The following is a 57,671-nucleotide window of genomic DNA, read 5'->3' as shown; positions in this document are numbered from 1 at the left end:
GCGGCGTGGCGCGGTCGGCGGGCGGGGCCGTGCTCGACGCGGCGGCCAGGGCGTCGGCCAGCTCGCCCATTTCGACATGCACCACCGCCACCGGCTTCGCCGGCGCCGTGGCCGCCGCGTCGCGGAGAGCCGTCGCGAGGACCTCGCCGCCGGATTCCGTGAGGCCGTTCTCCCCGACCCAGGGGATCGCCGTCACGACCACCGCGTCGCACGCGTCGTCGACCAGTGCCTCCGCGAGCGCCGCGCGAAAGTCGGCGGGGGTGGCCGCCGTCGTGAGGTCTCGCGGCGGGAGAGGGCGCAGGCCTTCCGTCAGGCAGGCGTCGTAGGTGAGGAGTCCGAGGGACTCGGAGTTGCCGAGGATCGCCACCCGCGGCCCGCCCGGCAGCGGCTGCCCGGCCAGCATCAGGCCCGCGTCGACCAGTTCGGTGACGGTGTCGACGCGGATCACGCCGGCCTGGCGCAGCAGCGCCCCGACGGTCGCGTCGGGGATCCGGGTGAACGGCACCGCGTGGCCCGGTGGCGCGCTGCCGCTGTGCCGGGCACCCTTCACGACAACGACCGGCTTGAGCGCGGCGGTGCGCCGGGCGAGGCGGGTGAACTTGCGGGGGTTGCCGATCGACTCCAGGTACATGAGGACGACGTCGGTGTCCGGGTCCTCGTGCCAGTACTGGAGGAAGTCGTTCCCGGACACGTCCGCGCGGTTGCCGGACGAGATGAAGGAGGACAGGCCCGCGCCACGCCGGTGCAGCCCGGACAGCAGGGCGATGCCGATCGCCCCCGACTGGGTGAACAGGCCGATGCGCCCGGGCGCCGGGGCCTCCGGCGCCAGCGAGGCGTTGAGCCGGACGGCGTCGGACGTGCTGATGATGCCGAACGAGTTCGGGCCGATGATCCGCATCCCGTACGACCGGGCCTGCCGCACCAGTTCGCGCTGGCGTTCCCTCCCGGCCGCGCCGCTCTCCGCGTAGCCGGCGCTCAGCACCACCAGCCCCTGGACGCCGTGCTCGCCGCAGTCCGCCACGGCTTCGGGTACCCGCGCTGCGGGGACCGCGACGATCGCCAGGTCGACGGGCTCATCGATGTCGCCGACCGAGCGGACGGCGGGGACACCGTCGATCTCGCCGCGCGCCTCGGGGAACGCCCGGTTCACCGCGTACACCCGGCCCGTGAACCCGCCGTCGAGGAGGTTGCGCAGCGCGGTCCGGCCGACGCCGCCGGGGAGCCGACCCGTGCCGACCACAGCTACCGAACCGGGCGCGAGCAGGCGCTGCACCGAGCGCGCCTCGGCGCGCTGTTCGCGGCCGCGCTGCACGGCGAGGGACTCCTCCGTCGGCTCGAGGTCGAGGGTCAGATGGACGGAGCCGTCCTCGAAGCTGCGCTTCTGTGTGTACCCGGCGTCCCGGAACACCTTGATCATCTTGGAGTTGGCGGGGAGCACCTCCGCGGCGAACCGCCGGATGCCCCTCTCCCTGGCGACGGCCGCGATGTGTTCGAGCAGGGCGGAGGCGACACCGCGGCCTTGATGGGCGTCCTGGACGAGGAAGGCGACCTCGGCCTCGTCGGCGGGCGCGGAGGCCGCCCTGCCCTGTACGTCGATCCGGTCGTAACGGACGGTGGCGATGAACTCGCCGCCGATGGTGACCGCGAGGCCCACCCGGTCCACGTAGTCGTGGTGCGTGAACCGGTGGACGTCCTTGTCGGACAGCCGGGGGTACGGCGCGAAGAACCGGTAGTACTTCGACTCGTCGGAGACCTGCTCGTAGAAGCTGACCAGCCGGTCGGCGTCCTCGGTGGTGATCGGCCGGATCCGCGCCGTGCCGCCGTCGCGCAGCACCACGTCCGCTTCCCAGTGAGCCGGGTAGGCGTGCTCCTGCGAGGTCTGCATGGGGAAAGCCTACGGCCCGCCCACGGGTCGCGAAGGCGGTTGGCTGCGGGCAGGCTGAGGAGGCCGGTCGGGCGGTCCGTCACCCGGGTCCGAGTCGGCAAGGAGCACGCCGGAGCACATGAGAGACTGGTCTAGACAACCCGCCAAGACTTGAAGGGCAACACCATGGCTGAGCGCCGCGTCAACGTCGGCTGGGCCGAGGGCCTTCACGCCCGCCCCGCGTCCATCTTCGTCCGGGCCGCGACGGCTTCCGGCGTTCCTGTGACGATCGCCAAGATCGACGGCACGCCGGTCAACGCCGCCTCCATGCTTGCCGTGCTCGGTCTCGGCGCCCAGGGCGGCGAGGAAATCGTCCTCGCCTCCGACGCGGACGGCGCGGAGGCCGCCCTGGACCGCCTGGCCAAGCTGGTGGCGGAGGGCCTCGACGAGCTCCCCGAGGCCGTCTGAGCGCTCGGCTCGCGAGGCGCGCGGCATGAGGCGCGTGGCACGGGCGGAGCACGCACCACCCCACGGTGGCGCGACGCCGTGCGGAGCACACCGCCCCCGCGGCAGAGCAGGAATCACGCACGACAAAGCCGCGGCGCTTCGAATTCAGAAGTGCCGCGGCTTTTCGCTTACTGCTCCCCCGAGCAATTCCGGGCAGCATAAAACGACCCGGCTCCACCGCTTCCCTTTTGTATACGCCGCCTGTTAATTCCGGCCGCTCGCCGTGTTTACGGCAGGTTGCGAAGTCCTCACCCGCACCGTGCGCCGCAGCCGGTGCGCCGCCGCGACCCGCTCGGCGTGCAGGGCGGTCAGCGCCCGCGCGCGCTCGGCGTCGCGGCGCGCCACGGCGTCCACGATCGCCCCGTGCTCGGCCCAGGACTCGACCGGCTCGGCCGGCTGCTCCACGGCGTACATCCAGGCGGTCTTGTGCCGCAGCTGAATCAGCAGAGCCGTCAGACCGGGGCTGCCGCAGGCCTGGGCGAGGGTCTCGTGGAACCAGGCGTCGAGGGAGCGCAGGTCCTCGCCCTGTCCCCGCCGCGCCCTGTCCCGGCCCAGTCTGACCAGGCCGCGCAGCACCTTCAAATGCGCTTCCGTGCGCCGCTGGGCGGCGCGCGCCGCGCCCAGCGGCTCCAGCAGCATGCGGATCTCGAGGAGGTCGGCGGCCTCCTGCTCGGTGGGCTCGGCGACGCAGGCGCCCGCGTGCCGCCGGGTGACGACGAACCCCTCCGACTCCAGGGTGCGCAACGCCTCGCGCACGGGAACGCGGGAGACTCCGTAGCGGCGTGCCAGCTGCTCCTCGGTGAGCCGACTGCCGCGTTCGAACACGCCGGAGACGATGTCTTCGCGGATCGCCGTGCATACCGAGTGCGCGGGAATGCGCATGACCGAACCTCCGCCTTGATCCGAGCGAAACGCAACTGATTGACGCGTGTTCCCGTGACTCTATTGCAATGCGCTCGATTTTCCGACGGCAGGCGGGAATCCATGGAACCTTTTGAATGAGCGGGCAATCGCGGAATGGCGGAAACGCCACGCAAAACGCCGAAGGCCCCCGGCGGGGATGCCGGGGGCCCTCGGACACTGCTGGGGCGGGTCAGACGCTGACGCCGTGCGAGCGCAGGTAGGCGACGGGGTCGATGTCGGAGCCGTAGTCCGCGGTGGTCCGGGCCTCGAAGTGCAGGTGCGGGCCGGTCGAGTTGCCGGTCGAGCCGGAGAGACCGATCTGCTGGCCGGGGGTGACCTGCTGGCCGACGGAGACTCCGATGGACGACAGGTGGCCGTACTGCGTGTAGGTGCCGTCGTTCATGCGGATGACGATGTTGTTGCCGTACGCGCCGCCCCAGCCGGCCTCGACCACGGTGCCGGAGCCGACGGCGACGACCGAACTGCCGGACGCAGCGCGGAAGTCGACTCCCGAGTGGCTGCCGGAGGACCACAGGGTGCCACCGGTCTTGTAGCCGGTGGTCACGAAGGAGCCGGCGATGGGGAGCCGGAAGGAGTTCAGGCGCTTGCGCTCGGCCTCGCGGGCGGCGCGCTCCTCGGCCTCGCGGGCCGCCTTGGCGCGGGCCTCGGCCTTGCGCTTCGCCTCGGCCTCGGCCTTTGCCTTCGCCCGCGCCTCGGCGGCGGCCTCCTCGGCCTCCCGCTCCTGGGCGGCGGCCTGGTCGGCTATCTCGTCGGCGATCGATCCCATGGAGACGATATGAGTGAGACCGGTGTCCTCGACGGGAGCGGCCTCGGCGTCGGCGGCGAGCGCCGGGGAGGCGAAGCTGCCGATGACGCCGGTGGTGGCGAGGGCAGCGACGCCCGCGAGGTTCGCCCTGCGGCGCGTCAGGCGGCTCGGGGCACGGTGCTTCCCGGTGGCACGGGTGAACGCCATGAAGAGGCTGGTCCTTTCCTTCCTTCTCGCCTACCGGGTTAGCTGACGGGTTCGGAGCAGGAAGGTCTCCTACGGGCCCCTCCGCGCGGGCGAAGGCGTCCGATTCACCCCAGGGACTTCGTGGGTCCCCGGCTCCCCAGGCTCGCGCCTGACGGGGACTCGGCGATGACTGTCCGATGCCACGGGTGCGGCGATCTTCTGGCGAACAGCCGGATCGACGCTAGGCAGCTCATCTGTCAATCACCAAACGGACAGCCCATTTTGTAGCGCATGCCACAGAGCAGAACGGCCATCTCCCTCACAAAAGCGACAAAGGGCGGAACCCCGGCAAACGATCCGAAGCCGGGGTTCCACTTGGGCACCACATGCCCGTTTCGAACTGTATGACCGATAAGCGACTTTCAATCAGCCCGTGACGACGGTCACTTCACCGATCCCGAGGGCCTTGACCGGTTCCTCGATCTGCGCCGCGTCACCGACGAGCACGGTGACCAGCCGGTCCACCGGGAAGGCGTTGACCACCGCCGCCGTGGCCTCCACCGTGCCCGTCTCCGCCAGCCGCAGATACAGCTGTGCCTGGTAGTCGTCCGGAAGGTGCTGCTCGACCTGATCGGCCAGCGTGCCCGCCACGGACGCCGCCGTCTCGTACTTCAGCGGCGCGACGCCCACCAGGTTCTGCACGGCGACATCGCGCTCTGCCTCGGTGAGCCCCTCGGCCGCAAGCGTGCGGAGCACCTTCCACAGGTCCTCGAGCGCCGGGCCGGTGTTGGGGGTGTCCACGGAGCCGCTGATGGCGAGCATCGAGGCGCCCGAACCGTCCGGCGCGGAGCGCAGCACCTGGGCGAAGGCCCGCACCCCGTAGGTGTACCCCTTCTCCTCGCGGAGCACGCGGTCGAGGCGGGAGGTGAGGGTGCCGCCGAGGCAGTACGTGCCCAGCACCTGGGCGGGCCAGACGCGGTCGTGGCGGTCCGCACCGATACGGCCGATGAGCAGCTGCGTCTGCACGGCGCCGGGGCGGTTGACGATGACCACCCGGCCGGTGTCGTCGGCGCTGATCGCCGGCACGGGGCGGGGCTCCGCGCTGTCGCCCGTCCAGGTGCCCAGCGTCTCGGCGAGGACGGCGTTCAGGTCGACGCCGGTGAGGTCGCCGACGACCACCGCTGTCGCGGTGGCGGGGCGCACGTGCGCATCGAAGAAGGCACGCACGGCCGCCGAGTCGATCCGGGCCACGGTCTCCTCGGTGCCCTGGCGCGGGCGCGAGACACGCAGATCGGCCGGGAAGAGCTCCTTGGACAGCTGCTTTGCGGCCCGGCGGCCCGGGTTGGCCGTCTCGTGCGGGATCTCGTCGAGGCGGTTGCGGACCAGCCGCTCGACCTCGCCGTCCGCGAAGGCAGGGGCGCGCAGCGCCTCGGCGAGCAGGCCGAGAGCCTTGTGCAGCCGGGAGACCGGAACTTCCAGCGAGACCCGGACGCCTGGGTGGTCGGCGTGCGCGTCGAGTGTGGCGCCGCAGCGCTCCAGCTCGGCGGCGAACTCCTCGGCGGAGTGCTTGTCAGTGCCCTCGGAGAGCGCGCGCGCCATGATCGTGGCGACACCGTCGATGCCCTCGGGCTCGGCGTCCAGCGGGGCGTCGAGCGAGATCTCGACGGCCACCACCTGCTGGCCGGGGCGGTGGCAGCGCAGCACCGTCAGGCCGTTGTCGAGAGTGCCGCGCTCGGGCGCCGGAAAGGCCCAGGGGCGGGGGGCGCCCGCCTTCGGCTGCGGGTGGAAGTCCATGGTCACGGCAGCGTCGCTCACTGGTCCGTCCCCTCGTGCTCGTTCTCGTCGGCCGCTTCGGTCTCTTCGGCGATCGGTTCGTAGACCAGCACCGCCCTGTTCTCGGGGTGCAGCCTGGCCTTGGCGACCGCCTGCACCTCCTCTGCGGTGACCTCGAGCACCCGCTTCACAGCGGTGAGCGCCAGCTGCGGGTCGCCGAACAGCACCGCGTAGCGGCACAGTTCGTCGGCACGGCCGGCAACGGTGCCGAGCCGGTCCAGCCATTCACGCTCCAGCTGGGCCTGTGCGCGCTCCATCTCCTCCGCCGTGGGGCCCTCGGCCGCGAAACGCGCCAGCTCCTCGTCGACGGCCGCCTCGATCTGCGGGACGTCGACGCCGCCGGACGTCTTGACGTCGAGCCAGCCCATCGACGGGGCGCCGGCCAGCCGCAGCAGACCGAATCCGGCCGCGACGGCCGTCCGGTCCCGTCGGACCAGACGGTTGTGCAGCCGGGAGGACTCGCCGCCACCGAGGACGGTCAGCGCCAGGTCGGCCGCGTCGCACTCGCGCGTGCCGTCGTGCGGGAGGCGGTAGGCGGCCATCAGGGCGCGGGCCGGAACCTCCTCGACGATCTCCTCACGAAGCTGCGCGCCGATGTTCTCCGGCAGGCTGCCGTCCCGGGGCGGCTGCTTGCCGTCGTGGGACGGGATGGACCCGAAGTACTTCTCGATCCAGGCGAGCGTCTGCTCGGGATCGATGTCGCCGACCACCGACAGCACGGCGTTGTTGGGCGCGTAGTACGTACGGAAGAAGGCGCGGGCGTCCTCGAGGGTGGCCGCGTCCAGGTCGGCCATCGAGCCGATCGGGGTGTGGTGGTACGGGTGGCCCTCCGGGTAGGCGAGGGCGGTCAGCTTCTCGAAGGCCGTGCCGTACGGCACGTTGTCGTAGCGCTGGCGGCGCTCGTTCTTGACCACGTCGCGCTGGTTCTCCATCGACTCCTCGTCGAGGGCGGCCAGCAGCGATCCCATACGGTCGGCCTCCAGCCAGAGCGCCAGCTCCAGCTGATGCGTGGGCATCGTCTCGAAGTAGTTGGTCCGCTCGAAGCTGGTGGTGCCGTTCAGCGAGCCGCCGGCTCCCTGGACGAGCTCGAAGTGACCGTTCCCCTGCACCTGGCCCGAGCCCTGGAACATCAAGTGCTCGAAGAGGTGGGCGAGTCCTGTACGGCCCTTGACCTCGTGGCGTGAACCGACGTCGTACCAGAGGCAGACCGCGGCGACCGGGGTCAGGTGGTCCTCGGAGAGCACCACGCGCAGGCCGTTGGCCAGGCGGTGCTCGGTCGCTGTCAGGCCGCCGGAACCGGCCTGCGCTGTGGCCGTGTGACCCATGGGCATGTACGTCCCTTCGATCGCGAAAACTGGATTTGCTCCCAGACCTGCCACTGTATGCAAGCGTGCTGACACCTGGCGAAGTTCCCGGGCCGCGATCTGCACTGTTCCCCCCTGGGGGCGGGTGGTATCCCGGGTCGCGGTCGGGGTTGTCAGCGGCACGGTCCACAATGGTCCGCGTCAGATGCCCAACCTGGTACGTGAAGGAGCAGCAGCCGCGATGGCCCGCCGCAGCACGAAGACCCCGCCGCCGGACGATTTCGAGGAGAGGATCCTCGACATCGACGTCGTGGACGAAATGCAGGGCTCCTTCCTCGAGTACGCGTACTCGGTGATCTACTCCAGGGCCCTGCCGGACGCGCGCGACGGCATGAAGCCGGTGCACCGCCGCATCGTCTACCAGATGAACGAGATGGGGCTGCGCCCGGACCGCGGCTATGTGAAGTGCGCGCGCGTCGTCGGCGAGGTCATGGGCAAGCTGCACCCGCACGGCGACGCGTCGATCTACGACGCGCTCGTGCGCATGGCGCAGCCGTTCTCGATGCGTCTGCCGCTGGTCGACGGCCACGGCAACTTCGGCTCGCTGGGCAACGACGACCCGCCGGCCGCCATGCGGTACACCGAATGCCGGATGGCGGACGCCACCAGCCTGATGACAGAGTCGATCGACGAGGACACGGTCGACTTCCAGTCGAACTACGACGGCCAGGAGCGCGAGCCCGTCGCCCTCCCCGCCGCCTATCCGAACCTCCTGGTCAACGGCGCCTCCGGCATCGCGGTCGGCATGGCGACGAACATGCCGCCGCACAACCTCGGCGAGGTCGTCGCGGCGGCCCGTCACCTCATCAGACACCCGGGCGCCGACCTCGAGACGCTGATGCGCCACGTGCCCGGTCCCGACCTGCCGACGGGCGGCCGCATCGTCGGTCTCAGCGGCATCAGGGACGCGTACGAGTCCGGCCGGGGCACGTTCAAGATCCGCGCCACCGTGTCCGTGGAGAACGTCACCGCCCGCCGCAAGGGCCTGGTCGTCACGGAACTGCCCTTCACGGTCGGTCCGGAGAAGGTCGTCGCGAAGATCAAGGACCTCGTCGGCTCGAAGAAGCTCCAGGGCATCGCGGACGTCAAGGACCTCACCGACCGCCAGCACGGACTGCGTCTGGTGATCGAGGTCAAGAACGGCTTCATCCCGGAGGCCGTCCTGGAGCAGCTCTACAAGCTGACGCCGATGGAGGAGTCCTTCGGCATCAACAACGTCGCGCTGGTGGACGGGCAGCCGCTCACCCTCGGCCTGAAGGAACTGCTCGAGGTCTATCTCGACCACCGCTTCGACGTCGTCCGGCGGCGCAGCGAGTTCCGCCGCACCAAGCGGCGTGACCGGCTGCACCTGGTCGAGGGCCTGCTGGTGGCGCTCCTCGACATCGACGAGGTCATCCGCCTCATCCGCTCCAGTGACAACTCGGCGCAGGCGAAGGAGCGGCTGATCCAGCACTTCTCGCTCAGCGAGATCCAGACGCAGTACATCCTGGACACGCCGCTGCGCCGGCTCACCAAGTTCGACCGGATCGAGCTGGAGAGCGAGCGCGACCGGCTCACCGGAGAGATCGACGAACTGACGGGCATCCTCGACTCGGACGCCGAGCTGCGCAAGCTGGTCTCCTCCGAACTGGCAGCGGTGGCCAAGAAGTTCGGCACCCCACGACGCACCGTCCTGCTGGAGTCCGCGGGCACCCCGGCCCCCGCGGCGTCGCTGCAGGTCGCCGACGACCCGTGCCGCGTACTGATGTCGTCCACCGGCCTCCTCGCGCGTACGGCGACGGGCGAACCCCCGGCGGACGAGGGCGGCAGGCGCACCAAGCACGACTTGATCGTCTCCGCGGTGCTGACGACGCAGCGTGGCGAGGTGGGCGCGGTGACCTCGACCGGGCGGCTGCTGCGTCTCTCCGTGATTGATCTGCCCCAGCTCCCGGACACGGCGGCCGCCCCCAACCTCTCCGGCGGCGCCCCGGTCGCCGAGTTCCTGTCGCTGGAGGCCGACGAGACCGTCGTCTGCCTCACCAGTCTCGACGAGTCGTCGCCGGGCCTCGCGCTCGGCACGCGGCAGGGAGTGGTCAAGCGGGTGGTGCCGGACTACCCCTCCAACAAGGAGGAGCTGGAGGTCATCACCCTCAAGGAGGGCGACCGGATCGTCGGCGGCGTCGAGTTGCACACCGGCGAGGAGGACCTGGTCTTCATCACCTCCGACGCCCAGTTGCTGCGCTACCCCGCCTCGCAGGTACGTCCCCAGGGCCGTGCGGCGGGCGGTATGGCGGGCATCAAGCCGGCCGAGGGTGCGGAGGTCATCTCCTTCACCGCGGTGGATCCAGCGGGTGACGCGGTGGTGTTCACGATGGCCGGTTCGCACGGCACGCTGGACGATTCGGTGACCACGGTGAAGCTGACGCCGTTCGACCAGTATCCGCGCAAGGGCCGGGCCACCGGCGGTGTGCGCTGCCAGCGCTTCCTCAAGGGCGAGGACGTGCTGGTCCTGGCTTGGGCAGGTGCGGCTCCCGTCCGGGCCGCGCAGAAGAACGGCGCCCCGGCCGAGCTCCCGGAGCTCGACCCGCGGCGCGACGGCTCAGGCACCCCGCTCACGTCGCCGGTGGCGGCGCTCGCGGGACCGGCGAGCTAGTGCCGTGACCGGCAATGTTTGCCCGTAAGGGAGCGTCGTCCGGTGCTGGGGGCACCTCCCGTGCCCGGAGGGCTACGGGCGTGCGTGCTGGGCGGCGCGACAGGGCAAAGCTTGCCGGGAGGGGCAGTGGCTAGTAGCTGTCGCCGCTGATGTCGCTGTTGAAGGAGTCTTCGGACCGGTCGTCCGAAGGCTCCTTCGGTACGTACCGCAGGACACCCCACAGGCTGTGCTCATCCGGGACGTCGTCCGGGCCCGTGAGGCGCGCGGCGTCGAGTTCGCCCAGCAGCGTGTCGACGTTGATGCCCGACCCGATGAGTACCAGCTGGGTCTGCCGCTGCGTGTCGCCCGGGGGCCACGGCTGCGGATAGAACCGCAGGAAGCGCCCGACGGAGTGCACCGCGTACCGGTTGCGCGGATCGAGCGCTCCGAAGTCGACAAATCCCTTGATGCGGTAGAGCCCCTCGGGGCGTGAGTCGAGGAAGTCCAGCAGCCGGCGCGGATGGAGGGGCTCACCGGCGGTGAACGAGGCGGACTCGTAGGCGGCGTGCAGATGCCCGTCGTGGCTGCCGTCCCCGGCGGGATCGTGGCCTTCGTGATCGTCGTAGAGGTCCTCGAAGGACAGTTGCCCCACACGCTCCGTCCGCGGGCGCGGTTCGAAGAACAACTCCGCGTCCACCCGCCCATAGGACGCCCACATCACGGCGGCCCGCTCGGTCAGCGCGGTGATCTGCTCGCGCAGCCTGCGCTGCGCCGCCTCGTCGATGCGGTCCGCCTTGTTCAGCACGACGAGGTCGGCGACGGCGAGGTGCCGGTCGATCTCCGGGTGCCGTTCACGGGTCCGCTCGAACTCCGCCGCGTCGACGACCTCCACCAGGCCGCCGTACACGATGCGTTCGTTGTCGCTGGCGAGGAGCATTCGGACGAGTTCCTGGGGCTCCGCGAGACCGCTCGCCTCGATGACGATCACATCGAGCCCGGCGGCGGGCCGTGTGAGCTTGTCCAGGAAGACATCGAGTTCGCTCGCGTCGACGGCGCAGCACAGACAGCCGTTGCCCAAGGACACCGTGGAGTCGCCGAGCTGTCCGGCCACGGTCATGGCGTCGATCTCGATCGATCCGAAGTCGTTGACGATCGCGCCGATCCTGGTCCCCCGGCTGGTGCGCAGCAGATGGTTGAGCAAGGTCGTCTTGCCGGATCCCAGAAAGCCCGCGAGGACGACGACGGGGATCTGCGGCTTGCTCAAGACGGTACCTCCGGGGGCTGACGCGGGCGTGTGCCCCAGGATATGGGCCGGTCAGAACAGAGCCGGCAGCGGCTGGGGCGGTGGGGTCCCCACGTAACGGGCCGCCGGTCGGATGATCTTGGAGTCCTCCGCCTGCTCAAGGACGTTGGCGCTCCAGCCCACCACCCGCGCGGCGCAGAACGTCGGCGTGAACATCTCGCGCGGCAGCCCGCAGAGCTCCATGACGACTCCCGCGTAGAACTCGACGTTCGTGTGCAGCTCACGTCCCGGCTTCAATTCCGCGAGGATCGCCTCCACGCGTGACTCCACCTCGACGGCGAAGTCGACGAGCGGTCCCCCGAAGCTCTGTGCGATCCCGCGCAGCATCCGCGAGCGGGGGTCCTCCGTGCGGTAGACGGGGTGGCCGAATCCCATGATCCGCTCCCCCGCGAGGACGCGTTCCCTGATCCACGGGTCGATGCGGTCGGGGGTGCCGATGGCGTCGAGCGTGTCCAGGGCCCGGCTCGGCGCACCGCCGTGCAGCGGACCGGACAGCGCGCCGACGGCGCCCGTGAGGCACGCGACGACATCGGCTCCTGTGGAGGTGATCACCCGGGCGGTGAAGGTGGAGGCGTTGAATCCGTGGTCGACGGTCGAGATCAGATACTGCTCCACGGCGCGGGCACGGGCCGGCTCCGGCTCTTGACCGGTCAGCATGTAGAGGTAGTTGGCGGCGTACGGCAAGTCCTCGCGCGGCTCGACCGGCTCGAGCCCCTGCCCGAGGCGGTGCAGCGCGGTGAGCAGGGTCGGTACGGCGGCACAGGCGGCGAGCGCGTCCGCGCGGCGGCGCTCGGGGTCGAGGTCGTACACGGGGCGCATGCCCGCCGAGGCGCCCAGCAGGGACAGCGCCGTGCGAAGTCCGGCGAGCGGGCCGGAGGCGGAGCCGGCGCGCGCGATGGCGGGCAGTGCCTCCTTCACCTCCTCGGGGAGCTCGCGCAGCGAGGCGGTGTGCACGACGAAGGCCGCACGCTCGGCGGCGTCAGGCAGCCTGCCGTGGAACATCAGGTGCCAGACGTCCTCGAAGGTGCCACGCTCTGCCAGTTCGACGGCCGAGTACTGGCGGTAGTGGTAAAAGCCCTCACGTCCGCGGACGTCCCCGAGCGCGGTGTCGGTGACGACTACGCCGGCGAGTCCGCGCGGCACGGCCGGGTGTGCGGTGGGTGCGCTGATCGGCATGGTCCTGCCCTCCCTCTTCCTCCCTGCACTGTCCATGCTTGACTAGATCACTGTCAATGTTGATTGGATCAATATGGATAGGGTTTCTGTCATGACGGATCGCCCACCCACCGAGAGCCGGCCCACGGAACCGCGGCTCACGACCCGCGAGGCGGCCGAGCGTCTCGGGGTAAAGCCCGAGACGGTGTACGCGTACGTGAGCCGTGGCCAGCTGAGCAGCCGGCGCAGCGACAACGGCCGCGGCAGCACCTTCGACGCCGCCGAGGTCGACGCCCTCGCGCGCAAGGGCAGGCGGGACGCCCAACCCGCCGGCGACCTGGTGTTCCGCACCGGGATCACGCTCATCGAGCAGGACCGCTATTACTTCCGAGGGGTCGACGCCGTCGAACTCGCCGACCGGTACACGTACGAAGAGGTCGTGGGGTGGCTGCTGACCGGCCGCCTCGAGCCCGGCCGTCGTTTTGTCACCCCTCGCGAGCCCCTCGAAGCGGCCCGTGACGCGGTCCGCGCGCTGCCCGGACACGCCTCGACGATGGACCGGCTGCGCATCGCGGTCGTCGCCGCCTCCGCGACCGACCCGCTGCGTTTCGACCTCGACCCGGAGATGGTGGTGGGCACCGGCACCTGCCTCATCTCGACACTCGTCGACGCACTGCCCGTCGTGGGTCGCAGGAACCGGGGCGAGGGCCCGCTCGCCTGGCGGCTCTGGCCCCGTCTCACCGACCGGCCGGCCGACGAGGCGGTGCTCCGTGTCCTCGACAAGGCGCTGTGCCTGCTCATCGACCACGACCTCGCGGCGTCCACGCTGGCCGCCCGGGTCGCCGCGTCCGCCCGTGCCCATCCCTACGCCGTCGTCTCCGCCGGGCTCGGAGCACTGGAAGGGCCGCTGCACGGCGCAGCGAGCGGGCTCGCCCACCGGATGCTGACCGAGGTGCTCGAGCGGGGCGGCGCCGCACCCGTCGTGGCGGACCATCTGCGGGCGGGCCGCCGAGTGCCGGGGCTCGGCCACCGCCTCTACCCGGGCCAGGACCCGCGCGCCGAGGTGCTGTTCTCGGCCCTCGGGGACGTGCCGCAGGCGCAGTCGGCCCTCGCGGCCGCCCGGGACGTGGTCGACACGACCGCCCGCCACACCACGCTGCACGCCAATGTGGACCTGGCGCTCGCGGTGCTGTCGGTGGCGTCGGGGATGCCTGCCGATGCCGGGGAGACGGTCTTCGCGGTGGCGCGCACGGCGGGCTGGATCGCGCACGCGCTGGAGGAATACGCGGAGCGGCCGCTGCGCATGCGCCCCAGCGGCCAGTACAACGGGCCCCGCCCGCCACGGCCGTTGCCCTGAGCCGCGGCTCAACGGTTCGGCCGCGGCCGTCACGTCCGCAGCCACACCGCCGTGTCACGCGGCAGCCGGCCGCCGGCGTCCAACGGGCCGCTGGCGAGCAGCACACGAGCGGGCGCCGGAAGTTCGGCAGGCTGCTCGGCGAGGTTGACGACGCAGACCAGGCCGTCGGTACGGGCGAAGGCGAGCACCCCTTCCGCGGACGGCAGCCATTTCAGCGGTCCGTCGCCGAAGCCCGGCAGAGTACGGCGCAGCCGCACGGACTCCCGGTACAGCGCCAGCATCGAGCCGGGGTCGCCGGCCTGCCGGTCCGCCGCGTACATCGACCAGCCCTCGGGCTGCGGCAGCCACGGTTCGGTCCGTGAACCGAAGCCGCAGTGCGGCGCGTCGGCGTTCCACGGCAACGGGACCCGGCAGCCGTCCCGGCCCGGGTCCGCGCCGCCGGACCGGAAGTACATCGGATCCTGTGTCCGCTCCGGTGGGATCTCGGCCTCGGGAAGCCCGAGTTCCTCGCCCTGGTAGAGGTAGACCGCCCCGGGCAGCGCCAGCGTGAGCAGGGCCGCGGCCCTGGCCCGGCGGGTGCCGAGTGCCAGGTCGGTCGGAGTGCCGAACGCGATCTGCTTCTGCAGATCGCCCCACTTGAGCAATTGGGTCCTGCCCATGCTGTCGTCCTCCCAGCGCATGGCGTGGAGGTTCTCGGCGATCTGCTTGCCCAGGCCGTTGTTGAAGGCGGCTTTCTTGCCGCTCGCGTCGACGATGTCGCCGCCGAGGCTGTACATGTGGGCCGTGAAGTGCCAGCCGCCGGTGTTGGCCGCGCTGTACTCGCCGAACCCGGCGACGCCGTCACCGAGACCGGCGATCTTCTTGGCGGCGGTGCGTACCTCCTCCCATGTGCGGGGCGGGGAGTCGGGGTCGAGGCCGGCCTGTTCGAAGAGCTTTCGGTTGATCAGCAGCCCCATGGTGTAGTTGCTGATCGGCAGGCCGTAGAGCTTGCCCTCGTGCTTGAGGGAGCCCAGTACGTCCGGGGCGATGTCACCGAGGGCCGGGACGGTCTTCTCGGTGACGTACGGGGTGATGTCGGCGGCGCCGTCGTTGTCGAGCACCTGCTGCAGATCGGTGAAGTACGTGTAGAAGACGTCCGGTTGGGACTAGGCCTTCAGCATCGCCGTGAAGCGCGGGGGTTCCAGGCACTGGCCGGGGGTGGAGCGGCCGTCGATCTTGATGTTCGGATACGTCCTGTTGAACTCCGCGACGTCCTCGTTCCACTCCTTGAGTTCGGCCGCCTTGGCTGCCGGCGGCATGCAGTCGATCGTGAGCGTCAGCTTCGTCTTCGGGTCCAGTGGCGTGGACGGATCGGACGAACCGCCGTCGGCGTCCGGCTCGTTGTCGGTGCTGCTGCTCGTGCCGCAGGCAGTGAGGACGGTCAGGGCGAGCGCGGAGACGAGGGCGGTCGCTGCGGTACGGCGGGCGCTGCGGGTACGGCGGAGCCAGGCACTTCTCATCGACGGTCCCCTTCGGGCATGAGCGTGGAAGACCCGCGGCGACACGCTGCGGGGGCGCGGCACACTCAACCACCACGGATAGAGTCACGCAAGATGTCGCGCACGTTCCGCAAAAGTTTGGCAGTGGCTTGTCGCATGCCGGCTCCGGTGCGTCGGGGGACACCTTCCCCGGCCGCCAGGCCGGCCGTAGCGGAGAGTCTGAGGCCACCGCCCGAAGCCCGGTGGTCCGGGGCTTTGCCCCGGACCGGGAAGGGGGAGGGCGGGGAACGGCCCCGCAGGGCCACGCCCCGACATACCGCGGCGCGTGCGCTGCCAACCACTCAGCCCGTCCGGCGTTTGAGGACACCGTGCGAAGCGCGGTACGGGGTCGGGACGGCCCGGCGGGGTCGGGGCTGACCCGGTTCCGGGAAGTGGGGCTCCACGGCCGCCAGGCCGTAGGGGGGAAGTAGAGCAACGGCCCCCGGGGCCACGCTCCCGCCCCGACCTACCGCGGCGCCTGCGCCGTCGACCCGCGCACCACGAGCTCCGGCTCGAACAGCAGCTCCCCCGGCGGCACTTCCCCGCCCTGGATCTGCGCGGTCAGCAGCTCGACCGCCGCCCGCCCCATCGCCTCGATCGGCTGCCGCACGGTCGTCAACGGCGGCTCGGTGCAGTTCATGAAGGCCGAGTCGTCGAAGCCCACGACGGAGACGTCGCCGGGCACGCCGAGCCCCCGCCGGCGGGCGGCCCGTACCGCGCCCAGGGCCAGCGGGTCACTTGCGCAGATGATCCCGGTGACGCCGCGGTCCAGCAGCCGCGCGGTCGCCGCCTGGCCACCCTCCAGCGAGAACATCGAGCGCTCGACGAACTCGTCGGGCAGCCGGCCCCCCGCCGCCTCCGCGACCACGCGCGCGGCCGCCAGCTTTCGCCGCGAGGGCACGTGGTCGCCGGGGCCGAGGACGAGGCCGATGCGCTCGTGGCCGAGCGAGGCAAGGTGTCGCCAGGCCTGCTCGACGGCGACGGCGTCGTCGCAGGAGATGCAGGGGAAGTCGAGGCCGTCGATGGAGGCGTTGACGAGCACGACGGGGATTCTGCGTTCGGCCAGCAGCCGGTAGTGGTCGTGCGGGGCATCCGCCTGCGCGAACAAGCCTCCCGCGAAGACGACACCGGAGACCTGCTGCTGGAGCAGCAGTTCGACGTAGTCGGCCTCGGAGACGCCGCCCTTGGTCTGGGTGCACAGCACCGGGGTGAGGCCCTGCTGGGCCAGCGCGCCGCCGATCACTTCGGCGAAGGCCGGGAAGATCGGGTTCTGCAGCTCGGGCAGGACGAGTCCGACGAGCCGCGCGCGCTCGCCGCGCAGTTGCGTGGGGCGCTCGTAGCCGAGGACGTCGAGTGCTGTCAGTACGGACTGGCGGGTGGCCTCCGAGACACCGGGCTTGCCGTTGAGGACCCGGCTGACCGTGGCCTCGCTGACTCCCACCTTCTTCGCCACCTGAGCAAGTCGTCGCGTCATGCGCGCAAGACTAGCGCAAGCCATGCAAGCGGCTTGCGCCAGTCTCCGCAGCGCTCCGGTGCCCGGTCAGGGGTTGATATTGATCTTGAAGGTGGATGTGGTGTTCCTGATGTCCTGCGCGTTGTCGCCGAGCCTCAGCCCGTTGAAGGTGACCTCGCCGACCGCCGGTCCCTGGCCGGCCTCGGGCATCTCGTTCGCCCATATCCCGAAGCCGAACTTGGCCTCGTAGGCGTCACCGCTCTTGCGGGCGCCGGTGATCGAGATGTCGCTCAAGACGGTGTCCTTGATCGGGAACTCGGGCTGTCCTCCCTCGTACTTGGTCTGGAACATGATGCCGCTGTACGCGGGGTCGACGATGTCGACGTTGTTGACCCTGATCCCCTGGAACACCTTGTCCGCGGAGAACAGCCAGATGCCGGGGAAGGTCTGCGCGCCCCAGAAGTGGCCGCCCGCCCGGACGATCGACACGTTCTCGACCGTCGTCGGCTCCGTACCGAACCCGTTCATGGGATATCCGAAGTCCAGCGAACTGATCGTGACGCCCGAGTAGACGAGCGTGTCCGCGATGTGGATGTTGCGGAACGTGTTGTCGTAGCCGCCGTAGACGGCGATGCCCGCGGCGCGCCAGGTGAGGATCGAGGTCAGGTTCTCGTAGACGTTGTTCTTCATGTCCGCGCCACCGGCGTCGATTGCCGAGAACAGCGCGAAGCTGTCATCGCCCGAGGCCCGGGACTCGTTGTTGGTCACATGGTTGTCGGTTCGAGCCGTTGGTCATGTTGATGGCGTCGGCGAACATGTTTCGGATACGGGAGTTCTTGATCGTGACCCGGTCGGTGTTGGCCCCCGTAGACCTGGAACTTGCTGCTGGTCTGGTAGTCACCGGGGGGGCAGGTACACCCCGGCGAGCTTGCCCGTGGTGTCCATCCGCACCCTGTCCAGAGCGTCCTGCACGTCCTGGTGGGCGAATCCGGAGGGCACGGTGTAGGTCGCCGGGTCCGGGTTGGCGAGCGCGGCGACCTGTTCCAGGCTCACGAAGTCGATCGCGTACTGGGACGTGTTGGCCGCGTCCTTCTGCAGCCTGATCCTGCTGCCCGCCGGTACGGTCGAACCCAGCATGATGTGCGCCTCGTCGTAGATGTGACGCGGGGCTCCCTGTCCTGGGGAGTTGCCCGGGGAGGCCTCGGCGCCGTACAGCCAGGCGTACTTCGAGGTGAGGTCGATCGCCTTGCGGAAGGTCCCGTCGACGTAGACGTTCAGGGTGGCGTCGATGCCTCCGTCGCCCGGCGCGTCAGGGATGGAGAACCGGGTGACCAGGGTGTTGGTGCTCTGCCGGGTCGTGAACTCCACATAGTTCCCGGTGCTGTTGAGCGTGACGGCCTTGCGGCCGGACGCCTCGCCCGCGATGTCACCGACGGTCCGGTTGGGGCCGACGACCCGCGCGCCGCCGCCTGCTGCGCCGTCCTCGGCCTCGTACATGTCGTACGGCATGTCGGCTCCCCGGCCGACGAACAGCGGCTGCGTGCTGGTGTTGTTCTGCCGCTTGACCGGGAGCTCGTTGGCGTCGTCGGCCACGGTCACCTTGACGGTGTACGAGCCGTTGACCGCCGTCCAGGCGCCCAGGTTCACGGGCGCGGTCGTCGCACCGGCGGCGATGGTTCCGTTGTACGCGCCGGTCAGGGTTTTGACCGTGGCGCCCTGGGAGTCGATCAGGGCGAGCGCCAGACCATGGCTGCCGCCCGCGGAGGGCTGCGTGCCCTGGTTCCTGACGGCGACCGAAAACGTGACGTCGTCGCCGGCGGCCGGCGCGGACGGCGCCGTGGTCACCGCGGCCGCCATCAGTCCGAACTCGCGACGGGCTTCACCACCAGCGCGGACGGGCTGGTGGAGGTGTTGCTGGTCTCGTTCTGCTCGACGACCGCGCCCGCCTCGTCGGCGACCGCGCTGAGCTCGTACGTACCCGCGTCCCGCGCTCCGATGGGCGCGGTGACCGTGGTCTGCGCGCCGGCGGCCAGCGCGCCGACCTGGGCGGTGGCCACCTTGGTGCCGCCGAGGCGCAGTGCGACGGCGCTCGCGGGCGCGGCGGCGGGGCCGGTGTTGCGCAGGGTGGCCGACAGGGTGATCTCGTCCGACTCGACGGGCGAGGCGGGCGACGCCGTAACTCCGGTGACCACGAGGTCCGGGTTGGGCGCGGGGACACCGAACACCTGGAACTCCGCCACCTGACCGGCCGTCGCCCCGCTGTTGGAGGTGAACCTCAGCTGGACGTCCGCGACACGGGCCTCGACGGCCACGGTGACCGTGTTCCCGCTCGCCGGGCTGAAGGTGTAGTCCTTCCCCGCCACCAGGCCGGTGAAGGAGGACGCGTTCTGCTCGCGCCCGAGCACGTGGATGTTCTGGGTGCGGGTTCCCCAGCCGCTGTCCGGATTGAGCTTGAGGACGAGGCTGCTGAGGTCGGCGTTGGCGCCCAGCTTCACGGTGAGGGTGTTCGGGTAACTGCCTGCCGCGCCCTCCCAGTAGGTGGTGAGGCTGTTGTCGTTGGCGTTCTCGGCGACAAAGGTGTGGATCACGGAAGAAACACTGATCGGCTTGCCGACGGCGAGGTTGGAGACGGATCCCGTCGAGCCGTTGCGGGTGACGGAATTGCTGCCGCCTGACTCGTTGCCGGCGGCGTCCTTGGCACGCACGTGGTAGGTCACCGTGCTGGAGGCCGGCCGGCTGTCCGTGTAGGAGGTGACGTCGCCCGCCACGCTCTTGTGCAGGGCGTTGTTGGCGTAGATGTCGTAGCCGGTGACCGCGGTGTTGTCCGAGGAGGCGCCCCAGGTCAGCTTGATCTCTCCGGCGGCGGGCTCGGTGAACGACAGGTGCGCGGACACGGTGGGCGCCTGGGTGTCGCCGGTGGTCGCCTGGCGGGTCACCGTGTTGCTGTTCGGGGACTCGTTGCCGACGGCGTCCCTGGCCCGGACGTGGTAGGAGACGGTGACGTCCGCGGGACGGGTGTCCGTGTACGTGGTGACATCGCCCGCCACGCTGGTGAGCAGCCGGTTGTCGGCGTAGACGTCGTAGCCGGTGACCGCGGTGTTGTCCGTGGACGCCTTCCACGTCAGCGTTATCCGGCCCGTCGTGGGCTCGGTGTATGCCAGCTGGGCGGGGGCGCCGGGAGCCTGGGTGTCACCGGTTCCCGGCCCGTAGATCTCCAGCTCGGACAGCTGGGCCGCGGCCCGGCCGGTGTTGGCGGTGACGAGGACTCGCACATGACGCGTGGTGGTCGCGTCGAACGAGACCGTCGCCGAGTGGCCGCCGGCCGCCTCGAACACGTATCCCTTGGCCGCGGTGAGATCGGTGAAGCCGGAGCCGTTGGCGCTGCCCTGGATCTTCAGGGTCTGCGTCCTGGCCTCCCAGCCGTCCGGCAGCCGCAGCACGACGCGGTCGACACGCACGGACGAGCCGAGGTCGGCCTGGATCCACTGCGGCAGGGCGTTGTTGCGGCTCTCCCAGTAGGTCGCTGGTGATCACGGCGGAGAGGACCCGCCATCTCCAGCGTTGAGTCTCATCTGTCCCCGATCTTCGGTCCCGGGCTCTGGCAGCACCGGGGCGCGGATCTGTCGGTGTCTCGTGTCGGTATCGTGTTGGTGTCTCGATGCACCATGCTTTTATGCATCGATGGACCACATCTTTTGCGCTCTTCGATTCGACAATTGCAAAGCTGAATCGACCCGTCTACTGGCATGACGGCGTCAATCCTGACGCCCGCCCACCACTGGACCCCATGTGTCCGGTCGCATCAGCGGCTTTCTCCGCTCCTGTCGGAAAACTGAAAGTCGGCCGCAAGGACCGAAAGCGGTTTGCGTCATCGTGGAAATTTCGTAAAGCGGACCGCTCCGCTTACCGTTCCTAGGCATGAGTCCCGTACCGACCGCCCCCGCCCGGCGACGGCGGTTCGGCTGGCCGCAGCGGGTGTTCTCCCAGGTCCTGCTGATGCAGCTGGCGATCGTCACCGGTGTCACCGCACTGGTCACCGGCCTGTTCCTCGCCCCGCTCAGCGCCCAGCTCGACGACCAGGCGATGCGCCGCGCCCTCGCGATCGCGGAGACCACCGCCTCCCCGGAGCTCGCGGAGGACCTGACCGGCTCCCGCCCCACCGTCGACGGCCCCGTACAGGCCGAAGCCGAACGGATCAGGCAGGCCACCGGCGCCGAGTACATCGTCGTCATGGACGGCCGCGGCGTGCGCTGGTCCCACACCTCCCCGGCCCAGATCGGCCGTATCGTCTCCACCGACCCCAGCGAGGCGCTGGCCGGGCGGGATGTGATGGAGATCGACAGCGGCACCCTCGGCCGCTCGGCGCGCGGCAAGGTACCGCTGCGTGACACGGACGGCCGGATCGTCGGCGCGGTCTCCGTGGGCATCGAGTACGACAGCGTGCGGGCACGGCTGCTGGCGGCGATCCCGGAGCTGCTCGCCTACGCGGGCGGCGCACTGGCCGTCGGGGCACTCGCCGCCTACCTCATCTCCCGCAGACTCCAGCGGCAGACCCACGACCTCGCCTTCTCCGACATCTCCGCCCTGCTCGCCGAACGCGAGGCGATGCTCCACGGCATCAGGGAAGGCGTCGTGGCCCTCGACGCGGCCGGACGCATCAGACTGATGAACGACGAGGCCCAGCGGCTGCTCGGCCTCGGTCCGGAGGCCACCGGACAGGCGCTGGACGGGGTGCTCGGCCAGGGGCGCACCACGGATGTGCTCGCGGGCCGGGTGAGCGGCGACGACCTGCTGACGGTGCGGGGCAGCCGGGTGCTGATCGCCAACCGGATGCCGACCGACGACGGCGGTGCCGTCGCCACGCTGCGCGACCGCACCCAGCTGGAACAGCTCGGCCGGGAACTGGACTCCACCCGCGGGCTGATCGACGCCCTGCGCGCACAGGACCACGAGCACGCCAACCGCCTGCATACGCTGCTCGGGCTGCTGGAGCTGGAGATGCACCAGGAGGCGGTCGAATTCGTCACCGAAGTGGTCGGGGTGCACCGAGCGACTGCGGAGCAGGTCACCGAGAAGATCCACGACCCGCTGCTCGCGGCACTGCTCGTCGGCAAGGCGACGGTCGCCGCGGAGCGCGGCGTGTCGCTGCGTCTGGCTCCCGGGACGCTGCTGCCCGACCGCCTGGTGGATCCGCGCGGGCTGGTGACGGTGGTCGGCAACCTGGTGGACAACGCCCTGGACGCCGCCGCCGGGACGCAGGACCCGACGATCGAGATCGAGCTGAAGGCGCAGGGACGCACGGTGACCTTGCGGGTGGCGGACAGCGGCCCCGGCGTCCCGGCCGAACAGCGCGAGTTGATCTTCACGGACGGATGGACCACCAAGGAGCTGCCGCCTCACGGCAAGCGCGGCCTGGGCCTGCCCCTCGTGCGCAGGTTCGCCGAACGGCAGGGAGGCAGCGCAGCGGTGCACGAGTCAGCGGCCGGGGGCGCCGAGTTCTCCGTCGTACTGCCCGACGCCCTGACGGAGACCGGGGCGGCGGCGCACCGTCACGGCGACGGCCCCGAGCAGGATGTACGAGAGACCGGAGTGGTGGAGGCGGACGACATACGAGAGGCGCGGCAGACGCGATGATCGACGTACTCGTCGTGGACGACGACATCAGGGTCGCGGAGATCAACGCGGCGTATGTCGCCAAGGTGCCCGGTTTCCGGGTCGTGGCGCAGGCCCACTCGGCCGCGGAGGCGCTCGCCCGCATCTCGGAGGTGCCGGTCGATCTGATCCTGCTCGACCACTACCTGCCGGACGAGAACGGTCTCTCGGTCGTGCGCGAGCTGCGCAGGCTCGGCCACCAGACAGACGTGATCATGGTGACGGCGGCGAGGGACGTGGCGACCGTCCAGGCCGCGATGCGCCACGGCGCGCTCCAGTACCTGGTCAAGCCGTTCAACTTCGCCGGTCTGCGCGCCAAGCTGGAGGCGTACGCAACGCTTCGCCGCACCCTCGAAAGCGGTGGCGAGGCCGAACAGGCCGAGGTGGACCGGATCTTCGGCGCACTGTCGGCCGGCTCCGTGGCCCCCGAGCTGCCCAAGGGGCACTCCCCGACCACAGCCGAGGTCGTACGGCAGGTGCTGCTGGCCGCCGCGGGGCCGCTTTCGGCGCAGGAGATCGCGGAACGCGCGGGGGTGAGCCGGCAGACCGCCCAGCGCTATCTGAAGCTCCTGGAGCGGACGAACAGGGTGCGGCTGACTCTGAGATACGGCGAGACGGGCCGCCCGGAACACCGCTACGTGTGGGCGGCGAGCGCCTGACGGCCCCTTCGCCTCGGGCGCCGACACCGGCGGCGGGGCATCGGCTCACGGCTCGGGCCGGACAGCGCCGATTGGGTCAGACGGCGCCGGCTCCGGTCAGCGACCGCACCTCCGTCTCGGCGTGCTTCGCCGCATCCGGTGGCTCCGCCGAGGTGACCGTGCCGATCCAGCCGGCCAGGAAGCCCAGCGGGATGGAGACCAGCCCCGGGTTATCCAGCGGGAAGACATGGAAGTCCACACCGGGGAACAAGGCGCGTTCGCCGCCTGAGACGACGGGCGACAGGATCACCAGCAGGACGGCCGGGACGAGTCCTCCGTAGACCGACCAGACGGCGCCTCGGGTGGTGAAGTTCCGCCAGAACAACGAGTAGAGCAGGACGGGCAGATTGGCGGAGGCGGCGACCGCGAAGGCCAGCCCCACAAGGAACGCCACGTTCAGATCTCGGGCCAGCAGACCGAGCGCGATCGCGACCGCCCCGATTCCGGCCGCTGCGACCCGCGCGACCGCGACCTCGCTGTACTGCTTGTCGCCGGAGCACGCGTCGCCGCCTTCCCTGCCCGGTTCCACGGCGCCGACGGGCGCCGGGGCGGAACGCCGTCGCCGCAGCGAGGCGTACAGATCGTGGGCGACGGAGGCCGAGGAGGCCAGCGTGATCCCCGCGACGACGGCCAGGATCGTCGCGAACGCCACGGCGGCGACGACCGCGAACAGCACCGTGCCCCCGGTCGAGCCCGCTCCCCCGCCGAGGTCAAGGGCGAGCAGGGGCACCGCGGTGTTCCCCGCGGCGTTGGACGAACGAACTTCGTCTGTGCCGAGCACGGCGGCCGCTCCGAAGCCGAGCACGATCGTCATCAGGTAGAAGCTGCCGATGAGACCGATGGCCCAGACGACCGAGCGGCGGGCGGCCCGCGCGGTCGGCACCGTGTAGAAGCGCGACAGAATGTGCGGCAGTCCTGCCGTGCCGAGCACCAGTGCCAGGCCGAGGCTGATGAAGTCCAGGCGTGCGGTCCAGTCCCCGCCGTAGCGCAGACCCGGTGAGAGGAAGTCCTTGCCGTGGCCGCTGTGTGCGGCAGCGGAGTTGAGCAACTGGTTGAAGTCGCCGTGGAATCGCGCCAGCACCAGCAGGGTCAGGGTGATGGCGCCCGCCATCAGCAGCACGGCTTTCACGATCTGGATCCAGGTGGTGGCTCGCATCCCTCCGAACGAAACGTAGATCACCATCAGGGCGCCCACTCCGATGACGGTCCACGAGCGCGCGGCTTCGCTCGTCCCGCCCAGCAGCAGCGCGACCAGGCTCCCGGCTCCGACCATCTGCGCCACCAGATAGAGAACGGACACGGTGACCGAGGAAGTTCCCGCGGCGATCCGCACGGGCCGCTCGCTCATCCGCGCCGCGACGACGTCGGCGAGCGTGAACCTGCCGCAGTTGCGGACCAGTTCGGCGACGAGGAACAGCACGACCAGCCAGGCGACCAGGAAGCCGACGGAGTACAACATGCCGTCGTAGCCGTAGAGCGCGATGAGTCCCGAAATGCCGAGGAACGAGGCAGCCGACATGTAGTCACCGGCGATGGCGAACCCGTTCTCCATCGGCGAGAACAGCCGCCCACCCGCGTAGAACTCCTCTGCGGAGCCATGCCTGTTGCGGCTCACCCACGTGGTGATGCCGAGAGTGACCGCGATGAACGCGCAGAACAGCAGCAGTGCGAGCGCCTGATGGTCCCCGTTCAACGCCCGGCCCCCCTGGTCATCTCCTGGGTGTCCCAGCGCAGGTCGAGCGCCGCCCGGTCCCGGCGCAGCCTGGCATGGCGCACATACGCCCAGGTCAGCAGGAAGGTGGTGAGGAACTGGGCGAGGCCCGCGACCATCGCCACGTTCACCGCTCCGGCCACCGGCCTGGCCATCAGAGCCGGTGCGGTCGTCGCCGCGACGACATACGCCAGATACCAGACGAGAAAGGTGACCGACATGGGGACGACGAACCGCCGATAGCGGGCGCGCACCTCCTGGAAGGCGTCGCTGCGCTGCACCTGAAGGTAGATGTCCCCAGTGCTCGGCCCGGCGCCGGGCAGGTCTCCGGGGGCGGCCCGACCGCCGGGAGCAGGGGCTCCGGTGCTGTCCCGGTCGCTCCAGCCGGAGGCCAACGCGTCGTACCACGGGTCCTCGAGCCGCATTGGGACCGCGTCCCGGCCTGCCTGCTTGTCCACGCTCAACTCTCCTTGCCGACGAACCGTTTCGGCCGCCTGCCCAAGGATGGACAGAGTGGGAAGATCCCGGACTCTTCTCTCGGTGGTCTTCACCCCATCAGGTGATGCTTGCTCCCGGCGGCTGCGCGAGACCCTCCCGATAGGCATAACGGACGGCCTGGGCCCGGTCGTGGAGGCCTGCCTTCGCGAACAGGTTGTTGATGTGGGTCTTCACGGTGGCCGGGGAGATGCCCAGCCGCCGTGCGATGTCCGCATTGCCGAGGCCCTCCGCGATCAGGGTGAGCACCTCGGCCTCGCGGGCGGTCAGCCCGTCGGGCAGCCGGGGACCGGCAGGCAGCGGCTCCGCGGCGACCTGCTCGAGCAACCGCTGCTGGACCACCGGGGACAGTCCCGCGCGCCCGGCGACGACGTCCTGGATCGCCCGCACGATCTCGTTCCCGTCGGCGTCCTTGGTGAGGTACCCGCGTGCGCCCGCCCGCAGCGCCGGAAAGAGCGAGTCGTCGTCCGCGTAGGTGGTGAGCACGACGACCTGGGTTGCGGGGTGCTCACCTCGGATCCGCCGCGTCGCCTCCACACCGTCGACCCGGGGCATCCGCAGGTCCATCAGGACGACGTCAGGGGCCAGTTCGGCGACGAGTGCGATCGCCTCCGCGCCGTCCTTGGCCGAGCCGACGACCTCTATGCCCGGCAGCAGCCCCAGCAGCATCACGATGCCCTCGCGCACCACCGCCTGGTCGTCGGCGACGATCACCCGGGCAACCTGTCCGGTCATGCCGGCACCCTCAGTCGCACCACGAACCCCTCCCCCTCCGGCCCCGCATCCAGGGTGCCGCCGGCCAACTCCGCCCGCTCGCGCATCCCCAGCAGACCGTACCCGGCTCCGGACACCTTGAGCTCACCAGTCTTTCCGCGTGCCCCGAAATCCCTTACCTCCAGGCAGACTTCGCCCTCGAGGTAGACGAGCACCATGCGCACCTCGGCTCCCGGCGCATGCTTGCGCACATTGGTCAGAGATTCCTGGGCCACTCTCCGTACGGCTTGCGAAGCCTCGGCGGGAAGCAGCCGCCGCGCGCCCGTGACCTCGATCCGCGCGCCGTCGGCGGCGGTCAGCTCGCGCAGATAGTCCTCGACCGGCGCCATCTCTCCGCGCAGGGCCGACAGAGCCTGCCTCGTCTCGGCGAGCCCTTCTCTGGCCATGCCGCGCGCCGCCACCACCCGCTCCAGGATCTGGTCGCGGAAGGGCCCTTCGGGGCCGCGCTCGATCTGCAGCCTCGCCGCTTCCAGGTGCACCATCTGAGCGGACAGGCTGTGGGCGAGCACATCGTGGATCTCACGGGCGATGCGGGCCCGCTCGGCGAGCGCGGCGGAAACCGCCTCGGCCTCGCGGGCGGCCCGCTCCTGGGCGAGGAGCCGGAAGCCGGCGCCCCGCGCCTCCGCGTCCAGGCGCAGCGCATAGCCCCCGAGCAGGACCGAGGCGAGCGTGGCAGCAGCTCCCCAGTCGCTCTCGTCGACCGTCGCGAACCCGGGGACCATGACCACCACGATCGCGAAGGCCGCAGCGAGCGGCAGGCGCTCCATGGACATGACGCACGCGCCGATCCACAGCACCATCGCCGCTACCGGTACCTCCGCGAGGCAGGCCCCCCAGCCGACGGCCGCGAAGACGGCGACCAGCACCATCGAGGGCAGCAGGCGGTGGGCGAGCGTCGTCACGCGGTAGTGGGCACCTGCAGCCGCGCAGACCGCGAAGGCCACCGGGGGCAGCACGGCGCCCCAGCCGTGGAAGACGTCGGAGGAGTACGCACTGACGACGGCCCACAGGGACAGGGCGGCGAGAAGGGCCATGTCGAGCGCCATCCGGGCTCGCGGGATCCCGACGCGCGACAGCGCCTCCTGGCTGGGCCACTGGGTCCACTTGCCACCACGCACGCCCGTCCCCCTCCGTCACGGCCGATGCTACGGAGGAGGCCGGCGCCGCGGATCGGACCGGGGGTGGAGTCGTCGCCTCCACCCCCGGGTGGGCACCGCCTGAACGGCCGGGCCGGTCAGGCGTCGATGCGCGAGCGGTCCAGGGTGGCCGCGGAGCTGGTGATGAACTCCTTGCGGGGCGCCACCTCGTTGCCCATGAGCAGGTCGAAGACCTGCTCCGAGGACTCCAGGTCACCGATGTTGATCCGGCGCAGGGTGCGGTGGCGCGGGTCCATCGTGGTCTCCGCCAGCTGGTCCGCGTCCATCTCGCCGAGGCCCTTGTAACGCTGGATGGAGTCCTTGAAGCGGATTCCCTTGCGCTGGTACTCCAGAAGCGTCTGCCGCAGCTCGTTGTCCGAGTAGGTGTAGACGTACTTCTCCTGGCCCTTCTTCGGCTGGATCAGCTCGATCCGGTGCAGCGGCGGCACGGCCGCGAACACCCGGCCGGCCTCCACCATCGGGCGCATGTAGCGCTGGAAGAGCGTGAGCAGCAGGCAGCGGATGTGCGCGCCGTCGACGTCGGCATCGACGAGCAGCACGATCTTGCCGTAGCGGGCGGCGTCGATGTCGAACGTCCGGCCCGAGCCCGCCCCTATGACCTGGATGATCGCTCCGCACTCGGCATTCTTGAGCATGTCGGAGACGGACGACTTCTGGACGTTGAGGATCTTGCCGCGGATCGGGAGAAGCGCCTGGAACTCGCTGTTGCGCGCGAGCTTGGCGGTACCGAGCGCCGAGTCGCCCTCGACGATGAAGAGCTCGCTGCGCTCCACGTCGTCACTGCGGCAGTCGGCGAGCTTGGCGGGCAGCGACGAGGACTCCAGGGCCGTCTTCCTGCGCTGCGCATCCTTGTGCTGCCGGGCCGCGATGCGCGTACGGGCGGCCGCCACGGCCTTCTCGAGCACCGCTCGGGCCTGGGCCTTGGCGTCCCGCTTGGTGGACGTCAGGAAGGCCTTGAGCTCCTTGGCCACCACGCCGGCGACGATCCTGTTGGCCGCCGAGGTGCCCAGAACCTCCTTGGTCTGGCCCTCGAACTGCGGCTCGGCGAGCCGGACGGTCACGACCGCGGTCAGGCCCTCCAGGGCGTCGTCCTTGACGATGTCGTCCTCGGCGACACGCAGCAGTTTGGCCGAGCGCAGCACCTCGTTCATCGTCTTGGTCACGGAACGCTCGAAACCGGTGACGTGGGTGCCGCCCTTGGGCGTGGCGATGATGTTGACGAAGGACTTGACCGTGGTGTCGTATCCGGTGCCCCAGCGCAGGGCGATGTCGACGCCGAGCTCGCGGGTGACCTCGGTCGGGGTCATGTGGCCGCGGTCGTCGAGCACGGGGACGGTCTCCTTGAACGTGCCCTGGCCGGTCAGCCGCACGACGTCGCAGACAGCCTTGTCCTGGGCCAGGTACTCGCAGAACTCGCTGATGCCTCCGTCGAAACGGAAGGTCTCCACGTTCTTGCCGTCGTCCCCCTCGTCGGACAGACCCCGCTCGTCGTGGACGACGATGGTCAGGCCCGGCACGAGGAAGGCGGTCTGGCGGGCGCGCTGGTGGAGCGTGTCGAGGGAGAGCTTGGCGTCCTTGAGGAAGATCTGCCGGTCGGCCCAGTAGCGCACCCTCGTGCCGGTCCGGCCCTTGGGCACGCGCTTGCCCTTGCGGAGCCCGTTCGCCGGGTCGAAGGGGGCGTCCGGTCCCGACTCGGTGAAGATGCCGGGGACACCGCGCCGGAAACTGATCATGTGGGTCGCGCCACCGCGGTCCACTTCCACGTCCAGGCGGGCGGACAGCGCGTTCACAACGGAGGCGCCGACGCCGTGCAGACCGCCGGAGGCCGCGTAGGAGCCACCGCCGAACTTGCCGCCGGCGTGCAGCTTGGTCATCACGACCTCGATGCCCGAGAGCCCCGTCTTGGGCTCCACGTCCACGGGGATGCCGCGGCCGTTGTCCCTGACCTCGACGGAGCCGTCCTCGTGGAGGATCACCTCGATGTGGTCGCAGTGGCCTCCGAGGGCCTCGTCGACCGAGTTGTCGATGATTTCCCAGAGGCAGTGCATCAGGCCGCGGCTGTCGGTGGACCCGATGTACATGCCAGGGCGTTTGCGGACCGCCTCGAGCCCCTCCAGAACGAGCAGGTGCCGCGCGGTGTAGTTGGAGCCGTCACGGTCTGCAGTCAGCAGCGCTGTGGATGGCACGGACGTTTCGGCGGTCACGCGGTTCGCTCCTCGCTGAATTTCAGATGTGGCCAAGTGGAGTAAAGGCCGGGCGTCGGTCGCCGGTCAGAGCGTACCGAGGCCTGGTAGAGCCGATGTAACGCCACCCACCTGATTTCTCATGCTAGTCCAGTGTCGTATGTGTGTTCGATACCTCGATGGGGTGACGTGCACATCACGTTCCCTTCGAGGCATGAACCATTTAGGCTCCGGGCACGTCCTCATCAACAACCGGCAACCCCGCCGGGAGGGCCAAACGAGACAAGCAACGCGAAATCCGTAGAGCGAAGCAATACGGCTCATTCGCCGCCAACCGGCAGCAGACAGCCACCTCGGCAAGAAGTTTCGAGGGAAAGCCACGAGCGGGAACGTTTTCGGCCTGGTTGGATGTTGACCCTGGTACGACAGCTCGTCGAGCTAGAGAAGAGGCGACGTGACTACTGTTCTGACCCCCGCGAGCCCGCTGACGGCCGCTGACCGCTGCGACCGCTGCGGCGCCCAGGCTTATCTGCGCGTCGTACTGATCAGCGGTGGCGAACTGCTCTTCTGCGCCCACCACGGACGCAAGTTCGAGCCGGAACTCAAGAAGATCGCCGCGGAAATACAGGATGAGACGGACCGCCTGACGGCCGTGCCGGCCGACGCCGGTGAAGAGGATCACTGACACCTCACATCCCGACGAGCCAAGGGCCGGTTCCGGATCGGCCGACGGGCGGCCTCCCCTGAACACAAGGGGAAGCCGCCCGCTCTCGTTCCGTCACCGCCGCGGCGGTGTTTCACCTGCCCCAGCCGGTCAGTCCGCCTCCGCCAGCGGCGGATCCAGGGCGGAGACCCTCGTGTAGACGCCCGGCCCGTCAGACAGCCCACAGCCACTCCCCCAGGACACCAGGCCGATCAGTCGGCCCTTGGCGATCAGCGGGCCTCCGCTGTCGCCCTGGCAGGCGTCGTGACCGCCCTGGGGATCGCCGGCGCACAGCATGGTGGACTTCAGAAATCTGCTGCCCTGCCCGCCGGGATACGCCTTCGCGCATGTCTCGTCCGGCAGCACCGACACCGGCGCCGCCCGCAGCGACGACGAGTAACTGCCGTCACCCTTCGTATCGCCCCAGCCGTAGACCGTGGCAGCGGTCCCCACCTCGGTCGCGGCGTCCTTCGCTTCCGCCACCGGCAGCACATGGATCTTGGGCAGCGCCTTGGACAGGGTCAGCAGCGCCATGTCGGGACTGTTGGTGACGGGGTCGTAGTCGGGTGCGATCCAGGTGGCCCGCACAGGGACCTCCTGGCCTCCCTCGCCGGCCAGTTCCGAGCGGCCGACGATGACCCGGAGGTCGCTGACTGCGGCGGCTTCCTTGCCCAGCACAGCGGTGCTCAGGCAGTGGGCAGCCGTCATCACCTTGGTCGGCGCGACGACCACACCGCCGCAGAACTGACCTCCGCGCTTTGGGCCGAACCGGTCAACGCTGGACAGGGCGACGACCCAAGGGCTGTCCTCGGCACGCACCTCGTAACCGCCTATGACCACGCTGTCCGCGGCGGCGGGAAGAGACATCGCCAGTGGTGGCCCGACCACTGCTGCGATCAGGGCCAGCACCCTGGCCGGTCCTCGGGTGGTAGGGCGACGCATACGGCCTCCTGACTCAGCGTGAATCCAGTCAACTCAGAGTCAACCAGCCTGCCGCCATACGCACCCGCTCCACATGGCGAGGAGCCCGACCAGCAGGGCGACGAGCCGGCCCCACATGGCGAAGGGACCGACGCATGGCGAAGGGCCCGACTCCCTCGGGGAGCCGGGCCCTTCGACCCCTGTGCACGTGGATGCTGCTCGGACACTGCCGGGTGGTGGGCGACCTAGTCGAGGTAGTCGCGCAACACCTGCGAACGCGACGGGTGACGCAGCTTCGACATGGTCTTGGACTCGATCTGACGAATGCGCTCGCGCGTCACGCCGTAGACCTTGCCGATCTCGTCCAGCGTCTTCGGCTGACCGTCCGTGAGACCGAAGCGCATCGACACGACGCCCGCCTCACGCTCGGACAGGGTGTCGAGCACCGAGTGGAGCTGCTCCTGCAGCAGCGTGAAGCTCACCGCGTCGGCCGGGACGACCGCCTCGGAGTCCTCGATGAGGTCACCGAACTCGCTGTCGCCGTCCTCGCCGAGCGGAGTGTGCAGCGAGATCGGCTCACGGCCGTACTTCTGGACCTCGATGACCTTCTCGGGGGTCATGTCGAGCTCCTTGGCCAGCTCCTCCGGGGTGGGCTCACGGCCCAGGTCCTGGAGCATCTGGCGCTGGACGCGTGCGAGCTTGTTGATGACCTCGACCATGTGCACCGGGATACGGATGGTGCGGGCCTGGTCCGCCATCGCACGGGTGATCGCCTGACGGATCCACCAGGTGGCGTACGTGGAAAACTTGTAGCCCTTGGTGTAGTCGAACTTCTCGACCGCGCGGATCAGACCGAGGTTGCCCTCCTGGATCAGGTCCAGGAAGAGCATGCCGCGACCGGTGTAGCGCTTGGCCAGCGAGACGACCAGCCGGAGGTTGGCCTCCAGCAGGTGGTTCTTGGCGCGGCGGCCGTCCTCGGCGATGATCTCCAGCTCGCGCTTGAGCTTCGGCGCCAGCTTGTCGGAGTTCGCCAGCTTGTCCTCGGCGAAGAGGCCGGCCTCGATGCGCTTGGCGAGCTCGACCTCCTGCTCGGCGTTGAGCAGCGGAACCTTGCCGATCTGCTTCAGGTAGTCCTTGACCGGGTCGGCGGTGGCACCCGCGACGGCGACCTGCTGCGCGGGAGCGTCGTCCTCGTCGTCGTCGGAGAGGACGAAGCCCTTGCTCTCGCCTTCGGTCTCCTCTTCGTCGCCCTTGCCGCCCGGCTGGACCTCGTCGAGGAGCTCTTCGCCCTCGACGGCCTCGTCGGAGTCCTTCTTGGCGGTGGTCTTCTTGGCCGCCGTCTTCTTGGCGGTGGTCTTCTTGGCCGCCGTCTTCTTGGCGGTGGTCTTCTTCGCGGCCGCCTTCTTGGGGGCGGTCTCGGAGGACTCGTCGGCGGGGACCTCGACGGTCTCGGCCGTCGGGGCCGCGGTGGCGGCGACGGTCTTGGCCGTGGCGGTCTTGGCCGCGACGGTCTTGGTGGCGGTGCGCTTTGCCGGGCTCTTCGCTGCGACGCTCTTGCGGGCGCGCTTCGGCGACTCCGCTGCACTGACCATCAGCGTCACACCCTCTTCCTCGAGGATCTGGTTGAGGCTGCGCAGAACATTCTTCCACTGGGTTGGCGGAATCTGGTCAGCCTCGAAGGCCCGACGCACGTCATCGCCGGCGATCTGCCCATCAGCCTTTCCCCGCTCGATGAGCGCCATCACAGACTCGGACTCGGCGATCTCCGGCGGGAGCGTACGGGATGTGCTGGCCGACACGAACAACCTCTCGGAACGATGGAAACGGCTTCCGGCCCCACCCATGATCGGGCCGGAGCCGACGACCACCGGGTTGCGGATGTACCGGTGGCGCGGGCGGAACCCAGGAGCTCTCACAGCGCCGTGTGCGGCGGCTGTATTCCCTCCTCGGCTGTCACCTCTTAGGTCATCGCGTTGCTTCGAGGAGCGTTACGCCCAATCCACGTGGCCCGAGTCACACCCCAAATGCCACGAAACAGTCAGACAGGCGGTTTCTCCCACAACATGCCGCCGGATCCCCCGTCGGAATCCGGCGACATACGACCGACCCGCCGGCGCGCTCCCCGACCGCCGACGCGGTCAGTGCTCACGCGGCGCGGGAACCACTCGCTCCACTTCCGGGTGAACGGTGAGCAGCTGCCGCATGGCGGATTCCGCGGCGTGAGCGTCCCCGGAAGCGAGGGCGTCGGCAATGCGGGCGTGGTGCGCCAGGGAGGCTTCGGTGGGGCGGTCACAGCCCGTGACCGGTCCACCGGAGACGTGGAGGGCGGCCGAGACGATCCCCGACAGATGCTCCAGCATGCGATTGCCGGCGAGCTGGATGAGCAGGGAGTGGAACTCGGCGTCGGCTCGCGAAAAGGTGAGCCCGTCACCCTGGGCGAGGGCGTGGCCCATGATCTCGACCATGTCGCCGAGACGCTGCTGGACGTCCTCGCGGCCGTGCCCGGCGGCGAGACGGGCGGCGAGCGGCTCGATCGTCCAGCGCAGCTCGCTCAGCTCGCGGCGCTGGTCCTCCCGCTGCGGGCCGAAGGCGCGCCATTCGATGATGTCGGGGTCGAGCAGATTCCAGTCGCTGACGGGCCGGACACGGGTTCCGACGTTGGGCCGGGCACTGACCAGGCCCTTGGCCTCGAGAACGCGAAGCGACTCGCGGACGACGGTGCGGGAGACCTCGAAGCGCTGACCGATCTCCTCGGGGACGAGCGGGCGATCGGCGCCCAGGTCGCCCGAGACGATCATCTGGCCGAGTTGCTGGACGAGTTGGCCGTGCAGGCCGCGGCCCCGACTGCCTGTCGCGCGGCGGCCGACCCGGCCCAACTCGCCGTCGGAGCCGTCCCAGGAGGGAGGGCCGACGCGGTCGGCGACGGGCGGCTCCGCGAAGCCGTATCGATCGAGTTCGCCCGGGCCGGCGAGACCGGACTCGGTGGGGCGGGCGGAGGTCATCATGGTGTGCGCAAGGGTACTCACGCATCCTTTGTCGGCCTGGCTTCCGAGCCCCTTGAGGTCTTTGGTGAAAAGCACACGAAAGGGTGATCGGCACCCACCCCGCAATTGACGCCTTATCGGAAGGAATCAGGCATTCACCAAGAGGTGCCGGGCAGTTCGGGTTCAGTCGATCCGTCGCGATCACCGAGAGCACCTGCCACGGACACTTGTGGACACAAACGTGCAGATCAAAGCCACCCAAGGCAACGCCCTTGACATGCCGAGAGGTTGAGCAGGCAGGCACCGGGCGCTCGCGCGAGGACGATCCGCCTGCCGCGGCAGCTCGATCCGGACTGCCCTCAGGAGCCCGTCGAGGGCCCCTGCCGTCGAACGGGCTGCCGGTACGACAAGCACCTTCTGTACGAGCGACATCACCCTCACCGGCCCTGTGAACGCAACGGGCACGGGAAGGCCTGCGGCCGACAGACCCACCCTTGCGCAGCAGACGAGGAGGGCGGCCCAACCGATACGCGCGGCAGGCAAGTTCTCCGCAACGGGGCCCAAGTCCCGGCCGAACACGAGACACAGGGCGTGGACATCAACGGCCACGGCCACGACGTCGAGCCGGTTCATCGCCACGGATGCGGGCCACCCCGGCCGCGGCACTCCGCGTCCACTGCGGTCGGCGGGCGGCGCGCGGCGGGCGCCGGTGGTCTGCCGTGCGCGTCGCCGAGGAGGAGGCCGAGCTGGCTCGCCCACGGCGGGCAAGTGCTCTCGGCGGCGGGTGCGGGTGAGTCCGGTGGCCTGGAGCATCGCTTCTCTCGCCTCTCTCGCGGAAGGTGAGACCGCCCAGCGACGACAGGGGTACCCCAGTACGATAACGCGACATTTCAGACTTTTTATGCATAGGCCGTAGCCCCGGGTGTCAGAGTCGGCCCGCTCGACGCGCCTACGGCAGTTCCGCTCCACGTTCCGACCCGTCGTACGGCGGGACGGCAGCCCCGCTCCCGCTGTGCGATCAGACCTCGGGGCGCAGCATCGGCGGGTTCAGCACCGTGGCGCCGCCGGCCCTGAAGAGCTGGGCCGGGCGCCCGCCCTGACGAGTCGTCGTCCCGCCCGTCGGCACCAGGAAGCCCGGGGTGCCTGTCACCTTGCGGTGGAAGTTGCGGGGGTCGAGAGCGACACCCCAGACCGCCTCGTACACGCGCCGCAGTTCTCCGACCGTGAACTCCGGCGGGCAGAACGCGGTGGCCAGCGACGAGTACTCGATCTTGGAACGGGCGCGCTCCACTCCGTCGGCCAGGATCAGCGCATGGTCGAAGGCGAGCGGCGCCTGCTGCTCGCCTTCGCGCGGGAACGCGCCGCCCTGGGCGAGGAGCTCCTCGACGGGAGCCCAACGGGCGCTGTTGGCATCGCCGCCCGCGCGGGGCGCCGGGAGGTCGGGCGCGAGCACGAGGTGCGCCACGCTCACCACTCGCATCCGGGGGTCGCGCTCGGGGTCGCCGTACGTGGCGAGCTGCTCCAGGTGAGCGCCGTTCCCGGGCGCCGGTGAAGCGGGGTCGTGCGCGCACAGCCCCGTCTCCTCGGCGAGCTCGCGCGCGGCTGCCGCCGCCAGGTCCTCGTCGCCCCTGACGAAGCCCCCGGGCAGCGCCCACCGCCCCTGGAACGGTGGCTCACCGCGGCGCACGACGAGCGCACAGAGCGCGTGCCGACGCACGGTGAGCACGACCAGGTCGACAGTGACGGCGAAGGGCGGGAAGGCCGACGGGTCGTAGGGCGACATGCCGCGATCATAGTCGTCTTCCTGACGATAAACACACCCGTCGCCACCTGCGACAACGGATTCCTCACTCGGGTGCGACGGCCCGCCGCCGTCGGTTCACACCCCCAACTGCAGCCCCTCGGCCGCCTGCTCCACCACACCGAGACCCAGTCGGCCGATCCGCACCGCGAAGGGTGCGCCCGCCACGGAGAGCCCCGAGAGACGGAGCGCGCCCAGCGGAGCACACCGCAGTGGACGCAGGGCGACCGTCCCTGCCGGCGCATCGGGCCGGACACCAGCGAGCGCGACGAGCAACTGGATACCCGAAGCCGCCGCCAGGGCAGCCGGCCTGCAGGCCGCCGGATGCGGCACCGGGACGCTGCCGGCCGTGCGCTGATGGCCCGCGAACATCTCCGGCAGCCGGTGTCCGAAGGCCGCCGAGGCGTCGAGGAGCCCACGGAGCAAGGCGGACGCTTCCTTCTCGTGTCCCGCGGCGGCGAGGCCCGCCACAGCGACGACCGTCTCGTGCACCCGCACGACTCCCGAGCGGTGGCCGAACGGATTGTGTCCCGGCTCGTTGCTGCCCAGGCTGCGCAGTCCCCAGCCGCAGTCCAGCGCGGGCCCGCCCAGCAGTCTGGCCAGCTGCTCCGTGTGTGCCTTGTCCAGCAGTCCGGGTGCCATGCGCCCTCCGGCGGTCAGTCCCGTGTCGAGGAGATGACCCGCGGCGCTCCCCAATGGGAGCACCGGTCGGCCGTCGGGCCGGCTGCCGGCTGCCGGACGTCCACCGGTCAGGTCGTCGATCCATAGGTCGTCCCGGAAGCGCCGCCTCATGCCGCCCGCCCGAGCACGCCACTCGTCGGCCCCCGGTCGGCCTGCGGCCTCGAGAAGGTCGGCCCCGAGCAGTGCGGCCCTGTGGGCATGGGCCTGGGTCTCGGTCCGCAGAAATCCGGAGCCGGGCTCGGGCAGCAGTCCGTCTCCACCGGCTGTCCGCCGCAGCCAGTGGAGACAGCGCTCCGCCGTGGGCAGCAGCTCGGCCAAGTCGCACTCCGGGAGACCCCAGCGCCATGCCTCTGCCAGGATCACTGGGAAGGCGAGGGTCGCCTCCGTGCCCGCGCAGCTCGGCGGAAGATGGGGGCCTGCGTCGCGCAACGGACCGGGCAGGCGGCCGAACTCCGCTCCACTGCCGGTGTGTTGCGTGCGGGCGAGGATGCGCAGGGTGGATGCCACGAGCCGGGTGGAGACCGGGAGCGCCATGCGCACGGCCCACAGCGCCTCGGCCGGTGCCTGCCCGCAACGCCAAGGCACTCCAGCGGCCGGGATCGCGTCCACTGGGTAGGCGGGATCCCGGCAGAGCAGGCCCCGGAGGTCGCCGAGACTGGTCTCGAGCAGAGCCGTCGACCGGTCGTCGTCGCCTTCCGCCCGGGCCTCCGGCAGTAAGCCACGGACCCCCCGGCCGGCCGGGCCGACGGGGCGGTCGGAGCGGTCGCCGCGCTCGGAGCGCACCCGGAGCTCGAGGGTGACCGAAGCACCCGGTGGCAGGTCCAGCTCCCACCGGAGCAGCCCCGCGGAGGCAAGGGTGTCGTGCGGCGGCGGCTGCGCGGTGATGATCGCCTGGGCACTGCCTCTGCCGTGACCGGCCGACCATCGCATGCCGTTCTCGTGGACGTGCGCGGGCAGTTCGGGTCCCGGGCGGCCGGCCGCGACGGCCGCGAGATCTGCGAGGTCGGTGCCGAGGGCGATCTCCACCGGGAGCCTGAGGTGCCTGGCGGCGGAGCTGCGCAGCGTGATCCGTTCCGTTCCCTCGGCATCGCGCGAACGCTCCACGGCGACCTCGGGATCGGGGCCGGCTCCGGACGGAGCGCGCACCACGGACGCGAATGCCGCGAGTCCGGTCGACACGGATCTGCCCTGGACCGCGATCGGTTCCCGTCCCGCGATCCGAAGCCGGCAGCAGGCCAGCAGCCGTCGTCCCGACCGGTAGACGCCTTCCAGTCCGCTGCCCGTGAGCTGGCCGTCCTCCGGGGAGATCGCCAGGCAGGGCATGGCGACGCAGACGATCGCGTGGTGCATGGGCGGAAGACCGGGGGACGAGGCGGACGCGGGCTGCGTTGGCCCCCTCCGGGTCTGCGACCGCCGGTCGTCCGGTGCGGTGTGTCGGCGAGATGCGCTGATGGCCATGAGTGGTCTGCTGTGCCTTCCGTGCACTCCGGACAGCCGTGGTGGGAACGACGGCACGGGTCGTACGACTCCGCCACGATCTTGAACGCCGACGCAGCTGCCCTGGTCACGGCCTTCATCGTCCGCTCCTCGTGCCGCGCTGCCCGCTGCGCCGTCGGGCGCGTGTCCGAGCCCGTGCGGCTGCTGTGCCGTTACGGGGCCGGGCGGGGGCACCGCTGCCGCGTGTCCGGGTCGGGGCCGTGCCCGACTCCGCGGCGGAGGGGCTGAGGGGACCGCTGCGCCGACGCCGGCGCGTACGGATCCCGGCACCGTCGGTGCGGGGCGGCGGCTCCTGAGGCCGGACGTCCCGCTGCTTGCGGAGGCAGCGGCGCACGGTCTCCGGGTCCAGGCCCTCGTTGCACGCCTGGTGCAGGAGACGTGCGAAGACGTATTCGGGGTCGGCCCGCAGCGCGAGCCCCAGTGCCACGCGCGCCCCCGGCTCGTCTCCCATGGACCAGGAGACCCATCCGGCGAGCGTGAGGGTCGCGGCGGCGTGCTCCGCGTACGGGCCGACGCATCGGCGTGACAGGGCGCGCCAGAGCCTCAGGGCCGGGGCCGCTTCCGGCCCTTCCATCCACTGGGCCGCGCGGTCCCTGATCTCCCGGTCCTGCAGGCCGAGGATCACCGCCGCGGCTTCCTCGTGCGTGATGAGCTTGTCGTCCGTCGCGTCGGGCCCGACACCGTCGTCGCGGTGAGGAGTTCGTGCGAGACGGTCGAGCAGGCGGCCGGCCAGCGTCACGGTCTCTTCGGCGACTTCCAGGCGTCCCTGTGCGTCGAGAATTCTGGGGGTCAGGGCCGTACCTGCCTCGTCGAGGGCCCTGATCTGATCCTCCGCTGCCGAGGCCGGCTTCGGCGCGAACCGCCCCTCCATACCCCGGAGGCTTCCGCGGACCCGGATACCGGCATAGGCGGCCGCAGCGGCCATAACGGACGTGCCCGACAGGGCGAGCGGCGTTCCGTCGGGCGGGCAGCAGCGCGTGTCGGGACAGCAGTAGCTCCAGAAGCGACCGTCGGAGATGCACAGCGCCTCGTAGACGGGGACATCGAGTCCGCCGCAGGCCGTACGCAGCCGCTGCGCGAGCGGGCGCAGGCGTTCCATCACCCGCAGGCTCGTCTCGCCCTCTGCGGGGTCCTGGCAGAGAAAGACCACGATGCCGTCGGGACGTGGTCCGCGGCGCTCGCTGCCCTGAATCAGGCACTCGGCGAGCTGCGAGGCGACGGGTGACCACTCGCGGGGCGAGCGGGGGATACCGAGCCGCAGCCGTCCGCCGAAGCGTCCGTTGCTGCCGTGCAGGGCGACGAGCACGATCGAATCAGTCGGATGGAAACCCAGCATGTACGGCAGCGCGTCGGCGAGTTCGGCGGGTCCGCGAAGCGTGATCTGCTGGTCGATGCCGGGGCCGGTGAGGTCGTGGTGCTTGTTCATGCGACGACGGTCCCGCGAAGGCCAGGACTCCGCGACCCCCTGTGGATAAGTTGTCCACAGGCTCGTGAGCCCGTTCGCGCTTTGTCGGTGCCATCGGGTTGCATGGGGGCATGACCAACGCAGACCGCGCGGAGCTCAGGGCTTCCGCCGATTCCGTACTGGCTCGGCTCGTCTCCGACACGTCGGGCCGGGCCCGGCTCCGCGAGGACCAGTGGCGGGCCATCGAGGCGCTGGTCGCGGACAAGCGCCGGGCGCTGGTCGTGCAGCGGACGGGATGGGGCAAGTCCGCGGTGTACTTCGTCGCCACATCCCTGCTGCGGGCGCGCGGCAGCGGCCCCACAGTGATCGTCTCTCCCCTTCTCGCGCTGATGCGCAACCAGGTGGAGGCTGCTGCCCGCGCGGGCATTCGCGCGCGCACCATCAATTCCTCCAACACGGAGGAGTGGGAGACGATCCAGGCCGAGGTCGCGTCGGGCGAGGTCGACGTGCTGCTGGTGAGCCCGGAGCGGCTCAACAACCCCGACTTCCGCGACGAGGTGCTGCCCCGCCTCGCGGCGGCGACCGGGCTGCTGGTGGTGGACGAGGCCCACTGCATCTCCGACTGGGGCCATGACTTCCGCCCGGACTACCGCAGGTTGCGCACGATGCTCGCCGACCTGCCGGAAGGCGTCCCCGTCCTCGCGACCACCGCCACCGCCAATGCGCGGGTCACCGCCGACGTGGCCGACCAGCTGGGCACCGGGGCGGGTACGGACGCTCTCGTGCTGCGCGGGCCGCTGGAGCGGGAGAGCCTCAGCCTAGGAGTGCTGCAGCTTCCGGATGCCGCCACCCGTCTCGCCTGGCTCGCCGACCATCTGGGAGAGCTCCCCGGCTCCGGCATCATCTACACGCTGACGGTCGCGGCGGCCGAGGAGGTCACCGCGTATCTGCGCCAGTGCGGTCACACCGTGATCTCGTACACCGGCCGCACGGAGAACGCGGACCGGCAGCAGGCCGAGGAGGACCTGCTCGCCAACCGCGTCAAGGCGCTGGTGGCGACGTCCGCGCTGGGCATGGGTTTCGACAAGCCGGATCTCGGGTTCGTCGTGCACCTCGGCTCGCCCTCCTCCCCCATCGCCTACTACCAGCAAGTGGGCCGCGCGGGGCGTGGTGTGGAGCATGCGGAGGTGCTGCTGCTGCCCGGGAAGGAGGACGAGGCAATCTGGCAGTACTTCGCCTCGGTCGCGTTCCCTCCTGAGGAGCTCGTGCGGCGGACCCTGGACGTGCTGGCGCAGGCGGACAGGCCGCTGTCCCTGCCGGCCCTGGAGCCTCTGGTGGAGCTGCGGCGCACACGGCTCGAGACCATGCTCAAGGTGCTCGACGTGGATGGCGCGGTCCGGCGGGTGAAGGGCGGCTGGACAACCACGGGTCAGCCGTGGTCGTACGACTCGGACCGGTATGCCTGGGTTGCCCGCCAGCGTGCGTCCGAGCAGCAGGCCATGCGCGAGTACGCGCGCTCCACCGAGTGCCGGATGGAGTTCCTGCGGCGCCAGTTGGACGACGAGGAGGCGACCCGATGCGGTCGTTGCGACAACTGCGCCGGGGCACGGTTCAGCGACAAGGTGTCGGCCGAGGCCCTGGACGCCGCTCGCGGGGAGCTGGGCAGGCCGGGCGTCGACGTCGAGCCCCGCAAGATGTGGCCGACCGGACTGCCCGCTGTCGGCGTCAGCCTCAAGGGCCGTATCCCGGAAGGTGAGCTGGCCTTCACGGGGCGGGCGCTGGGGCGGCTTTCGGACATCGGCTGGGGCAACCGGCTCCGCCCGTTGCTCGCTCCGCAGACACCGGACGGCCCCGTGCCCGACGACATGGCGGGCGCGGTGGTGACCGTGCTCGCCGACTGGGCCAAGGGACCTGGCGGGTGGGCGTCCGGGGCCGTGGACGCACCGCCGCGGCCGACGGGTGTGGTCACCGTCGCCTCCCGCAGCCGGCCCCGTTTGATCGACTCCCTGGGCAGCCGTATCGCGGAGGTCGGCCGGATGCCTCTGCTCGGTTCCGTCGAGTACGTGCCCGAGGCGCTGGACGCCCGGATCTCCCGTACGAACAGCGCCCAGCGGGTGCGGGCACTGCACGAAACTCTCGTCGTACCGCCTCAGCTGGTGGCGGCCCTGGCCGCGGCAGGCGGCCCTGTACTGCTGGTCGACGACTACTCGGACAGTGGCTGGACCCTGGCCGTGGCGTCACGGCTGCTGCGCAGGGCGGGTGCGGAGGGCGTGTTTCCGCTGGTCCTTGCCGTCCAGTCCTGACCCGGAGGGGTCGGTCGGGACGAGCCGGGGAAGGGATATGAGCGTCATACCCGCCGATTCCCGCCGGTGACGCCGAATTGCTCGTTGCCGCATCCCCACGCGGCAGGAAGAATTGGACTGCTCCCCGCACGGCCCGTTCTCGGTGTCGAGGGCCATGCCGTGGCGCGCCCTCACCCGACTCTGCCCGCACTGTGGGCGCGTATGCGAAGGGAGGACCGTGACCTTCGGATTCGCTTCGTCCGCAGCCACCTCGATCACCGCATCGGCCAACTCCGCCAACCAGCTTGCCCGGTTGCTCGAGCCGGCCGAGTGGGCCGCTGCCGGAATCCCGCTGCTGCGCAACCCGCGCGAAGTGGTCAGTGGACTGCACGCCCGCCATCGACCCGCACTGGCGACGGCTGTCGTCGCCGTGCTCGACCACGAGGAACGGCTTACGGCCAGCGCGTCGTTCTCCCGACGCTCCGCCGCTGCGGACGGCTGGGAGTTCCGTAACGCACTGCTCGCGCATCTGCGCCGTGTGATCCCGCACGACCTCCGGCGGCGTACGCCGGTGCGCACCGCCGTGCTGCTCTACTGCCGTGACGGCGACGAGCGGTGGACGGAGGAGGACGGGGCGTGGATGTGGGGGCTCAGGGACGCCTGCACGCTGCACGGGCTGCGCTGCGGCGCGTACATCACGCTGACACGCGGCGGTTGGCAGGTGCTGGGCGAGGGCCGCGGCGGCCGTCAGCCCAACTCGACATCGCCGCCAGGCCATTTGGCCGACGTCGGCGCCGACGCGGACCGGATGCCGCTGCGCACGGGCGGGGGCGCCATGGACGCGCTCCGTCGCACGGCAGCCCGCTGAAGGCCATCCGCCGGCTGCCCGCGGACCGGGCAGCCGGGTCGCGACCGGACCCTGCGGTCCGTACACGTCGTGTCGGTCAGACGCCCGCGCCGAGCACGGTGTTGATCTGCTGGGGGTCACCGCACACGATGAGGAGCCCTGAAGCCTTCTCCAGGGCGGCCGGCAGCGCGCGGGCGGCGGTGCCGTCCGGGCCACCGTTCACCGCGACAACCACCACGGGGCGCTCCGCGGCGCGACCCGCCGAGGCGGCGTCCGCGTAGAAGACGTCGTCGCGGGCGTCGTGCTGTGCCCAGTAGGCGTCTTCGCCGAAGGACAGTTCATGCGCGGCCCACGGGTGCTGGTCACCGGTGGTGAGCACCAGGACGTCACCCGGGGCTCGACCGGAGTCGAGCAGCAGGTCGACCGCCTCGTCGGCGGCGTCCAGCGCACCGCCCACGGGAGCGGGGATCAGCTGGATCTGCGGCGCGGAACGATGCTCCGGACGGCTCGGCTGCGGCTTCGCGGCAGCACCGGACGCGCGCTGCGTCGGCGGTGCGGGCGGTGCGGGCCTGGCCTGGCCGGGACCCGGGTTTCCGGGACGCGGCGAGGCCGCGGACCGCGGACCGGGTACGGGACGAGGGGTCGGCGCGGTGCGGCCTGCGGCCGGAGTGACGCGGGGACCCTGGGCGCTCTCGTGAATCTGAGGCTCCTCGGGAATGAGAGGCATGAGTGGATGTCTATCAAATGCCGGTGCGGAAGGCATCGGCGGGTGGGCACAAAAGTGCGACCGGACTGTGGGCAGGGCGAGTTCAGAAGTCGAAGCCGAGCTGGCCCCCGCTTTCCAGTTCGGCCGCCTCCGGCGAGATGCGGACCTTCTTGAGGTGCCGCCACTGGGGCAGCGAGTCGAGATAGGCCCACGAGAGGCGGTGGTACGGGGTGGGCCCCAGCGCCCGCAGGGCTGCCTTGTGCACCGGTGAGGGATAGCCGGCGTTCTCGGCGAAGCCGAAGACGGCGAAGTCCTCCGACAATCGCGCCATCATCGCGTCCCTGCGCACCTTGGCGATCACCGAGGCCGCAGCCACGGCCACGCAGGACTGGTCGCCCTTGATGACCGTACGCACCTGCCAGGGCACTCCCAGATAGTCGTGCTTGCCGTCGAGGATGATGGCGTCCGGACGCACCGGCAGCCCATCCAGCGCCCGTACAGCCGCCAGCCGGAGCGCCGCCGTCATCCCCAGGTCGTCGATCTCCTCGGGGGACGCGTGTCCGAGCGCGTGGGCCGTGACCCAGCCCTCGAGCAGTCCCGCCAACTCTTCACGGCGCTTGGGGGTGATCAGCTTCGAGTCGGTCAGCCCCAAGGGCGGCCTGCGAAGTCCGGTGATCGCCGCGCACACGGTCACCGGCCCAGCCCACGCGCCGCGGCCGACTTCGTCGATGCCGGCGACGATCCTGGCGCCTGTGGTGGCTCTGATCGAGCGCTCGACTGTGTGGGTGGGTGGTTCGTAGGGCATGGCGCCAGCAAGGGTACGCCGCGCAGGGCGCCGGGTGACAACCGGATCCCTGTCACGGTCCGCCCGGAGCCTCATGGGGACGGTAAGGCCGGAGCAGCGGGACCATGACCCGATCGACCATCTCCGCGATGCTCTTCTCGGGCCATTCACCTCCGCACACCTTCGAGGGATACATCTGCAGGCCGGGACCACATCGATGACGAGCTCGGATGCCGCGTCCACCCGCGCGTGTTGACGCTGGACGCCACGGTGCACCACCTAGTCGAGGAGCTGGATGGACGGCTCGACGACCCGAAGTCGACGATCACACCGGGGAACCGTTCGGCGGTGGCGCTGTCGCATTCGTAAAGCACCGATCGGAGCGCCACCCCACGGCGGGAGAACATCGCGTCACGCACCCGTCGGCTGAGCTGGAAGAGGTCCTCCCGGCGCCCCCGTGAGCGGCGGCCTAGCCGAGCCTCGGCAGCCCGGCCTCCAGCGCGTCGGCGACCAGATCCTCCTTGGAAGGCCGGCGCGGTTCGGCATGGGGCTGGTGTTCGTGACGGCGATGCCGACCCCGGTGTCGGGCGTGGCGCAGCTCGAGTCGGGGGCGGCGTCGAGACTTCTCAAGGCCACGCAGATGGTCCGCGGTTCCCTGGGAGTGTTGATCCTGGTGACCGTCTTCGGAACGGCGATCCGCAACGAAGTGGAGTGCCAACTTGCGTCGTTCCTCTCCGAATCGACTCCGCCCAGCAAGAGGCCTCCGCCGAAACCCACGAGCTGACGCCGCCCTGGGAGCACCAGGTTCTCGCCGAAGGCATCGCCACCGCCTCTCGGCCGGGGTGGGCCTGGTCGCGCACGCCGTGCTGACCGCTCTTCGTGTGGTCCGGGTACGCAAGAGCGACCTGGAGGCACTCGGCGGTGCTGCGGGAGCCGGCGGTCACGCCGCCTGACCGCGGGGTAGAGGCCGTGAACGGCGGGCGGCCTGTACCCCACTCCTCTCCACCGTCGCAGCCTGCGCCCGGTCAGGCGCCGAGGCCGGAGCACTCCGCCGCGCCTGCCCGCCGAGGTCGGAACACGTCCCGCCGGGCCCGCCCGTCGAAGTCAGCCCAGTCGAAGTCAGTCGAGCCGGTCGGACCCCGGTAGCCAGTCCGGCAGTTCCTCGGTCTGCTCCAGCCAGTGCGCCGGCGGCTGCCCCGCCTTGCCCGCGGCGACCACTCCACAGGCGATGGCGCACGTCGTGTCGACGTCGCCACCGACCTGCGCGGTCGTCCAGAAGGTCTGCTCGAAGTCCCCGAGCGACCGTGCCGCGGACCACAGCGCGAACGGCACCGTGTCATGGGCACTGGTACGCCGGCCGCTGCCCAGTACCGCCGCGACCGTACCGGCGTCGTTGTAGTCGAGCATGTCGCGCGCCCTGCGCAGCCCTGCCCCCACCGCGCTGCGCGGCACCAGGGCGATCACGCCGTCCAGCAGGTCCTCTGGCCCAGGGGGGCCGGCGGGGCTCGCCGCCAATGCCGCTGCCGCCGCCACGGCCATGGAGCCGACCACGGCCTCGCGGTGCTGATGGGTCGGATACGAGGAGATCTCGGCTTGGTGCGTGGCCTGCTCCGGGTCGTCCGCGTACCAGGCGCCGAGGGGCGCGATCCGCATGGCGGAGCCGTTGCCCCACGAACCCTGGCCCTTGAACAGCTGGGCCGCCAGCTCCCGCCAGTCGCCCCCTTCCCGGATGAGCCGGAGCAGCCGGTTGACGGCGGGACCGTAGCCGCGGTCGAAGTCGTGGTGTTCGGCGAAGGACCGGGCAAGGGCGTCCTGGTCCACGCGGTGGTGCTCGACGAGCACGGCCAGCACCGAGCAGGCCATTTCGGTGTCGTCCGTCCACTGCCACATGGACGGCGGCAGCTCGCGCCGTTTCAGCAGCGGATAGTTGGAGGGCACGAAGAACTGGGAGCCAAGGGCGTCTCCCACGGACAGGCCGCGCAGGCTGTCCAGAGCGCGTGCGAAGCGCCGGGCGCGAGAGGAATCAGCGGTCATCTTCCCGCCACTCTATCCGGTGGCGCCGTACGGCTCCGGGGTCCGCCACTGCTCGAAGGGCCGGTCCAGGGTGTACCGCGCGTCGTCGCCGAGCTGCAGTATGCGGGTCTCGCCGTTGCCCGGGTTGGAGAGCGACTCGAACTCGGCGACCGACCAGTGGAACCAGCGCATGCAGAACAACCGCATGGTCAGCCCGTGCGTCACCAGGAGCACGTTCGGCGGGTGATCCGGCGCGATGAAACTCCGGTGCAGGCTCTCCAGAAACGCCCCGACCCGGTCGTACACATCGGCGCCTGATTCTCCCTGGGCGAAGCGGTAGAAGAAGTGGCCGTACGCGTCGCGATACGCCTTCTGCAGTCGTACGTCCTCCCGGTCCTGCCAGTTCCCCCAGTCCTGCTCCCGGAGCCTCGGCTCCTCCCTGATCCGCACGAGCTCCGGGTCCAGACCGAAGGCTTGGAACGTCTGATGGGTGCGGCGATAGGGCGAGACGTACACGCTCACACGCTCGTGTCCGAACAGCTCGCGCAGCCGCTCACCGGTCTCCGTCGCCTGAGCCAGACCGACCGCGGTCAGCGGGAGCGCATGGTCGGGCTCGCGTTCGTACACCGTGTCGTCGGCGTTGCCCACCGACTCTCCGTGCCGGACGAGGACGATGCGTCGCGGTCGTGGCATACCTCGACCCTAGAGGGAGCCCTGATCAGTCGAGCAGCCGGCCCGAGTCCATCCGGCGTACGCGGCCGTCGAAGCTCCGTCGCAGCAAGCGGTCGTGGGAGACCACCACCAGCGCGCCGGTCCAGCGGGACAGGGCTTCCTCCAGCTCCTCCACCAGGCCGAGCGCCAGATGGTTGGCGGGCTCGTCGAGCAGCAGCAGGTCGGCCGGCCGGGCCAGCAAGCGGGCCAGCGCCAGCCGTCGGCGCTGACCGGCGGAGAGCGATCCCACGGCGATGTGGAGGTCCCTCTCCCGGAAGAGCCCGTACGACAGGAGCAGTTCCGCGCACTCCTCGTTGGTGAGCGCGAGTCCCCGGCCGAAGGCCGCGAGCACCGGCTCCGCCGGGCGGTTCACCGGGATCTCCTGTGCCAGGAAGCCGATCCTGCCTTTACGCGTCACGGATCCGGCGTCCGGTTCCATCAATCCCGCCATGACCCGCAGCAGAGTGGACTTCCCCGCGCCGTTGCCGCCGTGGATCAGCAGCTTCTCCCCGGCTTCGACGGAAAGATCAGCGACCGAGAGCCTGCTCCCCACTCGTACGCCGGACAGAGCGACCAGCTCACCGGCGGCCGCTCCCGACACCGGTCCCGCGGTGAACCGCAGCGGCTCCGGAGGCTTCGCGACGGGCTCCTCTCGGAGCCGGCGCAGCCGCTCCTGCGCATTGCGGACCCGCCCCGACACCGAGGCCTGGACCCTGCCGCCGGCCCGGTCGTACGCCATCTTGTTGTTGTCCTTGATGGCCCGGCCCACAGCGACACCATGGGCAGTGGTCGCCGAGAACTCCTCGAGGCGCGCCGTCTCCTCGCACCACTCCTCGTACGCCTGCTCCCAGCGGCGGCGAGCGGCCGCCTGCTCCGTGCGGAATCCTTCGTACCCACCGCCATAGCGCGTGACCGTGCGGCGATCGGCGTCCACCTCGATAACCGCTGTGGTGACCCGCTCGAGGAAGGTGCGGTCGTGCGAGACGGCGACCACCGTCCCTGGATGGTGGAGCAGCGCGCTCTCCAGCCAGTCGAGCGCGGCCTCGTCCAGGTGGTTCGTCGGCTCGTCGAGCAGCATCACCTCGGGTGCCGCGGCTACCAGACAGGCGATGCCGAGCCGCGCCTGCTCGCCCCCGGACAGACTGCCCAGCGTGCGCCCGCGGTCGATGTGGGCGATACCCAGCCCGTGCAGGGCCTTGTCGACCCGTGCGTCCGCCTCATATCCGCCGCGGAGCTCGAAGATGGTGAGCAGATCTCCGTACTCGTCGAGATCACCGTCCTCCGGCGAGCCGAGGCGCGCCTCGAGCTCGCGCAGTCTCGCCTCCATCGAGCGCAGCTCCTCCAGGGCGTCGTCGATGGCGTCGTCGACGGTGCTGCCGGGCGGCAGCTGCGGGGTCTGGGCCAAGTGCCCCGCCCCGTGTTCAGCGAAGGTGATCACCTCGCCCTCGTCCGGCCGGTCGACGCCGGCCAGCAGGCGCAGCAGCGTGGACTTTCCTGCGCCGTTCTCCCCGACGATGCCGACCCGCTCCCCGGGGCGCACGGTGAGCGACGCACCGTCGAGCAGTAGTCGGTCACCACGGGACAGGGTCACGCCGCGCATGGAGATCTGAGTGGGCAAGTACACCTCCGAGGAGAGCTAACGCAACGGTTGTCGCGTTACGCAGAGTGTGGCACACTCGAAGCCCCTAATGCAACAGGAGTAGCAATTGACCGGCAGATCCTCGGCCCCCGGCACGCTCCGCCCTGGTGGCCGCACCGCCCGCACGCGAGCTGCCGTCCGCGATGCCGTTCTCACAGGCCTGGGGGAGCACGGCTATCCCGGCCTCACCGTCGAATACGTCGCGGAGCATTCCGGCGTACACAAGACGACCCTCTACCGGCGCTGGGGCGGCATCGAGGGGCTCGTCGCCGACGCGCTCGACCTGGCGGGCGAGGACGACTGGACCCCGCCCGACACGGGAACGCTCGAAGGGGACCTGCGGGCCTTGGCCCGCGAGGCGACCCAATCCTTCGCCGATCCTGCACGGGCCGCCGCGCCCACCGCGATCATCGCCGCAGCCTTCCAGGCGCCCCGTGCCGCCGACGCTCTTCACGCCTTCTACTCGGAGCGGTTCTCCCGCTGCGAGGCCATCGTGCGCCGCGCCATCGCCCGCGGAGAGGCGCGACCGGGGACCGACGCCGGCGCGGTGGTGCGGGCCGTCTCGGCCCCGATGTACTTCAGGTTGTTCATCACCCGCGAGCCGATCGACGAAGCGCTCGCCGACCAGGCGGCCGATGCCGCTCTCGCGGCCGTGCGGGCGGGCGCCTTCGCCGCCGCTCCCGGCGGCTGATCACACCGTCCAGGAGGGTTCGAGCTCCACGACGTCTCCGGCCAGCGCCGCGACATCGGCCTCCGTCTGCGCGCGCAGCAGCAGTCGCTCGACGCGCTCGGTGCGGTACTTCCCGTGCTCCGCCGCCGACCGCCACATGGACATCACCAGGAACTCGTTGCCGGGGGCCTCCCCGAACACACCGCGCACCATCCCCGGCGACCCGGCCATGGCCGGGTTCCACACCTTCTCCTGCATCAGGGCGTAGTGCTCGACCCGATCCTCACGGACCCGGCAGTGCGCCACTCTGAGCACGTCGGCGTCCGTGAAGCGCGGTTCGAATCCCGTCTTGACGTCGAAGCGGTAGTCGAACAGCTTGGCCTGAATGTCCTTGTATGTGCCCGACTGCCCAGCCGCGAGCCGGTCGTGGGAGCGCGCCATGAACGAGTCGTAAAAGGCCCGGGTCTCCCAGAAGCCGAAGACGTGGGCAACGTTCGGCCGTATTCTGCTCCACCCTCCGCCCTGCCCCCGGAACCCCGGCTCACCCAGCAGCCCCGCCCATTTCCGCTGCCCGCGCTCGAACCCTCGGCGGTCGACCACCGTGCAGCGAATCCACTTGACCAGCACGGCGCCATCGTACGGCGCGGAACGTGGCCCGGGTCACTCTCCGCGTGAGTACATCCGTCCGTGACCCGGTGCGCCCCTCGAACTCGGGCATACCGTGGCGGGACGGCCCAGCACAGTGATCGCCATGACGGCCCTGCACGCCAAATCCGCTGTTCCGCCGCCTGCAATCCGCCGAGCGCTCTCTCGGCGCCCGGCGCAGGTGGCGGATTCGACGTCTGCACCGGCTGCCTCGCAGGGGTCGCACGCCGCCGCCTCTGTCTGGACCGTATCGAGAACACGCATCTGATCCGCCGGGTCAGCAGCGAGATCGAGCATTCCGCGACGAGGTTGTGCGCCGGCGGCCGCCTCGCCGCATCCCCCACTGAACGGATACGGTCAACGGACGCAGATTTTCCGGCAGTTACGGGGAAGGACGAAGCGCGTGAGCAGCCTCAACAAGGGCGTCCGCAAGGCCGAGGTGGCCCTCAGGTGGGATCCGAGCCCGCTGGGCGAGTCGCCTCATGACCTCGACATAGTGGCCGCGACATATCCGACGGAGGCTCCGCACGGCGAACCGGCATACGTCGTGCACTTCGACAGCCGCTCGCCCGACGGCACGATCATCCTGACGAGGGAGAGCAAGACGGGGCAGGGTTTCGGCGCGGACGAAGTCATGACGCTGGAGTTCGACCGGCTGGCAGCCGGGTACGGCAGGGTCGTCGTCGGGGTCGTGATCCAGCAGCGCAACGGTCGCACGGTGTTCGGCGACGTCTCGAACGTCCTGGTGCGGGTCCTGGAGGGACACGTGGAGATCGGCAAGACCGACTTCGCCGATGTCTCCGGCTCCACTGCGGCCACGATCGGGGAGTTCGTCCGCGGCGAGTCGGAAGACTGGGTGTTCAGCGAGTCGCTCGTCGGCCATGACGCGGACCCCCAGTCGTTCGTCACGGTGATGGGCGGCCGGGGGCGCTGAGCACGCGGCCCCTGCCCGAACGCGGAAGGGCGGGAAGCCTGTTCGGCTCCCCGCCCTCACCGGTTCGCGTGTCTCCGGCGCGGTGCGCGCCCTCCCGGGCACGGCCCTGGTGTGCCTACGACCGAAGGGAGGGGCGCCGGCCCAAGGCCGACGCCCCTCCCTTCCGGAGATCACGCTTCGTTCTCAGCTACGTCGGATGTCGCATCCAACGCGATTCCGCCCGGTTTCAACTGCAGCCGCTGGTCGAGCCGCAGCCCTCGCAGATGTAGCAGGACCCGGCACGCTGCATCTTCGTCCCGCAGGAGAAGCACAGCGGTGCGTCGGCGCTGATACCGAGCTGCATCTCGACGAGCTCCGCGGACGTGTGCGCCTGCTTGGGTGCCGGGACCTCCGCCTGCGGGGCGGTGAAGGCCTTCAGCGGCTCCTGCTGACGCGGCGCCGACTGAGCCAGTGCCTCGACATCCATCTCGTCGTCCTCGAGGGACGGCTCGTACGAACCGGTCTCCAGGTGGCGCTGGCGCTCCTCGGCCGAGTGGATGCCAAGCGCGGATCGCGTCTCGAAGGGCAGGAAGTCCAGTGCCAGGCGACGGAAGATGTAGTCGACGATGGACTGGGCCATCCGCACATCCGGGTCGTCCGTCATACCGGCCGGCTCGAAACGCATGTTGGTGAACTTCGAGACGTAGGTCTCCAGCGGAACGCCGTACTGCAGACCGACCGAGACGGCGATCGAGAAGGCATCCATCATGCCCGCGAGGGTCGAGCCCTGCTTCGACATCTTCAGGAAGACCTCGCCCAGGCCGTCGTCCGGGTACGAGTTCGCGGTCATGTAGCCCTCTGCGCCGCCCACCGTGAAGGAGGTGGTGATGCCCGGGCGGCCCTTGGGGAGGCGCTTGCGGACCGGCCGGTACTCGACGACCTTCTCGACCGCGGCCCGGATCGTCTCCTCGGCCTTCTCGGTCACCTCGGCCTTCTCCTGCTCCTTCTTCTTGGCAGAGAGGGGCTGGCCGACCTTGCAGTTGTCGCGGTAGATGGCGAGCGCCTTGACGCCCATCTTCCACGCCTCGAAGTAGACCTCTTCGACGTCCTCGACGGTGGCGGTCTCCGGGAGGTTGACCGTCTTGGACAGCGCGCCGGAGATCCAGGGCTGGATGGCGGCCATCATGCGGACGTGGCCCATCGCGGAGATGGAACGCTCACCCATGGCGCAGTCGAAGACCTCGTAGTGCTCCGCCTTCAGGCCCGGGGCGTCGATCACATTGCCGTGGTCGGCGATGTGGGCGACGATCGCCTCGATCTGCTCCGGCTGGTACCCGAGGCGGCGCAGCGCCTGCGGGACCGTGCCGTTGACGATCTGCATCGAGCCGCCGCCGACCAGCTTCTTGAACTTGACCAGGGCGAGGTCCGGCTCCAGGCCGGTGGTGTCGCAGGACATCGCGAGACCGATGGTGCCGGTCGGGGCGATGACCGACGCCTGGGCGTTGCGGAAACCGTTCTTCTCGCCGAGGCGGATCACGTCCTGCCAGGCCTCCGTGGCGGCGGCCCAGATCGGCGTGTCCAGGTCGTCCATGCGGACGGCCACGGCGTTGGCGTCGGAGTGCTGCTTCATGACGCGCTGGTGCGGCGCGGCGTTGCGGGCGTACCCGGCGTACGGACCGACGACGGCGGCCAGTTCGGCGGAACGCCGGTAGGAGGTACCGGTCATCAGGGAGGTGATGGAGCCGGCGAGGGCGCGGCCGCCGGCGGAGTCGTAGGCGTGACCCGTCGCCATCAGCAGTGCGCCGAGGTTGGCATAACCGATGCCGAGCTGGCGGAAGGCCCGGGTGTTCTCGCCGATCTTCTGGGTCGGGAAGTCCGCGAAGCAGATGGAGATGTCCATCGCGGTGATGACCAGCTCGACGACCTTGGCGAAGCGCTCGACGTCGAAGGACTGGAGACCCTTGCCGTCGTCCTTGAGGAACTTCATAAGGTTCAGCGAGGCGAGGTTGCACGAGGTGTTGTCCAGGTGCATGTACTCGCTGCACGGGTTCGAGCCGTTGATCCGGCCGGACTCGGGGCAGGTGTGCCAGTGGTTGATCGTGTCGTCGTACTGGATGCCCGGGTCGGCGCAGGCCCAGGCCGCCTCCGCCATCTTGCGGAAGAGGCCCTTGGCGTCGACCTCCTCGATGACCTCACCGGTCATCCGGGCGCGCAGGCCGAACTTGCCGCCCGACTCGACCGCCTTCATGAACTCGTCGTTGACGCGCACCGAGTTGTTGGCGTTCTGGTACTGGACGGACGTGATGTCGTCGCCGCCCAGGTCCATGTCGAAGCCCGCGTCGCGCAGGGCGCGGATCTTCTCCTCTTCCTTCACCTTGGTCTCGATGAAGTTCTCGATGTCCGGGTGGTCGACGTCGAGAATGACCATCTTGGCGGCGCGGCGGGTGGCGCCGCCCGACTTGATCGTTCCTGCGGACGCGTCGGCGCCCCGCATGAAGGAGACCGGGCCGGAGGCGTTGCCGCCGGAGGAGAGGAGTTCCTTGGAGGAACGGATCCGGGAAAGGTTCAGGCCGGCGCCGGAGCCGCCCTTGAAGATCATGCCCTCTTCCTTGTACCAGTCGAGGATCGACTCCATGGAGTCGTCGACGGAAAGGATGAAGCAGGCGGAGACCTGCTGCGGCTGGGGCGTGCCGACGTTGAACCACACCGGGGAGTTGAAGCTGAAGATCTGGTGCAGGAGGGCGTACGCCAGCTCGTGCTCGAAGATCTCCGCGTCGGCGGGCGAGGCGAAGTAGTTGTAGTCCTCGCCGGCCTTGCGGTAGGTCTTCACGATCCGGTCGATCAGCTGCTTGAGACCGGTCTCGCGCTGCGGGGTGCCGACGGCCCCGCGGAAGTACTTGCTGGTGACGATGTTGACCGCGTTCACCGACCAGAAGTCGGGGAACTCGACGCCACGCTGCTCGAAGTTCACCGAGCCGTCACGCCAGTTGGTCATGACGACGTCACGGCGCTCCCACACCACCTCGTCGTACGGATGCACGCCGGGGGTGGTGTGGACGCGCTCGATACGCAGGCCCTTGCTCGCCTTGGATCCCTTGGCTCGGGACCCTCGCGCCGGGCCGCTCGTCGTCTCGGTCATGCCGCCTCCCATATACGGGCAAAAACGCCCTGAAGTGCCCAGTTCTTCCCGTGGCACGGTTTCTGTCTGTTGCCCCGGCCGCCGCGCACAGCGCCCGCGAGCAGGTTCTTTGCCGCCCTGAGCCGACCGGCGGGTCCTGTCCGGACCCGTTCCGTTCAGCCGTGTCGCTCAGTCGGCGGCGGTGGCGGGCACGGGGACCTCAGCGGTCCCGCCGCTCCCGCCGTCCTCAGCTGGAGGCCGGCCGGCGCGGAGCTCCGCGATGGCGGCCTCGAAGTCTTCGAGTGAGTCGAATGCCCGGTACACGGACGCGAAGCGCAGGTAGGCGACGAGGTCGAGCTCCTGCAGGGGGCCGAGTATGGCCAGACCCACGTCATGAGTGGTCAGCTCGGCGCTGCCGGTGGCGCGCACAGCCTCCTCGACCCGCTGGCCGAGCTGGGCGAGAGCGTCCTCGGTGACAGGCCGCCCCTGGCACGCCTTGCGCACGCCGGAGATGACCTTGGTACGACTGAAGGGCTCGGTCACGCCACTGCGCTTGACCACCATCAGCGAGGCGGTCTCCACCGTCGTGAAGCGACGGGCGCAGTCCGGACACTGCCGGCGCCGCCGGATCGCCGTTCCGTCGTCGGTGGTGCGACTGTCGACGACGCGGCTGTCGGGGTGCCTGCAGAAGGGACAGTGCATGGCTCCCAACCCCTCCTTCACAGCACGACCGGATAGCCTCGGTGGGCTGTTTACGAGCCCCACGAAGCAGCCACCAGCATAGGCGATGCCCTCACCCCTGAAGCACCAGGGACACAACTTCTGGGCGGCGAACCCAATGCAACCACTAGATCTGGGGTTTGCTACATCCTCAGCTCGCTACGCGTGTCGCACAGGAGCGGCCGGAAAATCCTCACGGACACTGCCCGTGTCGACCCTCTGCACGGAGTGCATCGAGCCGCGCCCGGCGTCACGGCTGGCCCCTACGAACGGCGATGCGGCAGGGCGCGGAGATGGGTGGCGACGGGCGCGGCTCCACCGTTCGAACACGGTCGGATGCCAGACTGGCGCCACCCGCTGACGCGGTCGCCGACGGCGGCGGATACCGTGACGGTCTGCAGGATCCCGGTTCGATCATTCGCACATACACCCAGCTGAATGCCAACGTCAGGCAATCTGCGATTTTTCACTCGAACGTGTGTTTGGCGCAACCTTTCGAAACCAACTACCGTTGTCCAACTAGGGAGACCATTCGAGAGGGGCCGACGTGACCACCACCGCAGACAGTGCCACCATCACTGCCCAGGACCGCTCACAGAGCCGATTCGAGTCGGTGCATGCCATGGATGACGCAGCCACGAGCCCGGAGGGGCCCAAGCCCACCCGCTCGCTGCCCGGCCGACCTCCAGGAATCCGGGCGGACAGCTCAGGTCTCACGGATCGGCAGCGGCGCGTCATCGAGGTCATCCGCGACTCCGTGCAGCGGCGGGGATACCCGCCGTCAATGCGTGAGATCGGCCAGGCGGTGGGCCTGTCGAGCACCTCCTCGGTGGCTCACCAGCTCATGGCCCTCGAGCGCAAGGGATTCCTGCGCAGGGACCCCCACCGCCCCAGGGCTTACGAGGTCCGCGGCTCCGACCAGCCCAGCACCCAGCCCACGGACACCACGGGCAAGCCCGCCGCCTCCTATGTGCCCCTCGTCGGCCGGATCGCGGCCGGTGGCCCCATCCTCGCCGAGGAGTCCGTCGAGGACGTCTTCCCTCTCCCCCGCCAGCTCGTCGGCGACGGTGAGCTCTTCGTGCTGAAGGTCGTCGGAGACTCGATGATCGAAGCCGCGATCTGCGACGGCGACTGGGTGACCGTCCGCCGCCAGCCCGTCGCGGAGAACGGCGACATCGTGGCCGCCATGCTGGACGGCGAAGCCACCGTCAAGCGCTTCAAGCGGGAGAACGGCCATGTCTGGCTGCTCCCGCACAATGCCGCGTATCAGCCCATTCCCGGTGACGAGGCGACCATCCTCGGCAAGGTGGTGGCGGTGCTGCGGCGGGTGTGAGCCCACCCGCCGGCCTCGGACCGGACCCCGGGACCCACTGCGCCGGTCCCGGGTCCTGCTCATGTCCGGGTGCATTCTGTGCGAAGCGCGGACGGTGGCCCCAGCCTGCCCCCGAGCCAGCGGCTACTTGCCCTCCTGCTTCGCGGCGGCGTCGATGGCGGCCAGAGACCGGCGCACCTGGTTGCGGTCCGTGGTGTACCAGAAGTCGGGCAGCGAAGCTCGCAGATAGCTGCCGTAGCGGGCGTTGGCGAGCCGCGGGTCAAGCACGGCGACGACGCCCCGGTCGCCCGTGGCACGCACCAGCCGGCCGGCCCCCTGGGCCATCAGCAGCGCGGCGTGCGTCGCGGCCACGGCCATGAACCCGTTGCCACCCGCCTCCTCCACCGCCTTCTGGCGGGCGCTCATCAAGGGGTCGTCCGGTCGCGGGAACGGAATCCGGTCCATGACGACCAGCTGACAGCCGGGCCCTGGCACATCGACTCCCTGCCAGAGCGACAGCGTGCCGAACAGACACGTCTCCGCATCCCCGGCGAACGTCTTGATCAACTCGCCCAGCGTCTCCTCGCCTTGCAGCAGGATCGGCATGTCGAGGCGACCGCGTAGTTCCTCCGCGGCGGCCTGGGCCGCCCGCATCGAGGAGAAGAGACCGAGCGTCCGCCCGCCCGCCGCCTCCAACAGCTCGGCGAGCTCGTCCATCATGTCGCCCCGGGAACCCTCACGCCCCGGCGTGGCGAGGTGGCGAGCGACGTAGAGGATGCCCTGCTTCGGATAGTCGAAGGGCGACCCGACGTCGAGCCCCTTCCACGGGGGGACGTCCTCTCCTCCGCTGCCCTCGGGCGCGAGACCCAGGGAGGCCCCCACGCCGTTGAAGTCGCCGCCGAGTTTGAGCGTGGCGGAGGTCAGCACCACGGACCGCTCCGCGAAGAGCTTCTCGCGCAGCAGGCCCGACACCGAGAGCGGTGCCACGCGCAGCGACGCTCCGAAACGGTCGTGCCGCTCGTACCAGACCACGTCGTACTCGGAGCCCATGGTGATCCGCTCGGCAACGGCATGGACATTCTCGACGGCGGCCAGAGCCTGCTTGCGCACGGCGTCCTCATCCTGGACCGACTTGTCACGGGTGGAACCGAGCGCGCTGATCACGGTGCGTGCCGCGTCCCGCAGCGACATCAGCGCATACCCCAGATCCTCGGGGATCTCCTCGAGACGCCCCGGCAGGGCGAGCTCCATGAGCCGCTCGAAGGACTCGGCGGCCGTTTGAAGGGCGTCCGCGGCCTTCTCGTTGACCAGCTTGGCGACTCGGCGGACCGCACGGTTGACCTGGCCCGGTGTGAGCTCTCCCGTCGCCACACCCGTGACGCGCGACACCAGTTCATGCGCCTCGTCGACGATCAGCACCTCGTGCTGCGGCAGCACCGGCGCGCCCTCGATGGCGTCGATCGCGAGAAGTGCGTGGTTGGTGACGACGACGTCCGCGAGCTTGGAGCGCTCACGTGCCATCTCGGCGAAGCACTCGGCTCCGTAAGCACATTTGGAAGCGCCCAGGCATTCGCGCGAGGAGACGGAGACCTGGTTCCAGGCACGGTCGGAGACGCCGGGCGTCAGGTCGTCCCGGTCGCCCGTCTCCGTCTCGTCGGCCCAGTCCCGCATACGCAGGAGGTCCTGGCCGAGCTTGCTGGTGGGCGCCGCGGCCTCGAACTGGTCGAAGAGGCCGTCCTCGTCGTCCTGCGGCATGCCCTCGTGCAGCCGGTGGAGACAGAGGTAGTTCGACCGGCCCTTGAGCATCGCGAACTCGGGCCGTCGGCGCAG

Annotated in this window: 40 protein-coding genes, 2 pseudogenes and 1 riboswitch (2 of these 43 cut by a window edge); of the genes and pseudogenes, 12 read left to right on the top strand and 30 right to left on the bottom strand. The window is 70.2% G+C overall.

Annotated elements, in window-relative coordinates; all coding sequences use genetic code 11:
* Positions 1 to 1,885, bottom strand: the 5' portion of a protein-coding gene (locus ACIQ7Q_RS27190; protein ID WP_403867407.1) for a GNAT family N-acetyltransferase. It extends 1,460 nt beyond the left edge of the window; 1,885 of the gene's 3,345 nt are visible here — the first part of the coding sequence; it begins with the start codon at positions 1,883 to 1,885; its stop codon lies beyond the left edge, outside the window.
* A gap of 165 nt (positions 1,886 to 2,050) precedes the next feature.
* On the opposite strand from ACIQ7Q_RS27190, the gene ACIQ7Q_RS27185 reads away from it, so the two are divergent.
* The gene (locus ACIQ7Q_RS27185; protein WP_403867405.1) at positions 2,051 to 2,332 is read left to right on the top strand and encodes an HPr family phosphocarrier protein; all 282 of its coding nucleotides are present in this window, start codon (positions 2,051 to 2,053) and stop codon (positions 2,330 to 2,332) included.
* Positions 2,333 to 2,575: 243 nt separating this feature from the next.
* Here the strand turns inward: ACIQ7Q_RS27185 and ACIQ7Q_RS27180 are convergent, their stop codons facing one another.
* The 4 genes from ACIQ7Q_RS27180 to ACIQ7Q_RS27165 form a co-directional block, all read right to left on the bottom strand.
* Positions 2,576 to 3,253: a GntR family transcriptional regulator gene (locus ACIQ7Q_RS27180; protein WP_403867402.1), complete on the bottom strand. Its 678-nt coding sequence runs from the start codon at positions 3,251 to 3,253 to the stop codon at positions 2,576 to 2,578.
* Between the two features lie 211 nt (positions 3,254 to 3,464).
* The gene (locus ACIQ7Q_RS27175; RefSeq protein WP_403867399.1) at positions 3,465 to 4,247 is read right to left on the bottom strand and encodes a M23 family metallopeptidase; all 783 of its coding nucleotides are present in this window, start codon (positions 4,245 to 4,247) and stop codon (positions 3,465 to 3,467) included.
* Positions 4,248 to 4,260: 13 nt separating this feature from the next.
* Positions 4,261 to 4,422: riboswitch (cyclic di-AMP (ydaO/yuaA leader) on the bottom strand.
* A 230-nt stretch (positions 4,423 to 4,652) separates the two neighbouring features.
* A complete protein-coding gene (locus ACIQ7Q_RS27170) occupies positions 4,653 to 6,020 on the bottom strand; it encodes a M16 family metallopeptidase (protein ID WP_403867739.1) in 1,368 nt (455 codons plus the stop codon).
* Positions 6,021 to 6,037: 17 nt separating this feature from the next.
* Positions 6,038 to 7,390, bottom strand: coding sequence for a M16 family metallopeptidase (locus tag ACIQ7Q_RS27165; RefSeq protein WP_403867396.1), 1,353 nt, complete (start codon positions 7,388 to 7,390; stop codon positions 6,038 to 6,040).
* Between the two features lie 214 nt (positions 7,391 to 7,604).
* Here ACIQ7Q_RS27165 and ACIQ7Q_RS27160 point away from each other — a divergent pair, with 214 nt between their 5' ends.
* Entirely contained in the window at positions 7,605 to 10,055 is a 2,451-nt protein-coding gene (locus ACIQ7Q_RS27160) for a DNA topoisomerase (ATP-hydrolyzing) subunit A (RefSeq protein WP_403867393.1), read from the top strand.
* Positions 10,056 to 10,185: 130 nt separating this feature from the next.
* Here ACIQ7Q_RS27160 and ACIQ7Q_RS27155 read toward each other — a convergent pair whose 3' ends face one another.
* Both ACIQ7Q_RS27155 and ACIQ7Q_RS27150 read right to left on the bottom strand, forming a co-directional pair.
* Complete coding sequence (locus tag ACIQ7Q_RS27155) at positions 10,186 to 11,298, bottom strand: CobW family GTP-binding protein (protein ID WP_403867390.1); 1,113 nt, start codon at positions 11,296 to 11,298, stop codon at positions 10,186 to 10,188.
* Between the two features lie 51 nt (positions 11,299 to 11,349).
* Positions 11,350 to 12,513 (bottom strand): citrate synthase/methylcitrate synthase, encoded by a 1,164-nt coding sequence (locus ACIQ7Q_RS27150; protein WP_403867387.1) that lies wholly within the window; start codon positions 12,511 to 12,513, stop codon positions 11,350 to 11,352.
* 91 nt (positions 12,514 to 12,604) lie between these two features.
* Here ACIQ7Q_RS27150 and ACIQ7Q_RS27145 point away from each other — a divergent pair, with 91 nt between their 5' ends.
* A complete protein-coding gene (locus ACIQ7Q_RS27145) occupies positions 12,605 to 13,849 on the top strand; it encodes a citrate synthase (RefSeq protein WP_403867384.1) in 1,245 nt (414 codons plus the stop codon).
* A gap of 29 nt (positions 13,850 to 13,878) precedes the next feature.
* On the opposite strand, the pseudogene ACIQ7Q_RS27140 reads toward ACIQ7Q_RS27145, so the two are convergent.
* The 3 genes and pseudogenes from ACIQ7Q_RS27140 to ACIQ7Q_RS27130 all read right to left on the bottom strand — a co-directional run.
* Positions 13,879 to 15,348 (bottom strand): annotated as a pseudogene (locus ACIQ7Q_RS27140) (extracellular solute-binding protein).
* A gap of 484 nt (positions 15,349 to 15,832) precedes the next feature.
* A complete protein-coding gene (locus tag ACIQ7Q_RS27135; RefSeq protein WP_403867382.1) occupies positions 15,833 to 16,840 on the bottom strand; it encodes a LacI family DNA-binding transcriptional regulator in 1,008 nt (335 codons plus the stop codon).
* 66 nt (positions 16,841 to 16,906) lie between these two features.
* Positions 16,907 to 20,343: pseudogene (locus tag ACIQ7Q_RS27130) on the bottom strand (CARDB domain-containing protein); the annotation flags it as partial.
* Positions 20,344 to 20,737: 394 nt separating this feature from the next.
* Here ACIQ7Q_RS27130 and ACIQ7Q_RS27125 point away from each other — a divergent pair.
* Together ACIQ7Q_RS27125 and ACIQ7Q_RS27120 are read left to right on the top strand one after the other, a co-directional pair.
* Entirely contained in the window at positions 20,738 to 22,453 is a 1,716-nt protein-coding gene (locus tag ACIQ7Q_RS27125) for an ATP-binding protein (RefSeq protein WP_403867379.1), read from the top strand.
* Positions 22,450 to 23,130, top strand: coding sequence for a response regulator (locus tag ACIQ7Q_RS27120; RefSeq protein ID WP_403867376.1), 681 nt, complete (start codon positions 22,450 to 22,452; stop codon positions 23,128 to 23,130). Before ACIQ7Q_RS27125 ends, ACIQ7Q_RS27120 begins: the two co-directional genes overlap by 4 nt.
* Positions 23,131 to 23,206: 76 nt before the next feature.
* Here the strand turns inward: ACIQ7Q_RS27120 and ACIQ7Q_RS27115 are convergent, their stop codons facing one another.
* From ACIQ7Q_RS27115 to ACIQ7Q_RS27095, 5 genes are all read right to left on the bottom strand, one after another.
* Positions 23,207 to 24,862: a cation acetate symporter gene (locus tag ACIQ7Q_RS27115; protein ID WP_403867373.1), complete on the bottom strand. Its 1,656-nt coding sequence runs from the start codon at positions 24,860 to 24,862 to the stop codon at positions 23,207 to 23,209.
* On the bottom strand, positions 24,859 to 25,305 hold the full coding sequence (locus ACIQ7Q_RS27110; protein WP_403867736.1) for a DUF485 domain-containing protein: 447 nt from the start codon (positions 25,303 to 25,305) through the stop codon (positions 24,859 to 24,861). The genes ACIQ7Q_RS27115 and ACIQ7Q_RS27110 overlap by 4 nt, the downstream gene beginning before the upstream one ends.
* Before the next feature lie 130 nt (positions 25,306 to 25,435).
* Positions 25,436 to 26,110 (bottom strand): response regulator, encoded by a 675-nt coding sequence (locus ACIQ7Q_RS27105; protein WP_403867370.1) that lies wholly within the window; start codon positions 26,108 to 26,110, stop codon positions 25,436 to 25,438.
* Positions 26,107 to 27,267, bottom strand: a complete 1,161-nt coding sequence (locus ACIQ7Q_RS27100) for a sensor histidine kinase (RefSeq protein WP_403867367.1) — start codon at positions 27,265 to 27,267, stop codon at positions 26,107 to 26,109. The genes ACIQ7Q_RS27105 and ACIQ7Q_RS27100 overlap by 4 nt, the downstream gene beginning before the upstream one ends.
* 116 nt (positions 27,268 to 27,383) lie before the next feature.
* A complete protein-coding gene (locus ACIQ7Q_RS27095; protein ID WP_403867364.1) occupies positions 27,384 to 29,510 on the bottom strand; it encodes a type IIA DNA topoisomerase subunit B in 2,127 nt (708 codons plus the stop codon).
* Between the two features lie 433 nt (positions 29,511 to 29,943).
* Here ACIQ7Q_RS27095 and ACIQ7Q_RS27090 point away from each other — a divergent pair, with 433 nt between their 5' ends.
* Positions 29,944 to 30,174 carry a hypothetical protein gene (locus ACIQ7Q_RS27090; RefSeq protein ID WP_356631407.1) on the top strand — a complete coding sequence of 77 codons (231 nt, stop codon included), beginning with the start codon at positions 29,944 to 29,946 and terminating at the stop codon, positions 30,172 to 30,174.
* A gap of 129 nt (positions 30,175 to 30,303) precedes the next feature.
* Here ACIQ7Q_RS27090 and ACIQ7Q_RS27085 read toward each other — a convergent pair whose 3' ends face one another.
* The 6 genes from ACIQ7Q_RS27085 to ACIQ7Q_RS27060 all read right to left on the bottom strand — a co-directional run bounded on the left by ACIQ7Q_RS27085 (position 30,304) and on the right by ACIQ7Q_RS27060 (position 39,502).
* Positions 30,304 to 31,134 carry a S1 family peptidase gene (locus ACIQ7Q_RS27085; protein WP_403867361.1) on the bottom strand — a complete coding sequence of 277 codons (831 nt, stop codon included), beginning with the start codon at positions 31,132 to 31,134 and terminating at the stop codon, positions 30,304 to 30,306.
* A gap of 224 nt (positions 31,135 to 31,358) precedes the next feature.
* Entirely contained in the window at positions 31,359 to 32,912 is a 1,554-nt protein-coding gene (locus tag ACIQ7Q_RS27080; RefSeq protein ID WP_403867358.1) for an RNA polymerase sigma factor, read from the bottom strand.
* 339 nt (positions 32,913 to 33,251) lie between these two features.
* Positions 33,252 to 34,139: a FadR/GntR family transcriptional regulator gene (locus ACIQ7Q_RS27075; protein WP_403867355.1), complete on the bottom strand. Its 888-nt coding sequence runs from the start codon at positions 34,137 to 34,139 to the stop codon at positions 33,252 to 33,254.
* A 976-nt stretch (positions 34,140 to 35,115) separates the two neighbouring features.
* Entirely contained in the window at positions 35,116 to 35,880 is a 765-nt protein-coding gene (locus ACIQ7Q_RS27070) for an NUDIX hydrolase (RefSeq protein WP_403867352.1), read from the bottom strand.
* Positions 35,881 to 35,976: 96 nt separating this feature from the next.
* The gene (locus ACIQ7Q_RS27065) at positions 35,977 to 37,929 is read right to left on the bottom strand and encodes a glycogen debranching N-terminal domain-containing protein (RefSeq protein ID WP_403867349.1); all 1,953 of its coding nucleotides are present in this window, start codon (positions 37,927 to 37,929) and stop codon (positions 35,977 to 35,979) included.
* Between the two features lie 223 nt (positions 37,930 to 38,152).
* On the bottom strand, positions 38,153 to 39,502 hold the full coding sequence (locus ACIQ7Q_RS27060) for a DUF4192 domain-containing protein (RefSeq protein WP_403867346.1): 1,350 nt from the start codon (positions 39,500 to 39,502) through the stop codon (positions 38,153 to 38,155).
* Between the two features lie 110 nt (positions 39,503 to 39,612).
* Here ACIQ7Q_RS27060 and ACIQ7Q_RS27055 point away from each other — a divergent pair, with 110 nt between their 5' ends.
* Positions 39,613 to 41,784, top strand: a complete 2,172-nt coding sequence (locus ACIQ7Q_RS27055) for a RecQ family ATP-dependent DNA helicase (protein WP_403867343.1) — start codon at positions 39,613 to 39,615, stop codon at positions 41,782 to 41,784.
* Positions 41,785 to 42,001: 217 nt separating this feature from the next.
* Positions 42,002 to 42,631, top strand: coding sequence for a hypothetical protein (locus ACIQ7Q_RS27050; protein ID WP_403867340.1), 630 nt, complete (start codon positions 42,002 to 42,004; stop codon positions 42,629 to 42,631).
* Positions 42,632 to 42,707: 76 nt separating this feature from the next.
* Here the strand turns inward: ACIQ7Q_RS27050 and ACIQ7Q_RS27045 are convergent, their stop codons facing one another.
* Complete coding sequence (locus tag ACIQ7Q_RS27045; RefSeq protein ID WP_403867337.1) at positions 42,708 to 43,337, bottom strand: hypothetical protein; 630 nt, start codon at positions 43,335 to 43,337, stop codon at positions 42,708 to 42,710.
* Between the two features lie 82 nt (positions 43,338 to 43,419).
* A complete protein-coding gene (locus ACIQ7Q_RS27040; protein WP_403867334.1) occupies positions 43,420 to 44,121 on the bottom strand; it encodes a ribonuclease HII in 702 nt (233 codons plus the stop codon).
* A 436-nt stretch (positions 44,122 to 44,557) separates the two neighbouring features.
* Between ACIQ7Q_RS27040 and ACIQ7Q_RS27035 the strand changes: the two genes are divergently transcribed.
* Positions 44,558 to 44,884 carry a hypothetical protein gene (locus ACIQ7Q_RS27035; protein ID WP_403867331.1) on the top strand — a complete coding sequence of 109 codons (327 nt, stop codon included), beginning with the start codon at positions 44,558 to 44,560 and terminating at the stop codon, positions 44,882 to 44,884.
* A gap of 335 nt (positions 44,885 to 45,219) precedes the next feature.
* Here the strand turns inward: ACIQ7Q_RS27035 and ACIQ7Q_RS27030 are convergent, their stop codons facing one another.
* Genes ACIQ7Q_RS27030 through ACIQ7Q_RS27020 form a run of 3 tightly spaced genes read right to left on the bottom strand, consistent with a single transcriptional unit; the run spans position 45,220 to position 48,442 of the window.
* On the bottom strand, positions 45,220 to 46,134 hold the full coding sequence (locus ACIQ7Q_RS27030) for an ADP-ribosylglycohydrolase family protein (RefSeq protein WP_403867328.1): 915 nt from the start codon (positions 46,132 to 46,134) through the stop codon (positions 45,220 to 45,222).
* 12 nt (positions 46,135 to 46,146) lie between these two features.
* On the bottom strand, positions 46,147 to 46,806 hold the full coding sequence (locus ACIQ7Q_RS27025; RefSeq protein WP_403867325.1) for a histidine phosphatase family protein: 660 nt from the start codon (positions 46,804 to 46,806) through the stop codon (positions 46,147 to 46,149).
* 25 nt (positions 46,807 to 46,831) lie between these two features.
* Complete coding sequence (locus tag ACIQ7Q_RS27020; RefSeq protein ID WP_403867323.1) at positions 46,832 to 48,442, bottom strand: ABC-F family ATP-binding cassette domain-containing protein; 1,611 nt, start codon at positions 48,440 to 48,442, stop codon at positions 46,832 to 46,834.
* Positions 48,443 to 48,530: 88 nt separating this feature from the next.
* Between ACIQ7Q_RS27020 and ACIQ7Q_RS27015 the strand changes: the two genes are divergently transcribed.
* On the top strand, positions 48,531 to 49,154 hold the full coding sequence (locus tag ACIQ7Q_RS27015) for a TetR/AcrR family transcriptional regulator (RefSeq protein WP_403867320.1): 624 nt from the start codon (positions 48,531 to 48,533) through the stop codon (positions 49,152 to 49,154).
* Here ACIQ7Q_RS27015 and ACIQ7Q_RS27010 read toward each other — a convergent pair whose 3' ends face one another.
* On the bottom strand, positions 49,155 to 49,760 hold the full coding sequence (locus ACIQ7Q_RS27010) for a YdbC family protein (RefSeq protein ID WP_403867317.1): 606 nt from the start codon (positions 49,758 to 49,760) through the stop codon (positions 49,155 to 49,157).
* A 421-nt stretch (positions 49,761 to 50,181) separates the two neighbouring features.
* On the opposite strand from ACIQ7Q_RS27010, the gene ACIQ7Q_RS27005 reads away from it, so the two are divergent.
* A complete protein-coding gene (locus tag ACIQ7Q_RS27005) occupies positions 50,182 to 50,712 on the top strand; it encodes a TerD family protein (protein WP_403867314.1) in 531 nt (176 codons plus the stop codon).
* Between the two features lie 226 nt (positions 50,713 to 50,938).
* Here ACIQ7Q_RS27005 and ACIQ7Q_RS27000 read toward each other — a convergent pair whose 3' ends face one another.
* Positions 50,939 to 53,830 carry a vitamin B12-dependent ribonucleotide reductase gene (locus ACIQ7Q_RS27000; RefSeq protein ID WP_403867311.1) on the bottom strand — a complete coding sequence of 964 codons (2,892 nt, stop codon included), beginning with the start codon at positions 53,828 to 53,830 and terminating at the stop codon, positions 50,939 to 50,941.
* Between the two features lie 168 nt (positions 53,831 to 53,998).
* Positions 53,999 to 54,511: a transcriptional regulator NrdR gene (gene nrdR / locus ACIQ7Q_RS26995; RefSeq protein ID WP_403867308.1), complete on the bottom strand. Its 513-nt coding sequence runs from the start codon at positions 54,509 to 54,511 to the stop codon at positions 53,999 to 54,001.
* A 565-nt stretch (positions 54,512 to 55,076) separates the two neighbouring features.
* On the opposite strand from nrdR, the gene lexA reads away from it, so the two are divergent.
* The gene (lexA, locus tag ACIQ7Q_RS26990) at positions 55,077 to 55,862 is read left to right on the top strand and encodes a transcriptional repressor LexA (protein WP_403867305.1); all 786 of its coding nucleotides are present in this window, start codon (positions 55,077 to 55,079) and stop codon (positions 55,860 to 55,862) included.
* Positions 55,863 to 55,985: 123 nt separating this feature from the next.
* On the opposite strand, the gene ACIQ7Q_RS26985 is transcribed toward lexA, so the two are convergent.
* Positions 55,986 to 57,671 carry the 3' portion of an ATP-dependent DNA helicase gene (locus ACIQ7Q_RS26985; protein WP_403867302.1) on the bottom strand. Its footprint extends 285 nt past the window's final position, so the window shows 1,686 of its 1,971 coding nt (coding positions 286-1,971); its start codon lies off the right edge, out of view — the gene reads right to left on this strand; it ends in the stop codon at positions 55,986 to 55,988.

It is taken from the genome of Streptomyces sp. NPDC096176 (assembly GCF_044763255.1).
Classification (GTDB): Bacteria; Actinomycetota; Actinomycetes; order Streptomycetales; family Streptomycetaceae; genus Streptomyces.
The sequence above is the reverse complement of the archived record's forward strand: the minus strand, read 5'-3'. Positions and strand labels throughout refer to the sequence as shown.

What these genes read in the sequence shown, in the direction of transcription:
- ACIQ7Q_RS27185 (WP_403867405.1), top strand. Translation starts at nt 2,051, where the DNA reads ATGGCTGAGCGCCGCGTCAACGTCGGCTGGGCCGAGGGCCTTCACGCC.
- ACIQ7Q_RS27180 (WP_403867402.1), bottom strand. Translation starts at nt 3,253, where the DNA reads ATGCGCATTCCCGCGCACTCGGTATGCACGGCGATCCGCGAAGACATC.
- ACIQ7Q_RS27175 (WP_403867399.1), bottom strand. Translation starts at nt 4,247, where the DNA reads ATGGCGTTCACCCGTGCCACCGGGAAGCACCGTGCCCCGAGCCGCCTG.
- ACIQ7Q_RS27170 (WP_403867739.1), bottom strand. Translation starts at nt 6,020, where the DNA reads ATGGACTTCCACCCGCAGCCGAAGGCGGGCGCCCCCCGCCCCTGGGCC.
- ACIQ7Q_RS27165 (WP_403867396.1), bottom strand. Translation starts at nt 7,390, where the DNA reads ATGCCCATGGGTCACACGGCCACAGCGCAGGCCGGTTCCGGCGGCCTG.
- ACIQ7Q_RS27160 (WP_403867393.1), top strand. Translation starts at nt 7,605, where the DNA reads ATGGCCCGCCGCAGCACGAAGACCCCGCCGCCGGACGATTTCGAGGAG.
- ACIQ7Q_RS27150 (WP_403867387.1), bottom strand. Translation starts at nt 12,513, where the DNA reads ATGCCGATCAGCGCACCCACCGCACACCCGGCCGTGCCGCGCGGACTC.
- ACIQ7Q_RS27145 (WP_403867384.1), top strand. Translation starts at nt 12,605, where the DNA reads ATGACGGATCGCCCACCCACCGAGAGCCGGCCCACGGAACCGCGGCTC.
- ACIQ7Q_RS27135 (WP_403867382.1), bottom strand. Translation starts at nt 16,840, where the DNA reads ATGACGCGACGACTTGCTCAGGTGGCGAAGAAGGTGGGAGTCAGCGAG.
- ACIQ7Q_RS27125 (WP_403867379.1), top strand. Translation starts at nt 20,738, where the DNA reads ATGAGTCCCGTACCGACCGCCCCCGCCCGGCGACGGCGGTTCGGCTGG.
- ACIQ7Q_RS27120 (WP_403867376.1), top strand. Translation starts at nt 22,450, where the DNA reads ATGATCGACGTACTCGTCGTGGACGACGACATCAGGGTCGCGGAGATC.
- ACIQ7Q_RS27110 (WP_403867736.1), bottom strand. Translation starts at nt 25,305, where the DNA reads ATGCGGCTCGAGGACCCGTGGTACGACGCGTTGGCCTCCGGCTGGAGC.
- ACIQ7Q_RS27105 (WP_403867370.1), bottom strand. Translation starts at nt 26,110, where the DNA reads ATGACCGGACAGGTTGCCCGGGTGATCGTCGCCGACGACCAGGCGGTG.
- ACIQ7Q_RS27085 (WP_403867361.1), bottom strand. Translation starts at nt 31,134, where the DNA reads ATGCGTCGCCCTACCACCCGAGGACCGGCCAGGGTGCTGGCCCTGATC.
- ACIQ7Q_RS27070 (WP_403867352.1), bottom strand. Translation starts at nt 35,880, where the DNA reads ATGTCGCCCTACGACCCGTCGGCCTTCCCGCCCTTCGCCGTCACTGTC.
- ACIQ7Q_RS27065 (WP_403867349.1), bottom strand. Translation starts at nt 37,929, where the DNA reads ATGCACCACGCGATCGTCTGCGTCGCCATGCCCTGCCTGGCGATCTCC.
- ACIQ7Q_RS27060 (WP_403867346.1), bottom strand. Translation starts at nt 39,502, where the DNA reads ATGAACAAGCACCACGACCTCACCGGCCCCGGCATCGACCAGCAGATC.
- ACIQ7Q_RS27055 (WP_403867343.1), top strand. Translation starts at nt 39,613, where the DNA reads ATGACCAACGCAGACCGCGCGGAGCTCAGGGCTTCCGCCGATTCCGTA.
- ACIQ7Q_RS27045 (WP_403867337.1), bottom strand. Translation starts at nt 43,337, where the DNA reads ATGCCTCTCATTCCCGAGGAGCCTCAGATTCACGAGAGCGCCCAGGGT.
- ACIQ7Q_RS27040 (WP_403867334.1), bottom strand. Translation starts at nt 44,121, where the DNA reads ATGCCCTACGAACCACCCACCCACACAGTCGAGCGCTCGATCAGAGCC.
- ACIQ7Q_RS27030 (WP_403867328.1), bottom strand. Translation starts at nt 46,134, where the DNA reads ATGACCGCTGATTCCTCTCGCGCCCGGCGCTTCGCACGCGCTCTGGAC.
- ACIQ7Q_RS27025 (WP_403867325.1), bottom strand. Translation starts at nt 46,806, where the DNA reads ATGCCACGACCGCGACGCATCGTCCTCGTCCGGCACGGAGAGTCGGTG.
- ACIQ7Q_RS27000 (WP_403867311.1), bottom strand. Translation starts at nt 53,830, where the DNA reads ATGACCGAGACGACGAGCGGCCCGGCGCGAGGGTCCCGAGCCAAGGGA.
- nrdR (WP_403867308.1), bottom strand. Translation starts at nt 54,511, where the DNA reads ATGCACTGTCCCTTCTGCAGGCACCCCGACAGCCGCGTCGTCGACAGT.